General features: G+C 62.1%; 44 protein-coding genes and 3 pseudogenes. 26 read left to right on the forward strand and 21 right to left on the reverse strand.

Features of this window, described 5'->3' with window-relative positions:
• Positions 1–140: 140 nt before the first annotated feature.
• The 5 genes from NKH28_RS30675 (at position 141) to NKH28_RS30695 (ending at position 6,111) form a co-directional block, all read left to right on the forward strand.
• Positions 141–1,259: an ATP phosphoribosyltransferase regulatory subunit gene (locus NKH28_RS30675; protein ID WP_352981093.1), complete on the forward strand. Its 1,119-nt coding sequence runs from the start codon at positions 141–143 to the stop codon at positions 1,257–1,259.
• A complete protein-coding gene (gene hisG, locus NKH28_RS30680; RefSeq protein ID WP_352981094.1) occupies positions 1,256–1,957 on the forward strand; it encodes an ATP phosphoribosyltransferase in 702 nt (233 codons plus the stop codon). The genes NKH28_RS30675 and hisG overlap by 4 nt, the downstream gene beginning before the upstream one ends.
• Positions 1,958–2,367: 410 nt before the next feature.
• Positions 2,368–4,134, forward strand: coding sequence for an AMP-binding protein (locus NKH28_RS30685; protein WP_352981095.1), 1,767 nt, complete (start codon positions 2,368–2,370; stop codon positions 4,132–4,134).
• Between the two features lie 67 nt (positions 4,135–4,201).
• Positions 4,202–4,423 (forward strand): cysteine rich repeat-containing protein, encoded by a 222-nt coding sequence (locus NKH28_RS30690; RefSeq protein ID WP_352450969.1) that lies wholly within the window; start codon positions 4,202–4,204, stop codon positions 4,421–4,423.
• Between the two features lie 584 nt (positions 4,424–5,007).
• Positions 5,008–6,111, forward strand: a complete 1,104-nt coding sequence (locus tag NKH28_RS30695; RefSeq protein WP_352981096.1) for a calcium:cation antiporter — start codon at positions 5,008–5,010, stop codon at positions 6,109–6,111.
• Between the two features lie 353 nt (positions 6,112–6,464).
• Here NKH28_RS30695 and NKH28_RS30700 read toward each other — a convergent pair whose 3' ends face one another.
• The 6 genes from NKH28_RS30700 to NKH28_RS30725 all read right to left on the reverse strand — a co-directional run bounded on the left by NKH28_RS30700 (position 6,465) and on the right by NKH28_RS30725 (position 11,676).
• Positions 6,465–7,004 carry a hypothetical protein gene (locus NKH28_RS30700; RefSeq protein WP_352981097.1) on the reverse strand — a complete coding sequence of 180 codons (540 nt, stop codon included), beginning with the start codon at positions 7,002–7,004 and terminating at the stop codon, positions 6,465–6,467.
• Between the two features lie 108 nt (positions 7,005–7,112).
• Entirely contained in the window at positions 7,113–7,952 is an 840-nt protein-coding gene (locus tag NKH28_RS30705; protein ID WP_352981098.1) for a hypothetical protein, read from the reverse strand.
• 279 nt (positions 7,953–8,231) lie between these two features.
• A complete protein-coding gene (locus NKH28_RS30710) occupies positions 8,232–8,969 on the reverse strand; it encodes a hypothetical protein (RefSeq protein WP_352981099.1) in 738 nt (245 codons plus the stop codon).
• A 128-nt stretch (positions 8,970–9,097) separates the two neighbouring features.
• Positions 9,098–10,057, reverse strand: a complete 960-nt coding sequence (locus NKH28_RS30715) for a pPIWI-associating nuclease domain-containing protein (RefSeq protein WP_352981100.1) — start codon at positions 10,055–10,057, stop codon at positions 9,098–9,100.
• A 654-nt stretch (positions 10,058–10,711) separates the two neighbouring features.
• Positions 10,712–11,035: a hypothetical protein gene (locus NKH28_RS30720; protein WP_352981101.1), complete on the reverse strand. Its 324-nt coding sequence runs from the start codon at positions 11,033–11,035 to the stop codon at positions 10,712–10,714.
• A complete protein-coding gene (locus tag NKH28_RS30725) occupies positions 11,035–11,676 on the reverse strand; it encodes a peroxiredoxin-like family protein (protein ID WP_352681200.1) in 642 nt (213 codons plus the stop codon). Before NKH28_RS30725 ends, NKH28_RS30720 begins: the two co-directional genes overlap by 1 nt.
• A gap of 405 nt (positions 11,677–12,081) precedes the next feature.
• Between NKH28_RS30725 and NKH28_RS30730 the strand changes: the two genes are divergently transcribed.
• Positions 12,082–12,684: a cupin gene (locus NKH28_RS30730; RefSeq protein WP_352981102.1), complete on the forward strand. Its 603-nt coding sequence runs from the start codon at positions 12,082–12,084 to the stop codon at positions 12,682–12,684.
• Between the two features lie 55 nt (positions 12,685–12,739).
• Here the strand turns inward: NKH28_RS30730 and NKH28_RS30735 are convergent, their stop codons facing one another.
• On the reverse strand, positions 12,740–13,648 hold the full coding sequence (locus tag NKH28_RS30735; protein WP_352617813.1) for a hydrogen peroxide-inducible genes activator: 909 nt from the start codon (positions 13,646–13,648) through the stop codon (positions 12,740–12,742).
• A 147-nt stretch (positions 13,649–13,795) separates the two neighbouring features.
• On the opposite strand from NKH28_RS30735, the gene katG reads away from it, so the two are divergent.
• Positions 13,796–15,994: a catalase/peroxidase HPI gene (katG, locus tag NKH28_RS30740; RefSeq protein ID WP_352981103.1), complete on the forward strand. Its 2,199-nt coding sequence runs from the start codon at positions 13,796–13,798 to the stop codon at positions 15,992–15,994.
• A gap of 80 nt (positions 15,995–16,074) precedes the next feature.
• Here the strand turns inward: katG and NKH28_RS30745 are convergent, their stop codons facing one another.
• On the reverse strand, positions 16,075–16,752 hold the full coding sequence (locus tag NKH28_RS30745) for an MIP/aquaporin family protein (protein ID WP_023677138.1): 678 nt from the start codon (positions 16,750–16,752) through the stop codon (positions 16,075–16,077).
• A 345-nt stretch (positions 16,753–17,097) separates the two neighbouring features.
• On the opposite strand from NKH28_RS30745, the gene NKH28_RS30750 reads away from it, so the two are divergent.
• From NKH28_RS30750 to NKH28_RS30760, 3 genes are all read left to right on the forward strand, one after another.
• Positions 17,098–18,387 carry an RsmB/NOP family class I SAM-dependent RNA methyltransferase gene (locus NKH28_RS30750; protein WP_352981104.1) on the forward strand — a complete coding sequence of 430 codons (1,290 nt, stop codon included), beginning with the start codon at positions 17,098–17,100 and terminating at the stop codon, positions 18,385–18,387.
• Between the two features lie 125 nt (positions 18,388–18,512).
• A complete protein-coding gene (locus NKH28_RS30755; RefSeq protein WP_023677140.1) occupies positions 18,513–18,971 on the forward strand; it encodes a PaaI family thioesterase in 459 nt (152 codons plus the stop codon).
• Between the two features lie 26 nt (positions 18,972–18,997).
• A complete protein-coding gene (locus NKH28_RS30760) occupies positions 18,998–19,672 on the forward strand; it encodes a 5'-methylthioadenosine/S-adenosylhomocysteine nucleosidase (protein ID WP_352851359.1) in 675 nt (224 codons plus the stop codon).
• Here NKH28_RS30760 and NKH28_RS30765 read toward each other — a convergent pair.
• Complete coding sequence (locus NKH28_RS30765) at positions 19,644–19,970, reverse strand: hypothetical protein (RefSeq protein ID WP_352851357.1); 327 nt, start codon at positions 19,968–19,970, stop codon at positions 19,644–19,646. The two genes, NKH28_RS30760 and NKH28_RS30765, sit on opposite strands and share 29 nt — an antisense overlap.
• A 71-nt stretch (positions 19,971–20,041) precedes the next feature.
• Here NKH28_RS30765 and NKH28_RS30770 point away from each other — a divergent pair, with 71 nt between their 5' ends.
• The 6 genes and pseudogenes from NKH28_RS30770 (at position 20,042) to NKH28_RS30795 (ending at position 25,247) form a co-directional block, all read left to right on the forward strand.
• On the forward strand, positions 20,042–20,575 hold the full coding sequence (locus tag NKH28_RS30770; protein ID WP_352851355.1) for a MarR family winged helix-turn-helix transcriptional regulator: 534 nt from the start codon (positions 20,042–20,044) through the stop codon (positions 20,573–20,575).
• Between the two features lie 55 nt (positions 20,576–20,630).
• The gene (gene guaA / locus NKH28_RS30775) at positions 20,631–22,193 is read left to right on the forward strand and encodes a glutamine-hydrolyzing GMP synthase (RefSeq protein WP_352981105.1); all 1,563 of its coding nucleotides are present in this window, start codon (positions 20,631–20,633) and stop codon (positions 22,191–22,193) included.
• Between the two features lie 207 nt (positions 22,194–22,400).
• A pseudogene (locus NKH28_RS30780) lies at positions 22,401–22,699 on the forward strand (helix-turn-helix domain-containing protein); the annotation flags it as partial.
• Positions 22,700–22,827: 128 nt separating this feature from the next.
• Entirely contained in the window at positions 22,828–23,832 is a 1,005-nt protein-coding gene (locus NKH28_RS30785) for a zinc-dependent alcohol dehydrogenase family protein (protein ID WP_352836481.1), read from the forward strand.
• Positions 23,832–24,227 carry a tautomerase family protein gene (locus tag NKH28_RS30790; RefSeq protein WP_352981106.1) on the forward strand — a complete coding sequence of 132 codons (396 nt, stop codon included), beginning with the start codon at positions 23,832–23,834 and terminating at the stop codon, positions 24,225–24,227. The genes NKH28_RS30785 and NKH28_RS30790 overlap by 1 nt, the downstream gene beginning before the upstream one ends.
• Before the next feature lie 168 nt (positions 24,228–24,395).
• Positions 24,396–25,247 (forward strand): LysR family transcriptional regulator, encoded by an 852-nt coding sequence (locus NKH28_RS30795; protein ID WP_352541805.1) that lies wholly within the window; start codon positions 24,396–24,398, stop codon positions 25,245–25,247.
• A gap of 191 nt (positions 25,248–25,438) precedes the next feature.
• Here NKH28_RS30795 and NKH28_RS34570 read toward each other — a convergent pair.
• From NKH28_RS34570 to NKH28_RS30815, 4 genes and pseudogenes are all read right to left on the reverse strand, one after another.
• Positions 25,439–25,650: pseudogene (locus NKH28_RS34570) on the reverse strand (P-type conjugative transfer protein TrbJ); the annotation flags it as partial.
• 7 nt (positions 25,651–25,657) lie between these two features.
• A complete protein-coding gene (locus NKH28_RS30805; RefSeq protein WP_352502118.1) occupies positions 25,658–25,999 on the reverse strand; it encodes a nuclear transport factor 2 family protein in 342 nt (113 codons plus the stop codon).
• Positions 26,000–26,003: 4 nt separating this feature from the next.
• The gene (locus NKH28_RS30810) at positions 26,004–26,405 is read right to left on the reverse strand and encodes a VOC family protein (protein ID WP_352502119.1); all 402 of its coding nucleotides are present in this window, start codon (positions 26,403–26,405) and stop codon (positions 26,004–26,006) included.
• A gap of 10 nt (positions 26,406–26,415) precedes the next feature.
• Complete coding sequence (locus NKH28_RS30815) at positions 26,416–27,159, reverse strand: SDR family NAD(P)-dependent oxidoreductase (RefSeq protein WP_352502120.1); 744 nt, start codon at positions 27,157–27,159, stop codon at positions 26,416–26,418.
• A 132-nt stretch (positions 27,160–27,291) separates the two neighbouring features.
• Here NKH28_RS30815 and NKH28_RS30820 point away from each other — a divergent pair, with 132 nt between their 5' ends.
• From NKH28_RS30820 to NKH28_RS30845, 6 genes are all read left to right on the forward strand, one after another.
• Complete coding sequence (locus tag NKH28_RS30820) at positions 27,292–28,209, forward strand: AraC family transcriptional regulator (protein ID WP_352502121.1); 918 nt, start codon at positions 27,292–27,294, stop codon at positions 28,207–28,209.
• Positions 28,210–28,476: 267 nt separating this feature from the next.
• Complete coding sequence (locus NKH28_RS30825) at positions 28,477–28,728, forward strand: hypothetical protein (RefSeq protein WP_352502122.1); 252 nt, start codon at positions 28,477–28,479, stop codon at positions 28,726–28,728.
• Positions 28,729–29,040: 312 nt separating this feature from the next.
• The gene (locus tag NKH28_RS30830) at positions 29,041–29,973 is read left to right on the forward strand and encodes an alpha/beta hydrolase (protein WP_352541807.1); all 933 of its coding nucleotides are present in this window, start codon (positions 29,041–29,043) and stop codon (positions 29,971–29,973) included.
• Positions 29,974–29,992: 19 nt separating this feature from the next.
• Positions 29,993–30,940, forward strand: coding sequence for an RNA polymerase sigma factor (locus NKH28_RS30835; protein WP_352981107.1), 948 nt, complete (start codon positions 29,993–29,995; stop codon positions 30,938–30,940).
• 37 nt (positions 30,941–30,977) lie between these two features.
• Complete coding sequence (locus NKH28_RS30840; protein WP_352981108.1) at positions 30,978–31,313, forward strand: SGNH/GDSL hydrolase family protein; 336 nt, start codon at positions 30,978–30,980, stop codon at positions 31,311–31,313.
• Positions 31,286–31,714: an SGNH/GDSL hydrolase family protein gene (locus tag NKH28_RS30845; RefSeq protein ID WP_352981109.1), complete on the forward strand. Its 429-nt coding sequence runs from the start codon at positions 31,286–31,288 to the stop codon at positions 31,712–31,714. Before NKH28_RS30840 ends, NKH28_RS30845 begins: the two co-directional genes overlap by 28 nt.
• 72 nt (positions 31,715–31,786) lie before the next feature.
• On the opposite strand, the gene NKH28_RS34575 is transcribed toward NKH28_RS30845, so the two are convergent.
• From NKH28_RS34575 to NKH28_RS30855, 3 genes are read right to left on the reverse strand one after another with little or no spacing between them, the layout of a single operon-like run.
• A complete protein-coding gene (locus NKH28_RS34575) occupies positions 31,787–32,365 on the reverse strand; it encodes a GFA family protein (protein ID WP_502906685.1) in 579 nt (192 codons plus the stop codon).
• Complete coding sequence (locus tag NKH28_RS30850; protein WP_352981110.1) at positions 32,293–32,538, reverse strand: VOC family protein; 246 nt, start codon at positions 32,536–32,538, stop codon at positions 32,293–32,295. Before NKH28_RS30850 ends, NKH28_RS34575 begins: the two co-directional genes overlap by 73 nt.
• The gene (locus NKH28_RS30855; protein WP_352981111.1) at positions 32,490–32,657 is read right to left on the reverse strand and encodes a VOC family protein; all 168 of its coding nucleotides are present in this window, start codon (positions 32,655–32,657) and stop codon (positions 32,490–32,492) included. Before NKH28_RS30855 ends, NKH28_RS30850 begins: the two co-directional genes overlap by 49 nt.
• 88 nt (positions 32,658–32,745) lie before the next feature.
• Here NKH28_RS30855 and NKH28_RS30860 point away from each other — a divergent pair, with 88 nt between their 5' ends.
• The 3 genes from NKH28_RS30860 (at position 32,746) to NKH28_RS30870 (ending at position 35,643) form a co-directional block, all read left to right on the forward strand.
• Positions 32,746–33,402 carry a TetR/AcrR family transcriptional regulator gene (locus NKH28_RS30860; RefSeq protein ID WP_352541809.1) on the forward strand — a complete coding sequence of 219 codons (657 nt, stop codon included), beginning with the start codon at positions 32,746–32,748 and terminating at the stop codon, positions 33,400–33,402.
• 705 nt (positions 33,403–34,107) lie between these two features.
• Positions 34,108–34,677, forward strand: a complete 570-nt coding sequence (locus tag NKH28_RS30865) for a TetR/AcrR family transcriptional regulator (protein WP_352680894.1) — start codon at positions 34,108–34,110, stop codon at positions 34,675–34,677.
• A 48-nt stretch (positions 34,678–34,725) separates the two neighbouring features.
• The gene (locus NKH28_RS30870) at positions 34,726–35,643 is read left to right on the forward strand and encodes an oxidoreductase (protein WP_352920795.1); all 918 of its coding nucleotides are present in this window, start codon (positions 34,726–34,728) and stop codon (positions 35,641–35,643) included.
• A gap of 713 nt (positions 35,644–36,356) precedes the next feature.
• Here NKH28_RS30870 and NKH28_RS30875 read toward each other — a convergent pair.
• The 5 genes and pseudogenes from NKH28_RS30875 to NKH28_RS30895 all read right to left on the reverse strand — a co-directional run.
• Positions 36,357–36,469 (reverse strand): annotated as a pseudogene (locus tag NKH28_RS30875) (alpha/beta fold hydrolase); the annotation flags it as partial.
• Positions 36,470–36,472: 3 nt separating this feature from the next.
• Positions 36,473–37,285 (reverse strand): SDR family NAD(P)-dependent oxidoreductase, encoded by an 813-nt coding sequence (locus tag NKH28_RS30880; protein ID WP_352473461.1) that lies wholly within the window; start codon positions 37,283–37,285, stop codon positions 36,473–36,475.
• 34 nt (positions 37,286–37,319) lie between these two features.
• The gene (locus NKH28_RS30885) at positions 37,320–37,826 is read right to left on the reverse strand and encodes an SRPBCC domain-containing protein (RefSeq protein WP_352450990.1); all 507 of its coding nucleotides are present in this window, start codon (positions 37,824–37,826) and stop codon (positions 37,320–37,322) included.
• Between the two features lie 3 nt (positions 37,827–37,829).
• Positions 37,830–38,429: an NADPH-dependent F420 reductase gene (locus tag NKH28_RS30890; RefSeq protein WP_352541811.1), complete on the reverse strand. Its 600-nt coding sequence runs from the start codon at positions 38,427–38,429 to the stop codon at positions 37,830–37,832.
• A 62-nt stretch (positions 38,430–38,491) separates the two neighbouring features.
• The gene (locus NKH28_RS30895; RefSeq protein WP_352473458.1) at positions 38,492–39,226 is read right to left on the reverse strand and encodes an SDR family NAD(P)-dependent oxidoreductase; all 735 of its coding nucleotides are present in this window, start codon (positions 39,224–39,226) and stop codon (positions 38,492–38,494) included.
• A gap of 276 nt (positions 39,227–39,502) precedes the next feature.
• Here NKH28_RS30895 and NKH28_RS30900 point away from each other — a divergent pair, with 276 nt between their 5' ends.
• Positions 39,503–40,399, forward strand: coding sequence for a LysR family transcriptional regulator (locus NKH28_RS30900; RefSeq protein WP_352502130.1), 897 nt, complete (start codon positions 39,503–39,505; stop codon positions 40,397–40,399).
• The last annotated feature ends 173 nt before the right edge of the window (positions 40,400–40,572 follow it).

Genomic DNA, 40,572 nt, shown 5'->3' on the forward strand with positions numbered 1-40,572 from the left:
CCCGAACCTCCCGGCGCAAAGCGCGCCAAACTGTTCGCGATGTCCTCGCACACCTGTTCGCGATGTCTCCGGTCCAAACACCCCCTTGAGGGGGAGATGGCCGGTAGGCCAGAGGGGGGTGCCTCGCGCTCCACATTCCCATGACCTCGCGCCCCGCCATCGCATCCGACATCACCAGCCTCTTCGCCGCGCGAAATACGCACGCGGTCGAGGTCGCTGTGCTGCAGCCGGCCGATCCGTTCCTCGACATGGCCGGCGAGGATTTGCGGCGCCGCATCTTTCTCACCGAAAGCGAGACCGGACAGACGCTTTGCCTGCGGCCGGAATTCACCATTCCGGTCTGCCTCGACCACATTGCCAGCCAGGCCGGCACGCCGCGCCGCTATTCCTATCTCGGCGAGGTGTTTCGCCAGCGCCGCGAGGGCGGCAACGAGTTCTTCCAGGCCGGCATCGAGGATCTCGGCGACCGCGACACAGCCGCCGCCGACGCCCGCTCGCTGGCCGATGCGCATGCGCTGCTGTCGCTGGTGCTGCCCGGCCGGGAGCTGGCGGTGACGCTCGGCGACCAGACCATCTTCGAGGCGGTGCTGGCAGCGCTTGGCCTGCCGCGCGGCTGGCGCATGCGGCTGGCGCGGGCCTTCGGCTCGGCGCCGATGCTGGAGGCCGCCCTTGCCGATCTGGCCAATCCGCCGCGCAACAGCCAGCTCGCCGGCGTGGTCGCCGCCCTTGTCCTCGACGGCGATCTTGACGGTCTTTCGGCGCATGTCGCCGGCGGCATGGAAGAGGCTGGCCTGTCGGCAACGGCCGGGCGTTCGCCGTCCGAGATTGCGCGGCGCCTGATCGAGAAAGCCGAACTGCGCAGCGTGCGGCTGTCGAACGAGGCGTTTGCGGCGCTGAAGAGCTTTTTGGCCATCGACGTGCCGCTCGACAGCGCCGCCGGAGCGCTCCAACGTTTTGCAGCCGATGCCGGGCTTTCGCTGGGCGCAGCGCTGGAGAATTTCGCAGCCCGCGCCGCGGCCATAGAAAGCCTCGGCCTGCCGATGTCTGAAATCAGCTACGACGCCGCCTTCGGCCGGCCGCTCGATTACTACACCGGCATCGTCTTCGAGATCGCGGCGCAAGGCGGCGACCGGCCGCTCGCCGGTGGTGGCCGCTACGACCGGCTGCTGACGCTGCTCGGCGCCAAAACGCCGATCCCCGGCGTCGGTTTTTCCGTCTGGCTCGACCGCATCGAGGCGCTGCGGGAGACGGCGCCATGATCACGCTGGCGATCCCGTCGAAAGGCCGGCTCAAGGAGCAGGCGCTGGGGGTGCTGGCCAAGGCCGGGCTTGCCGTCAGCCTGCCCGGCGACGAGCGCAAATATCGCGCCCGCATCGACGGCCTTGACGGCGTCGAGATAGCGTTCCTGTCTGCCTCGGAGATATCAGGCGAAATCGGCCAGGGGTCGGTCGATCTCGGCATCACCGGCGAGGACCTTTTGCGCGAAAACCTCGCCGATTGCGAGGCGCGCACCGAAATCATCGCCCGCCTCGGTTTCGGCAATGCCGATGTCGTCGTCGCCGTGCCCGACATCTGGCTCGATGTCGACACCATGGCCGACCTCGACGACGTCGCCGCCGATTTCCGCCAGCGCCATGGCCGCCGGCTTAGGATCGCCACCAAATACTGGCGCCTGACCCAGCAGTTCTTTTCGCAAAAGCACGGCATCCAGGTCTATCGCATCGTCGAAAGCCTGGGCGCGACCGAGGGTGCGCCGGCGGCCGGATTGGCCGATATCGTCGTCGACATCACCACCTCAGGTGCGACGCTGCGCGCCAACCATCTCAAGGTGCTGGCCGACGGCCTCATCCTGCGCTCGCAGGCCTGCCTCGTGGCGTCGAGGAAGATGCGTTCGGCGACGGACGAGGCCGTGTTGCGCGATATTGCGGGCAGGATGGCATCGGTGAACGCAGGCTGACGACCAGCCGATCTCCCCCCTTGAGGGGGAGATGTCGCCGAAGGCGACAGAGGGGGGTCGGTAGGTCTTGACGCGACTCTCCTAACGGACAGAACAGGCAGGTGCTCCACGCGAGACGACCCCCTCTGGCCTGCCGGCCATCTCCCCCTCAAGGAGGGAGATTGGCAGCTTGGCCGCTGGCACCGACCTGACGCGATTTTCTTGACGTACAGCAATTTTGTTCTTGCTTTGTGCCGGCAGCTATGCTACTAATCTCGCTGTGGTGCCAATTGGCCCCGAAGACCCGCCCGCCGAGGCGGGTTTTTTATTTTCGGCCTTTACAGGCGAGTTCCCACCCAGCCCCACCATGGACGGGATTTCCACCACCCCGCCGGGCTGATAGGCTCGGCTGGTCTGCGGAGGACACGGCGATGCCGATCAATCTCGACGAGTTGAAGAATGCCACCAGCCTGCGCTCCAAGCGCGATGGCGGTTCGTTCATTGCGCCGGTCGACGGCACGGCGCATGTCTCGGGCGAGCGCAGCGTGCCGCTGCTCAACCTGACCATCCCGGCGCTGTTTGCCGATACGGTCGGCAAATACGGCACGCTCGATGCCGCCGTCTTCGTCGAGCAGGACAAGCGCTTTACCTGGGAAGAGCTATCCGAGACTGTCGATGCGCTCGCCGCCGGCTTCCTGGCGCTCGGCCTCGAGAAAGGCGATCGCGTCGGCATCTGGTCGCCGAACCGCTGGGAATGGCTGGTGACGCAATTCGCCACCGCCCGCATCGGCCTGATCCTGGTCAACATCAACCCGGCCTATCGGTTGGTCGAGCTGGAATATGCCTTGAACAAGGTCGGTTGCAAGGCGCTGGTCACCGCCGCCACATTCAAGAGCTCCGACTATCTCGGCATGATCGCGGCGCTGGCGCCGGAGATCGCCAACGCTGCGCCGGGCAAGCTCGACGCCAACAAGCTGCCGGCGCTGAAGACCGTCATCCGCATGGACGAGGAGAATTCTGCGGGCATGTTCAATTTCGCCGACGTGCTGGCGATGGCCGGCCGCGACGAGCATGACAAGCTCGACCGGATTTCAGCGGGGCTGAAACCGGACGACGCCATCAACATCCAGTTCACCAGCGGCACGACAGGCGCGCCCAAGGGCGCGACGCTGACCCACAACAACATCGTCAACAACGGCAATTTCGTCACCGCGGCGATCCGGCTCACCGTCGACGACCTGCTGTGCATCCCGGTGCCGCTCTACCATTGCTTCGGCATGTCGATGGGCACGATGGGCTGCGTCACCAAGGGCGCGACCATGGTTTTCCCCAGCGAGGGGTTCGATGCCGGCGCCACGCTGAGGGCGGTGGCAACGGAACGCTGCACCGCGCTCTACGGCGTGCCGACCATGTTCGTCGGCCTGCTCGACCATCCGGATTTCGCCTCCTTCGATCTCACCAGCCTGCGCACCGGCATCATGGCCGGCTCGCCATGCCCGATCGAGGTGATGAAGAAGGTGGTGTCGCTGATGCATATGGTTGAGGTGACCATCGCCTACGGCATGACCGAGACCAGCCCGGTGTCGTTCCAGAGCAGCGTCGACGATCCCCTGGAAAAGCGCGTCTCGACCGTTGGCCGCGTCCATCCGCATGTCGAGGTCAAGGCCATCGACGCCGAAGGTGCCACCGTCGCGGTCGGCGCGCCGGGCGAGCTCTGCACGCGCGGTTATTCCGTGATGAAGGGCTATTGGGACGATGAGCAGAAGACCCGCGAAGCCATCGACGCCGACGGCTGGATGCACACCGGCGACCTCGCCACTATCGATGCCGAGGGCTATTGCAACATCGTCGGCCGGGTCAAGGACATGGTCATCCGCGGCGGCGAGAACGTCTATCCACGCGAGGTCGAGGAGTTTCTCTATCGCCACCCCAAGGTCAAGGAGGTGCAGGTGTTCGGCATTCCCGACCCGAAATACGGCGAGGAGCTGTGCGCCTGGATCGTGCTGAAGCCCGGCCAGATCACCACGGAGCAGGAGATCAAGGCCTTCTGCGCCGGCCAGATCGCCCATTTCAAGATCCCGCGCTACATCCGCTTCCGCACCGAATTGCCGATGACGGTGACCGGCAAGCCGCAGAAATTCCTGATGCGCCAGGCGATGGTCGACGAGCTGGGATTGGTGACGCAGAAGACGGCGTGAAAAGGCTTCCGTTTGTGCCTACGCGTGACGGAGGCGTTGTTTGGGCAACATATTTGAGGGGTGTTCCATGCGGATTGGGTTAGGCGTGCTTTTCCTGGCAACTCAGCTGGCAGCCACCGCAGTGCTGGCGCAGACGGCGGCCGAGCGTGAGGCCTGCCAAGCAGATTACCAGAGATTGTGCAAGGGCGTGTTGCCGGGCGGTGGCCGCGTCGTAAAATGCCTGGCCGGTCACATGAGCGAGCTGACGCCCGAATGCAAGAAGGTCGTCAAGGCCAACACGCCCGGCTAGCGCGCGAGCTTCCTGCGGGTGACATGATGTTTCGAGGTGTGCGGGGGCAGGAGGCAGCGCAAATCGCTGCGGATTCTTGCGAAGAGGACCCCCACCCCTAACCCCTCCCCACAAGGGGGAGGGGGACTTTCGGTGGCGCCGACCTCGGCAAATTGCCTGCCGTTCGGCGCCAAAGGGAAAGCAAGGGCGCGCGGCAGCGTTCCCTCCCCCCTGTGGCAGGGCTATTGCAGATGGAAAGCCGAGGCTTTCGCTCTACGACGTACCCCCACCCCTAACCCCTCCCCACAAGGGGGAGGGGACTTTCGGTGGCGCCGACCTCGGCAAATTGCCTGCCTTTCGGCGCCAAAGGGAAAGCAAGGGCGCGCGGCAGCGTTCCCTCCCCCTTGTGGGGAGGGTTAGGGTGGGGGTCCTCTTCGCAAGAATGCGTACGCGATTGCGCTGCCCTTGTGGGGAGGGGCTAGGGCTGGGGTACGCTGCGATGGCGTCATGACCTGTCATATGCGATTTCTCTGGATGGTCGCGGTGCGCAACAGTGGTTGCAAATCGCCCTTCCACGGGATTTGTGGGAACGCAAGAAGGTGACAATGAGTGGTTTCGCAAGATCGGCGGTTTCCTACGGCATGCCGTTGGCCGCGCTGGCGATGGCTGTCGCGGTCAGGGCCAGCGGGGTGTCGGTCGACGAAGGGTCGCTGGGCACCAGGATATTTATCGGCGCGCTGTCGAGCGCGATCATGTTCACCACCATTTTCGTGGTGCTCGACCACGCCGAGGCGGTGGCCAGGCGGGTGGGCGAGCCGTACGGCACGTTGGTGCTGACCATCGCCGTGACGGCAATCGAAGTGTCGATCATCGTTTCCATCATGCTGCACGGCGCCAACAACCCGACGCTTGCACGCGAATCCGTGTTCTCGACGGTGATGATCACGTCCACCGGCGTCGTCGGCATGTGCCTGACGTTTGGCGGCTGGCGACATCGCAAGCAGGCAATCGTCCGCCAAGGGACCAGCGCCTATCTGGCGGTGCTGGTCGCGCTGAGCGTCATGACGCTCATTCTGCCGACCTACACGCGAACCACCGATCCCGGCACATTCTCGGCGGCGCAACTTGGCTTCGTCAGCGTCCTTTCGGTGCTGCTTTATGCCGGTTTTCTGTTCGCGCAGACTGTCCGCCACCGCGACGATTTCATCGATGGACAAGCGCATGGCGTTGCAGCGCGAGCCGACGCCCACGAAAGCGTCGCCGCCGGCGCTGTTCTCCTGCTGATCGGGCTGATCGGCATCGTCATGCTGGCCGAACAGGTCGCGGCAAGCGTCGAGGATGCGCTCGTCGCCTACCAGGTGCCGCAGGCCGACGCCATTGTCGGCGCAATGATCGCCGCGCTGGTCTTGATGCCGGAGGCGATCTCGGCGGTTCGTGCCGCGCTCAACAACGAACTGCAGCGCGGCCTGAACGTCGCCATGGGCTCGGCCTGCGCGACAATCGGCCTGACAATACCCGGCATAGCCGCCGCCAGCCTGCTGACCGGAAGAGGCCTGACCCTGGGCCTGCCGGCGACCGACACGGTGCTTTTGGTCCTGGCGCTTTTCATCTGCAATGTGAGCTTTAGCACGGAGAGAACGACGTTCCTGACCGGCTTGGTGCACCTGGTGGTGTTTTTTACCTGGGTGTTTTTGATATTTGTGCCGTGACGGTTGGGGGGCGAGGTAGCAAACCACTATCGACCGGCTCTCGAACGAGCAGTCATCCGTTTCCGCACCGAGTTGCGAAGGAGGCAAGCCGCAGACGTTCCGGATGAGGCGATGGTCAAGAGTGGTGACGGCAAAGACGGCTTGAGCGGTGGGCGCCAATTTGTCTCCTTTGCGCCGTGGGCGGACGCTTAGCACCAAGGCCTTGAACGTCTCGATCGGGGCCGATTGCGGACAGACGGCCTTTGGGATTTCTTCGCGATGAACCGACGTTCCGCAGCCGACCTCAAGTAAGTCTTTCAACGCTGGACGTGGCAGGCCCGAAGGCAGCCCTTCCTTGGCCTTAGCTAAAGCGGTTATTCGCCAGCATCAGAAATCGACTGACCACACCTCGATTCCGTACCGCTCGAATTGCGGCCGGCGCTCATTGAGGGAAAGAGCGGGGACATGAAGAAAATGTACCGGTACCGTTCGGAACGGCGCGCGAGTTTGGCAAGATCCGCTGCAAGTTTTCCGTTGTTGCGTGGACTCACGACGGCAAACGTCTCGGCACCGACATATCCCTCCACTTCGCTCATGATGTCGAGCTCAAGTGAGGCATGAGCTCCCGGAGCCAGACGGAGCCCGCCGGCATCGGGATGCAATACTAGCAACTGCCTGGCCGCTGTGATCGCGACAGCAAAGGTCCGTGTCTGATTAACCTGTTCGATGAGATTGAGCGGGCGACCCTCCAGAGGATGAAAGCCGACCTGGTCGAATTTCATACGGCGTAGGAGGGCCAGCGGATCATCAGATTGTGCGGACATCCATTCCTGGGCACGACGGGCGGATGTCCTGACGATCGCCATGAGGTCGTCTGCCTCACGGGCATTCCGCACAATCAATTCTTTCGGCATCGCTATTCCCGCATCATCTTCTCCCAAGTGTAGGCGCAATAGCCGCATAGCTGGGGGTGTTCGGGGTCGTATTCGTGAACGGTTATGTCCGCGCTGCAGCGGCTGCACTCACCGCCGACGGTTGCCTTGCAGGCAAAGCAGACGCTGATTTCCCCATTCTCGACATAGGCCTTGGCAGTGCATTCTGGGCAGTTTTGCTATGGGTGAAGATTCTCCGTCCTTCACAGCGTGGTAGGCGTCGATCTCGTAGCTGGTCTCTACAACTATTTCGGCAAGCTGCTGCTGGTCGAATTCCTCTCCGCACTGGAAGCATTTTCCAATCGCCGTCTCGGAGTCGGTGTTGTCGCGATCAGCCTGGCCAATCAGACACGATCCGCAGGTACGACAGGATATGCGATCAAGCCTGCTGATTTCACCAGGCCAGTTCAAACGCATGAGGCTGTCCATGCACGCCTTCTGGACCTTGTTAAATGTGTCGGTCTCCTCAAGGATGGTTTCCCATACCTCATTGAGCACCTTCAGGGTCTCGAAGAAATCGATCACCATCGGGAAGGAAGACGCAATCGCTTCCTTGAGGGCGCCAACGGGCTCTTGGAGATGGTAATGTTCGAGGCTATTGCGTAGCTTCTGCAGCTTGCGAATGTCCACATCCGGCCAGGACAGTTCGAATTTCTTAAATCGGCCTTTCAACTGCTCAAGATCGATCGTCGTGAAACCGACCACCTCATGATCGACACCGCCGACCCCATCGGGAACAGGTTCAAATTTCGCGCCTATCACCTCCATAGGATCGGCATCAGGAACAGCGCGGATTAGACATTCCTTGCCCAAAAGAAGCAGGCCAGCGTAGTAGTTGCGCGCCGCGCTCAGCATGCGCGCATCGGGCCCTTCCCGGAAATCTTCAATCCCGAGCACGATTGACGTTACCGCATTTTCGAATATGTCCACTCTGCCCCCCGCCGTCCTGCTGCCTTGGCAGAGATGAACACTAAACCCATTGCTGTGGTGCCGATACATGCCTTCTCTTGGAAAGGGGGCTGGCAGTTTGACGGTCCGCTTCTTGGCCACTCCGCAGAAAACGTCCTTAAATGGACTGGCCTGCCTTTCAAAACTGGTACCTGCTTGCCTGACCAGTTTACGAGCGCAGGCCCGGAGAGAACGCCGGAGCTGCGCCGGCTGATATGGGGAACACGTTACGGCCGACACACCGACATACCGGAGGGTTCCTCAACCGCCTTCCTGACCTGCGTGCGTACTAGGCTGGACAATGATGGGCGACGGGTCGGGGTTCAGTTCACCCCACACGGCGATCCCCGCCTGGATGATAGTGAGGGCGATGAGGGCCGCCGTCAGCCACCCGATGCGGCTCTGCTGACGCATGTTGTCGTCGTGGCGCTCTTTCTCGGTCTCCATGTTCTCCAAGGTGATCACGGCTTGGTTGGTCATGGAATAGATCGCACCGTTCCTCATCAGGTCCTTGGAGTGAACAAGAGAATCCAAGATCATCGAGTAGTGCGTTTCGGTCTGGTCGTAGCGGGGGTGGAGGACCGACCGCGCCGTGTAAATATCGGCAATGACCGTAACCACGCTCGGGTGGTAGTCGGGCTGCTGGATATTCTTCTGAACAAAGTGCCGGAGGACACGCATACGGTCGCCGCGCACTAGTTCCTGCTTGTTGAACTGCCGCTGGAGCACATTATCCCACCACAAGGACCGAGCAGGATAGAACGTGGCCAGCGCGCGAAAAAGCGAAAGCGGCGTGGTGTAGGTGAAGCGCGCATTCCGGTAGGTGTGTAGGAACGAGACTGCGAGCGACTTCAGCTCTTCGTTGGTGACGAGGCGATCTTGCGGCTGGCCGCGCGGGTCGTCAAACCAAAGGCCTCGCACGCCTTCCTGTGTCATCTCGCGCACGATGAACCGCTTCACGCCGTCCCTGTCGTGCAGGTAGATGTGGAAGTGGTTCATGTCCGGCGGGGCTTCAGCGAAAATGTTCTGATTTTGCGGAGGCTTCCTGCGAAGCGCCCAGCCAATGGCCCACCTTTTCAACCATGGTGCAGTAAGAATGCCCATTGACCCCAAAGCCGCTGGCCCTTCTATGAGGCGATGGTTGCCAAGAACATTATGCCGCCCTCAACGCGTTGACGGAGCGCTCTCAGACCAGCAAAGTTCAAGGTACCTGCAGCGCCGTGTGTGGCCTTGTTGAAGACAGGGAAGAGCTGAAGGATGTCCTCAATGTCTTTCTCCACGAAGTCGAGCATTTCTGGCGATTCTTTACCCTTCAATTTGAGAAGGTAGCGGATTTTCGCACGACGCGAGGGTGTACCATTGGGCGTCTTGTCATAATGGGGGTCGGCAGCGATCACGGCCTTGTCGTCGGCCCAACGGTCTAGGATTTCCGTGAAAATCTCACGGACGCTGGTGCAAAAGTGGCGTGCGGCATCTGTGTTGGCTGGATTTAAGGCGAACAGCGCCCCCCTCCAACGATCGCAGAGGTCCAGGGAAAGGTCTGACAGGTATTCGAGTATGCCGGTGTCTTGACCCTCCTCGACGCCCGCCTCTTCGTCGGTGTTCAACGCGTGCGCCACGGCGGCGCTGTTGTTTGCCTCGCGCTCAGCCATCGCGAGGATGTCGGGATCGGACCCGCTATCAGCCTCGATCGTGTCGTATCGCGCACTCAAATCGAAAGATGAAGCCCGAACATCGACATACCTGGTGCTCGTCAATGCGCGGAGTGCGGACAGGCGGCGCTGTCGTTCCCGTTGTACCTGCGCTTTGTGGGTGCGAACCGCTTGGTTGTATGTGTTTATCGCAGAGCGGCGCTTCTGATTGTATTGAGTGATCTCGCGATTGATCTCTTGGGTTACCCGCTTGTTGTGCTGATTCACCCGATCGACCTCGCGATTGTAATCGCGGACCGCCTTTTCGGCGGCTGCCTTGTTGGCTCGATTAACGCGATCGACCTCCTGATTGTATCGCCGAATGGCCTCGCGCTGCTTTTGCTCCTGCTGCCGAACCCATGCATTATACTGAGACGGCGTCATTCTCCGAACCATCGATCCCTCCAATAGCAACCGTCATTACATTCCAAAGGTCTGTGGAAGATTGAAGAGAGGCACTCATGTCCCCCGACGGCCAGGAAGTTGCTGACCCATCCCCCGGCAATGGTCCCCAAAAAATGAGTTCCTAATGTAGGAGATCTCTATGCTTAGTAAATGGGCATCAACGATCCTTTTGCGACGTCCCCCAACTTTCAATGCTGCGTTGCAGCAAGTGCTGATGCAGTAATGAAAGCGCTCGTGTTTACGTGTGCTGCCGGGCTTGCTGGAAGCGTTCCCAGCTTGAAAGCCCTCTGCGCTCCTTCTGGTAGGAACGCGGGCTTCAAGTTCAGCGTTGAGGCCCCCACCATGAGCGCTTTGGCTTCTTCCACGGTCGTTGACGGGATTTAGTCGTTGAACAGTACGCCGGGAGTAGTACCCCGCCTCACTGGTTGGGCCCTACGGTTCGGCGATGCCGTTTCGGTTGATTGCAGGAATTGAAAGACCACTCATTGCGCAGCAACGACCTGCCGAGTGGGCACCGACGATGTCTCCTTTTGGGATGCGGGTAAGCTGGTCCCTACGGCCGACATGGGCGCAAGCAGCCATTCAGGTATCTGGATGGATCGCAGCTCTCGCGCCCTCAGCGGAACCGACCCGCCATGCAGCCTGTTAATCCGCATGAAGCCACCACCAATCCAAGGCTGCATCATGAGCATTCTGCAAACCACGAAGAAAGCCGTTGAGCAGGTCACCGGCGTCGCCAGGCCGGGCTGGTGAGAGGTCGCCGACCTCCTGAGGCCGCGCAAATCGAATGAATTTCGAATCAGCGATGATGGCCTGGTGCCCAATCATCCGTTCTGGCCGCTGGTCGTCTATCGCGGCGCCGTTACGCTGCCCAAAGACTTCGATCCGGCGGCGATCATGGAGGCGCTTTTCGAGCGGGAAGGGCGCGGTCGTCGAGCGAGTTGTCAGCCGCCTATTTCCGCAGCCCATCAATGTGCAACTTGGGAGGCCGCTGACATCAATTCCTCCGGATTCGGCGCCTTGAAGGTATTGAGGCCATCCTCCAGAACTTCAGTGAAGTTCCAGCGTACGATGCCCGCCCGGTCGATTAGGAACTGACCGACAAGCTGCCCCTGGCCGGAAGCCATCGCCTGCTGATCGGCTCCCGTAATCTCATATCCTTCCTTCTTGTTGAGAAACTCGTACATTGCCATGACGTCCATAGGCTCGGGCAACTCGCCCGGGAGATCGATACGGATCGCCATGACCGTGTCCATCCCGACCTCGCGCAAGCCGAAAGCACGGTGCGAGGCCCGCTCCGGGTCGGACGCGGCGAGAAGATCGGGTGCCGGGTGGTAACGGAAATAGAGCCGCGCCCGCTCGACTGGCGTATTGACCACCGCCAGGCATTCGACGCCTTTCTCACGCAGGGCCGGCTTGAGTTGCGCCATCGCCGCGACGTGGCGCCGGCAGAACGGACAGTGCAGGCCTCGGAACAAACCGATCAACAACGGGCTACGGCCTCGAAAATCATCGAGCGCGATCTTGCCTTCGCGGGAGATCGCATCGAGAATAACATTCGGCGCCCGGTCGCCCGGCTGCAGCGGGCGTTCGACATTAGTCGTGGACATGGACAACCTCCTCGCCCCGGATAAGCACACCCAGCCATCCGGAGTTGAGTCCATGCTGGGCGATGCCAGGGCAAAAATTGCTTTCGACCTTTGCCATATTGCCGAGGTCGAGATTACGCGCGTTGCAAGTGCATCATAACACGAAAAAAGCCTCTGCGGGTCGCCCGTTTCGCGAGCTGTCGCGAGCGCTGTGGCAAAACAGTGTTTCGCATGGGACGAAACAGCGGCGGGACCGATTGGATCTTCACATGCTCGCGGTGTTCAAGTCTTGAAACTTGGGCGGCTTCGATGTGCCCGGACGTCAAATGCCGACCGCACAGATCGCAGATTTCTGCCCTCAGCGGAACCGACCCGCCATGCAGCCGGTTAATCAGCATGAAGCCACCACGAATCCAAGGCCGCATCATGAGCATTCTGCAAACCACGAAGAAAGCCGTCGAGCAGGTCACCGGTATCGCCAGGCCGGGGCGGCGAGAGGTCGCCGACCTCCTCAGGCCGCGCAAACCGAACGAGTTTCGCTTCAGCGATGATGGCCTGGTGCCCAACCATCCGTTCTGGCCGCTTGTCGTCTATCGTGGCGCTGTGAAGTTGCCCGAAGACTTCGATCCGGCGGCTGTCATCGAGGCGCTTTTCGAGGCAAATGGCTGGGGCGATAGCTGGCGCAACGGCATCTACGACTACGTCCACTACCATTCGCGTATACACGAGGTGCTGGGCGTTGCGCGCGGCACGGCCAAGGTCCGCTTTGGCGGCAGCAAGGGACGAACGCTGCCGCTGAAGGCCGGCGACGTCGCGGTTCTTCCGGCCGGCACCGGGCACCAGCGTCTTTCCGCATCCGACGATTTTCTGGTTGTCGGCGCCTATCCTCCATCCGGCACCTATGACCTGTGTACGACCGCCGCCGACCATGCCAAGGCAGTCGTCTCGATCCCTAGGGTCGGCCGTCCGCGCAAGGACCCTGTCTACGGAAGCAACGGCCCGTTGCTCGCAGCCTGGAAAAAGGATTGAAGTCGTTTTCTTGCAGGTTGGCTTCGGGGCTAAAACCGGATCCTTGACCCGCCGCTCAAGCCGCCAGCACCGCCGCATCCAGCCTGCGGATGATCTTCGCCAGTTCGACGCACTCGTCGTGCCGGACCTTGTTGCGCCGCCAGGCGAGGCAGATCGTGCGTTGCGGCATCGGTTCCTGGAACGGCACGATCTTCAAATCGGGGATAGTGCTGGCCGGTCCGGCCGCCATTTCCGGGATGAGCGTGACGCCGAGCCCGTGCGCCACCATCTGTAAGAGCGTCGTCAGGCTGGTCGCGCCATAGCTTGCCATCGCCACCGGCCGCACGCTGCCGCAGACGGCGAGCGCCTGTTCGCGCAGGCAATGGCCTTCCTCGAGCAGCATCAGCCGCTCCAGCGCCGGGCTCTCCGGTGGCACCGGCGGCGAGGCGAAGGCGGGATCGCCGGCCGGCACGGCCAGGAAGAACCGGTCGGAGAAAAGTTCCTCGGTAACCAGGCCTGGGTAATCGAGAGGCAGTGCCGCGACGAAGGCGTCGAGCTTTCCCGAACTGGTGTCCTCGACCAGCGAGGCGGTCACCGCTTCGCGCAGTTCCAGCTGCAAGGCCGGGAAATGCCGTTTCAGCTCCGGCAGCACATGCGGCAAAAGATAGGGCGCCACCGTCGGGATGATGCCGAGCCGGAAGCGGCCTTCCAGCGCCGGGCGGCCGCGCCGGGCCGTCGCCTCGACGTCGCGGACGTCGGCAAGGATGCGCTCGATGCGCGGCAGCAGGGCCACGGCCTCGTCGGTCATCCGCACCACCTTGCCGCCGCGCTCGAACAGACGGCAATTCAGCCGCAGCTCCATCTCGGCGATCTGCGAAGACAGCGCCGGCTGGCTGACGCCGGCGAGTTTTGCGGCACGGCCGAAATGCAGCGTCTGCGCCAGCGCCTCGAAATAATGCATCTGCCGGACGGTCAAACCGATCATAAGGAAAACCTATCAGAATAAACAGCAAAGGCAATTTGTCTTTATGGGCTGGGCGGGCTAGTCTGGAACCATTCCAGGATGGCGCGGCCGCCGGCCCTGCCCGGAAAATCAACAAAATCCCGAAAAATCAACAAATCGGAGGCAAAGATGGACGCGAAAACCGACGACAACAGCGCCGGCAAATGCCCGGTCCCACATGGATCGGCCAGGAGGAGCAACCGTGACTGGTGGCCGAACCAGCTTGACCTTGGCGTCCTCCATCAGCAGTCCAGCCTCTCGGACCCGATGGACGAGGACTTCGACTACGCCAAGGAATTCAAGAGCCTCGATCTCGATGCGGTGATCAGGGATCTGCACCAGGTGATGACCGATTCGCAGGATTGGTGGCCGGCCGATTTCGGCCATTACGGCCCGCTCTTCATCCGCATGGCCTGGCACAGCGCCGGTACCTATCGCATCGGCGACGGCCGTGGCGGCGCCGGCGCCGGCCAGCAGCGTTTCGCGCCGCTCAACAGCTGGCCGGACAACGCCAATCTCGACAAGGCGCGCCGGCTGCTGTGGCCGGTCAAGCAGAAATACGGCAGGAAGATCTCCTGGGCCGACCTTTTGATCCTCACCGGCAACGTCGCGCTGGAATCGATGGGCTTCAAGACCTTCGGCTTCGCCGGCGGCCGCGCCGATGTCTGGGAGCCGGAGCAGGACGTCGACTGGGGATCGGAAACCAAGTGGCTCGCCGACGAGCGCTATTCCGGCGACCGCGAACTTCAGGGCCATCTCGGCGCCGTGCAGATGGGGCTGATCTACGTCAACCCGGAAGGCCCGAACGGCACGCCCGATCCATTGGCCGCGGCGCGCGATATCCGCGAAACCTTCGCCCGCATGGCCATGAACGATGAGGAAACCGTGGCGCTCATCGCCGGCGGCCATACCTTCGGCAAGACCCATGGCGCCGGCGATGCATCGCTGGTCGGCCCGGAGCCGGAAGGCGCCGGCATCGAGGCGCAGGGCCTCGGCTGGTCGAGCAAGCATGCCACCGGCATTGCCGGCGACGCCATCACCTCGGGCCTCGAGGTGACCTGGACCACGACGCCGACCAAATGGAGCAACAACTTCTTCGACAATCTGTTCAACTACGAATGGGAGCTGACCAAGAGCCCGGCCGGCGCCCATCAGTGGACGCCGAAGGGCGGCGCCGGTGCAGGCACCGTGCCGGACGCGCACGATCCCTCGAAGCGCCGCGCGCCGGCGATGCTGACCACCGACCTCGCGCTACGCGTCGACCCGGCCTACGAGAAGATCTCGCGGCGCTTCCATCAGAATCCTGATCAGTTCGCCGATGCCTTCGCCCGCGCCTGGTTCAAGCTGACGCATCGCGACATGGGTCCGGCCGTCCGCTATCTCGGCCCGCTCGTGCCGAAGGAAGAGCTGATCTGGCAGGACCCGATACCGGCAATCGACCACGAGCTGGTCAGCGAGCAGGACATCGCCTCGCTGAAGGCGAAGATCCTGGCCTCCGGCCTGTCCGTCGCAGAACTGGTCTCGACCGCCTGGGCCTCGGCCTCGACTTTCCGCGGCTCCGACAAGCGCGGCGGCGCCAACGGCGCCCGCATCCGCCTGGCGCCGCAGAAGGATTGGGAGGTCAACCAGCCGGCGCAACTGGCCAAGGTGCTCGAGACACTCGAAGGCATCCAGAAGGGCTTCAATAACTCGCAGTCCGGCGGCAAGAAGGTCTCGCTTGCCGACCTGATCGTGCTTGGCGGCGTCGCCGCGATCGAGAAGGCGGCGAAAGACGGCGGCCATGACGTGGGGGTGCCGTTCACGCCAGGCCGCATGGACGCCTCGCAGGAACAGACGGATGTCCAGTCCTTCGCCGCGCTCGAGCCGAAAGTCGATGGCTTCCGCAATTATGTCAGGGGCAAGCCGCCGATGTCGGTCGAAGCGATGCTGGTCGACCGGGCGCAGCTGCTGACCTTGACGGCGCCGGAGATGACGGTGCTCGTCGGCGGGTTGCGGGTGCTCGGCGCCAACACCGGTCAGTCGAAGCACGGGGTGTTCACCGACAGGCCGGGCACGTTGACCAACGATTTCTTCGTCAACCTGCTCTCCATGAACACGATCTGGGATCCGGCCGCCGGTTCCGATGAAGTCTACGAAGCGCGCGACCGCAAGACCAGGGCAGTCAAGTGGACCGGCACCCGCGCCGACCTGATCTTCGGCTCGCACGCGCAATTGCGTGCGCTGGCCGAGGTCTACGGGTCGGCGGACGCCGGGCGGAAGTTCGTCAGGGATTTCGTCGCCGCCTGGACCAAGGTGATGAACGCCGACCGTTTTGACCTCGCGGCCTGATCCGGGCATACGAATTTCTCGACGCAACAAAAAAGGGCGCGGGCCTCGACCCGCGCCTTTTTCATGAAGCCTTCGAAAAGTCAGTCTTTCTCGAAGATACCGGCCTTGGCGACCACGCCGGCGATGGCGCCGCCGATCAGCGGCGCGACGATGAACAGCCAGAGCTGGCCGATCGCCGCAGTTCCCGAAAACAGCGCCGGTCCGATCGAACGGGCCGGGTTGAGCGATGTGCCGGTCACCGGAATGATGGCGAAGTGCAGTCCGGCCAGCGTCAGGCCGATGACCAGGCCGGCGAAGGCCGTCGTGTGCTTGGCGTTGGTGACGCCGAGGATCACCGTGACGAAGGTGAAGGTGCCGATCAGCTCCCACAGGAAGGCCGAGCTGACGCCCCATTTCGTCACATCCCAGCCATTGGCGCCGAAGCCGCCGGTGTGGCCGCCGACCTGTCCGGAGACGATGATCCACAGCGCCAGCGACGCGATGATGGCGCCGATGACCTGCGCGATCCAATAGGGAATGACGTCCCTGGCCGGCATCCGCCCGGCGAGGAACACACCGAGCGTCACCGCCGGATTGAGGTGCGCGCCCGAAATCGGGCCGATCGCGTAAGCGGCCGCTATCAGGCCGATGCCGAACGCCAGACCGATACCTTCCTGGCCGAGCGGCAGCGCGCCGCCGAAGCCGCCCGTCACCACCGAAGCCGTGCCGATGAACACCAATAGAAACGTGCCTAGAACTTCCGCCAGATAAGTTTTCATTGCCCTCTCCTCGTATCGACCCGCGGCTCCGCTTTTTCTGCGACGCGAATCACCGCGCAAAGAGTATTCGCAACCGGAAAACTTGCAAAGCAGAGCAGTTTCGCAAGCCGCTATGCTTGTGAGCGCCGGACACGCACATTAGAAGCATGTAATATACTGATCGAATTGTTTCGTTCCGCATGCCGGCGCCCGCCTGGTGGCCGCGGCTCGCGATGCACCAATCCACATTCGTCACCCGTCGGCATGGATCGTCTCGCCGTCGGCGAAACAGAACTGTTTCAATCAGGGCACGAAAAGCTCTAAGAGCAGGGCCGGAATTAATTTACTGAGTAATGGAAGACGACAATGAGACTGGGCGGGCGGCTGGCGGCAGCCATTGAAGTGCTTGACGACATTGGCCGGCGCCACCGGCCGGTGGCCGATGCGCTGAAAGACTGGGGCCTGTCGCACCGCTTCGCCGGCGGCGGCGACCGCGCCGCGATCGGCAACATCGTCTACGACGCGCTGCGCCGCAAGCGCTCGGCCGGCTGGCTGTTGGGCGAAGACACACCGCGCGCCATCGGCTTCGGCGCGCTGCTGCTCGAATGGGGCCAGACGGCGCAGTCGCTGAACGAGGCGCTCGAGGGCGACAAGTTCGCGCCGCCGCTGCTTACCGCCGACGAATTGAAAACGCTCGGCGGTCGCCGGCTTGCCGATGCGCCGCCGGCCGTCAGGGCAGATATCCCCGACTGGTGCATGCCGCTGTTCGAACGGGCGTTCGGCACGGCCTGGGTGGAAGAGGGTGCCGCGCTGGCGACGCGCCCGCCGCTCGACCTCAGGGTCAATACGCTGAAGGCCGATCGCGGCAAGGTGCTGGCGGAACTGGCGGAGACCGGCGCCAAGCCTGCGCGGATCGCGCCGCACGGCATCCGCATCCCGCCGATCGAAGGCGACGGCAGGCACCCGAACGTGCAGGCCGAGCCGGCCTTCCAGAAAGGCTGGTTCGAGGTTCAGGACGAGGGTTCGCAGATTGCGGCCGAACTGGCCGGCGCCGAACCTGGAATGCAGGTGCTCGATTTTTGCGCCGGCGCCGGCGGCAAGACGCTGGCGCTGTCCGCGGCGATGGACAATCGCGGCCAGATATTCGCCCACGATGCCGAGAAGGCCAGGCTGGCGCCGATCTTCGACCGCATCCGCCGCTCGGAAAACCGCAATGTGCAGATCGTCACCAAGCCGGCCGAACTGGCGCCGCTCGGCAAGCACATGGATATCGTCCTGATCGATGCGCCCTGCACCGGCAGCGGCACCTGGCGGCGCCGGCCGGACGCCAAATGGCGGTTGACGCAAAGACAGCTCGACGCCCGCAAGGGCGAGCAGGAGACGATCCTCGATGCCGCCAGGGACTTCGTCAAACCCGGCGGCCTGCTGGTCTACATCACCTGTTCGGTGTTCGACGAGGAGAATGGCGACCAGGTTTCGGCCTTCCGGGGCCGCCATCCCGGTTTTGTCCCGCTCGATCACCGCCAGCTTTGGGACAGCCGTTTTGCGGGCCACGAAGCGGCAATGCGCATTGGCGCTGCGGGCGGCATTTCGCTGTCGCCATTGCTGAGCGGCACCGACGGCTTTTACTTCTGCGCGCTGCGGCGGGCCGGCTGAATCGTTGCCATCGATACAGGGCTAAGCCGAATGCTGCAGTGCAGCATTTGCGATTGCCTGCCGCCCACCCCTCTGCGATAAATGCCTTTGCAATAAGATTTGCCGAGAAACGAAGGGCGACGGCCATGGCAGCAAAGATCGTTCCTGCTCCCGATTATGAGGACCGCGTCAGGACGTCCTTCGCGCGCCAGAACGCGATGATGACGATTGGCGCCGAGCTAACGCTGGTGACGCCCGGCATCATCGAGATCGAAATGCCCTATTCTGCGGCGCTGACGCAGCAGCACGGCTTTCTCCATGCCGGCGTCATTTCGACGGCTCTCGACTCGGCCTGCGGCTATGCGGCATTCTCGCTGATGCCGGAAAATTCCGGCGTGCTGACCATCGAGTTCAAGGTCAATCTGCTGGCGCCCGGCAGGGGCGAGCGCTTCCTGTTCCGCGGCTCGGTGACCAAGCCCGGCCGCACCATCATCGTCGCCGACGGACAAGCCTATGCGTTCGCCGTCGACGGCGAGGCCAAGCTGATCGCCACGATGACCGGAACGATGATGACGGTGCTCGGCCGCGACGGTATCGAGGGCTGAGGAGCGGGTAGGGAGGATGGACGATCATGGCCGGCAAGACACCTGGTGAGCTCACCCTGATCTCCGGCAAGTCCGTTCTCTTCGTCATGGCGGCCGAGGCCGAATACGGTCCACACCTGCAGCGGCTGTTCACGCCGCTGCTGACCGGCGTCGGGCCGGTCGAGGCCGGTATCGGGCTCAGCGCCGAACTATCCCGGCTGCATGCCGGGATGGCGCTGCCCGATCTCGTCGTGTCGCTCGGGTCGGCGGGCAGCCGGACGCTGGAGCAGACGGAAATCTACCAGGCCGTTTCGGTTGGCTACCGCGACATGGACGCCTCGCCCCTGGGGTTCGAGAAGGGCGCCACGCCGTTCCTCGATCTGCCTGTCAGCGTGCCGCTGCCGTTCAGGATACCAGGCGTCAGACAGGCGACGCTGTCGACCGGGGCGGCAATCGTCTCCGGCGCCGCCTACGACGCGATCGCCGCCGACATGGTCGATATGGAGACCTTCGCCTGCCTGCGCGCCTGCCAGCTGTTCGACGTTCCGCTTATCGGCCTGCGCGGCATTTCCGACGGCGCGGCCGATCTGAGACACGTTGGCGACTGGACCGAATATCTGCACGTCATCGACGAGAAGCTGGCCGCGGCGGTGCAACTGCTGCAACAGGCGATCGCCTCAGGCGCGATCGACTTCAAGCTTGTTGGGGCGGCAGGTTCTTAGCGTTGCCGAACAGCACGCCGATCATCCTGAAGCGAACGGCGTTGTCGCGATTGATGTAAGTGACTGACCCGGGCTCGTGATCGAGGGTCCACCGCCCGGTCGCGCCGGTGTCCCATTCGGCGACATAACCGTCATCGAGCATCCGCCAGCGCCCGCGTCGCGCCTCGCCATCGTCGAGCAGCATGTGCGCGGCACCCTCGCTTTCAAAATAGACGTAAGCCTCCTTGCCGTTTCGTTCCAACACATGGGTCATGCCCGGAATGAGCATTGCAAGGGTTTCCTTCTGAAGTGCTGCCATGATTTCCTCCTGAATTGAAGTCGCCGATTGCCTTGACCGGCATCGCCACTTAGAGTGAACTAGTAGTCAAGATGCTTGACTATGTATCGGGCGAGAAGAATTTGGTCAAGGGCCTTGACGAAAAACCTGAAGCGCTGCCGGATCACATAGGTTGGCGGCTGTGGCAGGCGAGCCGCGCCTGGCAGACCGAGTTCGCCGCTGCGATGCGCGCTGCCGGCCATCACTGGTTCACCGAAGCGCGTGCCGGCCTGCTTGGACATATCCCGCGCGGCGGCATGCGCCAGTCGGCGCTGATCGAGCGCTCGGCGATCTCAAAGCAGGCGATTCAGCAATTGCTCGATGGCCTGGAGACGGAAGGTGTGTTGCAGCGTCTGCCCGATCCGCAAGACGGCCGCGGCAAGCTTGTGCGCTACACCCGCAAGGGCCTGGACGCCCTGCGCGATGGCGACCGCATCAAGCTGCAGATCGAACGGAGCTATGTTGCCCGCCTTGGTCACGAGCGTTTCGCGGCGCTGATGGGCGCCTTGCGGTCACTCGATACAACGCAAACTGATGCATTGGACAAAGCCTCTGGCGTTCAGGACGACACACCGGAATCGAAGTGAAAGCGCGACCTCACAACCCATTGCGCCGACTCGTTTCTTTCTCTAAACGCTCGCCATGAAAACAGCCAATCATCCCGACACCGTCCTGATTGTCGATTTCGGCAGCCAGTTCACCCAGCTGATCGCCCGCCGCATCCGCGAGGCCGGCGTGTTTTCCGAGATCGTACCCTTCCAGTCGGCCGAGGCGGCGTTCAAGCGCATCGATCCGAAGGCGGTGATCCTGTCCGGCGGCCCGGCCTCGACCGGCGACATCGGCAGCCCGCGCGCGCCGCAGATCGTCTTCGATGCCGGCGTGCCGGTGCTCGGCATCTGCTACGGCCAGATGGCGATGTGCGTGCAGATGGGCGGCGTCGCCGAAAGCTCCGACCACCGCGAATTCGGCCGCGCCTTCGTCGAGATCGCCGAGGACAGCCCGTTGTTCGAGGGCCTGTGGGCGCCCGGCCAGCGCCATCAGGTGTGGATGAGCCACGGCGATCGCGTCATCTCCCTGCCCAAGGGGTTCGAGGTGCTCGGAAAATCGGAGGGCTCGCCCTTCGCCATCTTCGGCAATGTCGAGCGCAGAATGTACGGCCTCATGTTCCACCCCGAAGTGGTGCATACGCCGGACGGCGCCAGGTTGCTCCGCAACTTCGTCCACAACATCGCCGGCATCGAAGGCGACTGGACGATGCGCGCCTACCGCGAGCACGCGGTCGAGACGATCCGCAAGCAGGTCGGCAAGGGCAAGGTGATCTGCGCGCTGTCGGGCGGCGTCGATTCCTCGGTCGCGGCCTTGCTGATCCACGAGGCGGTCGGCGACCAGCTCACCTGCATCCTTGTCGACCACGGGCTGATGCGCAAGGACGAGGCATCAGGCGTGGTGGAGATGTTTCGCCAGCATTACAATCTGCCGCTGATCCTGGTCGACGCTTCGGACCGTTTCATCGGCGCGCTCGAGGGCGAGTCGGATCCCGAGAAGAAGCGCAAGACCATCGGGCGGCTGTTCATCGAAGTGTTCGAGGAGGAGGCCGAGAAGCTCGGCGGCGCCGATTTCCTGGCACAAGGCACCCTCTATCCCGACGTCATCGAAAGCGTCTCTTTCAGCGGCGGCCCGTCGGTGACGATCAAGTCGCATCACAATGTCGGCGGCTTGCCCGAACGCATGAACATGCAGCTGGTCGAGCCGCTGCGCGAATTGTTCAAGGACGAGGTGAGGGCGCTCGGCAAGGAGCTCGGCCTGCCCGACAGCTTCATTGGCCGGCATCCGTTCCCCGGTCCCGGTCTCGCCATCCGCTGTCCGGGCGGCATCACCCGCGAAAAGCTGGAGATCCTGCGCGAGGCCGACGCCATCTATCTCGACGAGATCCGCAAGGCCGGACTCTACGACGCCATCTGGCAGGCCTTCGCCGTGCTGCTGCCCGTGCAGACCGTCGGCGTGATGGGCGACGGCCGCACCTACGAGTTCGTCTGCGCGCTGCGCGCCGTCACCTCGGTCGACGGCATGACGGCAGACTTCTACCATTACGACATGGCATTCCTGGGAGCAGCCGCCACCCGCATCATCAACGAGGTACGCGGCATCAACCGCGTCGTCTACGACGTGACGAGCAAACCGCCAGGCACCATCGAGTGGGAGTGAGGGGTACAAACGGCGGCAATATCGTAGTTTGGGCGGCTAGTTTCATCGCCGCGCAATTACCATTCTAGTCGAGTTTTTCACTCCGCTAAGCTGGCTTTCTCCATCTTTGCCCGGCAACTCCGATCTGCGGCCACTTCTAGTGGATTGATTGGGACGAAAGAGTCCTGTTGGGATTTCTGTTGTCGCCGCAGCGTGCGACGTTAGGGGATGCGTACTGGCATCAGCATTTCTGTAACGGCCTCGGACAGGGCTCGGCTTGAAGCGATCGTGGCGGGGCGGAGTTCGCCGCAGAAGCATGTCTGGCGCGGATCATTCTGCTGACCGATCAGGGGCTTGGAACGCTCGCGATTATGGCGGCGACCGGCAAGTCGAAAACCTGCGTGTGGCGATGGAAGGAACGCTTCATGGCCGAGGGTGTCGAAGGACTGCTGCGCGTCAAGACCCGGCCTCCGGGCATCGCGCCGCTTGAGGCCAGGCTGGTCGACCAGGTCGTGGCGCTGACGCTGGTGCGCAAGGCCGGTTGCTCCAACGCTCGGGCCAAACATTTATGTTTGGATGTCATGCAGTATCGTTAATCTCCAAGCGGCTTTAAATGGGGCAACGTAAGTCCGTCAACAAACAACGGAGTACGTCAATGTCCCAATCCACTCACACCATGCATGCGCTGATCTTGGGTCAGTTCAAACAGCCCTTCAGGCTCTCGGAAGTCTCGCGGCCCGTTCCTGGCGACGGCGAGGTTCTCGTCAGGGTCAGAGCGAGCGGCGTCAATCCTCTCGACACTAAGATCCGCGCAGGCGCTGCGGCACATGCGAAACATCCGCTTCCGGCGATTCTCGGCATCGACCTTGCCGGCGTCGTCGAGCAGGTTGGTCCGAGTGTCACCGCGTTCAAACGCGGGGACGAGGTCTTTGGCATGACCGGAGGCGTGGGCGGGAACCAAGGTTCGCTGGCCCAGTTCGCAGCAGTCGATGCGCGGCTGCTTGCACCGAAGCCCACGAACCTGTCCATGCGCGAGGCGGCAGCGCTGCCGCTGGTCTTCATCACCGCATGGGAGGGCCTTGTCGATCGTGCCAAGGTTTCGGCAGGTCAGAAGGTCCTGGTCCAGGGCGGTGCGGGCGGCGTCGGTCATGTTGCGATCCAGATCGCGAAGGCGTTCGGCGCCGAGGTGTACGCCACTGACGCAGCCGCGAAGAAGCCGTTGATCGAGCGCCTGGGAGCGGTCGCGATCGATTATCGCGAGAAGACGGTGGAGCAATATGTCGCCGAATACACGGACGGTCGCGGCTTCGATGTCGTCTACGACACCGGCGGCGGGACGGTGCTGGACGCGTCATTCGCCTCCGTCAAGCGGTTTGGCCATGTCGTCAGTTCCCTCGGTTGGGGTAGTCACGCACTGGCGCCACTGTCGTTCAAGGCGGCGACCTATTCGGGCGTGTTCACGCTTCTTCCGCTGCTGACAGGCATTGGCCGTGAACACCACGGCGAGATCATGCGGGAGGCCGCGCGGCTGGCCGAGGCTGGCAAGCTTGTCCCGATCGTCGATCCGCGTCTCTTCACACTCGAAACAGCGAGCGACGCCTACGCTGCCATCGAAGATGGCAATGCCCAGGGCAAGCTGGTCGTCGACATAGACGTCTGATGCGGAACGTCGAAGCGGGCTGTTCCGGGACCGTGACAGCCTCCCAGACGACGTCTCCGTTCACGGATCCCAAGAACCTAAAAGGAAAACATCATGCTTATATTCGCGTTACGTTGGTCGACAACGTCTTCTCCGCCGAGGAGAAGCATGAAATGGCCAAGGCCCTCACAGACGTCATGGTTCGCTTCGAAGGTTCCGAGGCGTTTCGCGAAGTAGTGTGGGTCTTGATCGAGGAACTCCACACCGATGGCTGGCACATTGGCGGACGCCCGTTCGAAGGTCCGAAGTCTCTGATGGGCATGCTCGAACGAAGCAAGACGGTTTACGAGTCGATTGACGGAAATCCCGCGACGCGGGAGGAATTTGCTCGGTTGGCCCCACCCATATCTGCGTGACGGGCGGCGTGGATGCTCAAGAATCCCACGATTCGAGCCGGCGCTTGCATTCCCGGCTCGAATATATCGCGCCTCCCATGGCGCCCCGCCTCGATCTGCTGCATATGAAATCGCATGAAGATGGGCGATCTTCGTGAGAATCCATGCGAGCACGTTTGAGTATCAAGGATGGAATGGAGCGATCTAAAGATATTTCTGGCTATTTCCCGCGAGGGCACTTTGGGCGCAGCAGCGCGCCGACTTGGGCAGACGCAGCCGACAATGGGTCGGCGATTGCGCGCGCTGGAAGAGGCTGTCGGCCATACGCTTTTCCAACGCAACTCCGACGGTTTTGTTCTGACCGACGAAGGTCAAGCGGTGCTCGGCCATGCCGAAAAGATCGAGGAAGAGGCGCTCGCCTTCGAGCGGCGGCTTGCCGGCGCCGAGGCGCATCTCGAGGGCAACTTGCGCGTTTCGTCGTCGGATTGGTTTGGTCACATCATGCTGGCTCCCGTTCTAGCCGAGTTTGGCCGCCGGCATCCGAAGCTATGCGTGGAGTTGCTCACCGACGCGCGCCTCTACAGCCTTCCCCGGCGAGAGGCCGATCTGGTGTTTCGGATTACCCCATTCAGCGATGTGGAAGTGATCTCGCGTCGACTGATGCACATTCCCTATGCGCTCTACGCACCAGCAGGCATGGCCTCCCCGTTGCTGGGAGACGGTGCGGGCGCGCGTTTGATCACCATGGATATGGCATACGCAGAAATGCCCGACGCAGTGTGGCTTAAACAGAAGCTGCCTAACGCTGAAGTCTGCCTGCGCAGCAACAATCGCGAGGTCCAGGCGCAGCTTTGTGCGCAGGGCGCCGGGCTTGCGGTTTTGCCGAGGCCACTGGGCGACCGCACGCCTGGGCTCGCAGCGATAGACATCGGCGAAACGCCACCCGGCCGGGATACCCATGTGGGCTACCACCGGGACTTACGGCGGCTCGCACGGTTACGAGCCTTGCTCGACCTAGTCATAGAGCGGCTCGCAAATTGATCTCTCGTCGATTCCATTCAGTGCACGTCGATGTCGTCGCGTCGAAGCGACGTTCTTGCGCGGCCTGTTCGAACCGGCGCAGGCGCTTCACGTCGCGCAGAGGGGGAGCGCCAAACAGACGCCGGAACTCACGATTGAATTGCGTCGCGCTTTCGCAGCCCAATTGAAATGCCGAGACGTTCCCCTCGATGCCCGCCGACGTTGTTCTGCCAGGGTTCGCGTGCGTCGGCGACGAGCTGCTGGTCCGGGTGGACATCGAGGCATTGCCGTAGGGTGATGTGCTACGCCTGGTCGATGTTCTGGACGTTGTACGCGACGCGTTGCGCTTCGCCCAAAAGCTGCTGCGTGCGCTGGACAGACTGCTGGAACTGTAGAGAGACGAGAACGGCAGGTTCGTAAAGCTAGTCTAGTTATTCGAGATCGGCGTCAATGCGAACGATCAGCCCGGCGGCATTAACCGAGATGTCAAGAAGGCCGGTCTCGTGACCAAAGTCTCCGGTGAAATTGACCCGCACGCGCGCTTGGCCGGCGCCGATGCCGTCGATCGAGAGGAAGCGGGTGACCGTGTGATAGCCTACGAAATACCGCTCGATGTAATCGCGGACGCCGGCATGACCGTCGAATCGGTGGCCGGTCGACGGGTCGTCGATCACCGCATCTGGCGTGAACAAGGTCACCGCCGCGTCGGCGTCGAACGCGTTGGTTGCCGCGATCAGCGCATCTGCCGCTTTGCGCAAGGTGTTGGCGGTCATCGCCTTAGCTCCCGTGCTGCCAGCTCTTGAAGACGAATTCGAGGCTGCAACCGTCCAGGTCTCTGACCTGCGCCGCATAGTAGCGGGGATCGTAGTGCAGCTGCGGTCCCTGTGCGTTGATCTTGGTCGCACCGGCCGCCAAAGCTTCGGCATGGGAGGCATTCACCATCGCTTCAGAATCGGCGGCGAAACCGACATGCACCGCGCCGGGTGCTGCCGAGCCCTCCCTCAGCCAGAAGAACATCCGGCCCTTGGCGCCGAAGCCCTTGAGGTCGGGATGCCCCGCCGGTCCGTCCTTACCGTCGTAGTCGAGGCGGTCGGTGACCCCGAGCATAGGAAGTGGCCTTTCGCAAAAGGCGATCGACCGCGCCGTATCATTTACTGTCAGGAGCACATGATCGAGCATGTGAGCTTCCTCAAATCATGTAGCCGCCGCCAATTTCGATGTTCTGGGCGTTGATCCAGCGGTTCTCGTCTGACAGCAGGCTGGCGACCATGCAGCCGACATCGTCCGGTTCGCCGACGCGACCGAGCGCAGTCTGCCCGGCGAGTAGCGCCTCGAATTCTTCGCTTAGCCCACCGCCAAGCTCGGTGCGGATGGGCCCCGGCGCGATCGAGTTGGCACGGATGCGGCGCTCGCCGAATTCCTTGGCCATGTAGCGCGTCAGCACCTCGAGGCCGCCCTTGAAGGAGGCGTAGGGCGCAACGCCGGCGGTCGCGACGCGGCTGGTTGCGCTGGTGACGTTCACGATCTGACCGCCATCGGCGATCAGGGGAAGCAGGGCCTGCGTGAGAAAGAATGGCCCCTTGAGATGCACGCGGAACAGTCCATCGAACTGCTCTTCGGTCACCGAGGCGATGGGGTTATAGAGCCCGTACCCCGCATTGTTGACGAGGAAATCGAAGGTCTTTCTGTTCCAGGTCCTTGCCAGCGCTTCGCCGACTGCGTCGCGAAACGCAAGGAACGCCGAACTGTCGCTGACGTCCAGCTTTATGGCGACTGCCTTGCCGCCATCCGCTACGATCGCCTTGCCGACCTTCGCTGCCGCATCCGGATTGCTGTTGTAAGTCAGGATGACACCCATGCTGCGCCTGGCGCACTGGATCGCGACGCTGGCGCCGAGGCCGCGGCTGCCGCCTGTGATGATGACGATGCTCATTTGGTGCTCCTTGGATTTGCTGACCAGGTGATAGGCGCGGGGGATCGCGGCCGCTCGCACGATCCTACTCGGATCTTGCCTATTTCTGCTTCCCTGTTGATCGGCGTGCACCGCTGTGAAACAACGATGCCCATGGGCACGCAGCTTCAGGAACTCAGGCAGCTGGCTTCTCGCGCGGAAAACCGCCGCACGGAGACGGGCATTCCGCGTGTCGCCATGGTTCAGGGCGACATACCGGAACATCAGCTTGCCGCCGTCTACGATCCCATGGTCAATCTGATCCTGAGAGGGTCGAAGACGATGACGGTCGGCGATCGGACGTTTCGCTACGATCCCGCGACCTATTTCGTGATGTCGGTCGATCTGCCGGCGGTTGGCTCCGTGCACCCATCTGAAAACGGAGAACCCTATCTGGCGATCAGCCTGACTCTGGAGCCGGCGATCGTCGCCAATCTGCTGGCCGACCTGCCCAAACCTGCTGGAGGTGAGCTCTACAGACCCGGCTTCTCCGTCGCGCCGGTCACACCGGACCTGCTCGACTGCTGGCTTCGCATGCTGCGCTTGATGGAGCGTCCGAACGAGATCGCAGCCCTGGCGCCTGCCTACGAGCGCGAGATCCTCTTCCGCGTGATGCAGGGGCCGCTCGGCTGGATGCTGCGTGATGTCGCCACGCCTGACACTGCTCTCTCGCGGATCGGGATCGCCATCCAGTGGATCAGGGAGAACTTCGCCAAGCCGTTGCGCGTCGAGGCTTTAGCGGAGATGGCGGCTCTCAGTGTTTCCGCGTTCCACCGCCATTTCAAGGCCGTGACGGCGCTCAGCCCGCTGCAGTACCAAAAGCACGTGCGCTTGCTACACGCCCGATCCCTGCTCATTGCCGGAGAAGGCAACGCCACGTCCGTCGCGTTCGGTGTGGGTTACGAAAGCCCAAACCAGTTCAGCCGCGAATATGCTCGTCAGTTCGGGTTGCCGCCGTCGAGAGATGTGGCGCGATTGCGCCAGAGAGGCCCACGCAACGCCGAACATTTGCTGGCGATCAGCAATGGATGAATGTCGCGGGGCGAACTCGCGGACGACGAAGGACTACACCGTAGGCAGGGCTTCAATTCAATCCTGCTCCGACGTGGAGATGATATCCTTGTCGAGTCACATTCTTTTTTCTGACACGCAAAGGGTGAGCGATAGGGGAGGGCACAGCAGGCCTCACAACGCGACCTTCACTTCGCGCGCCTGGCCAAGCGGTTGTTTGAAGGTGAAGGACGTTCACGCGCCGGGGATGGCGGACCGAGCCGTGACGGTATAATTCCGGGAGGAATCGTGGGCGGCGTAGTCTGGCGTAGAGGCGGCGGTGCGGGCCAAGGAGTGATGTCGCCGCCGCGCCTGCCGATAGATGGCGGAACCATAATTTCCGCGATATGCCAGAAAAAACCAATGATTTCAAAAGCCGGTACTTTTGGCGGTCTATATGACGGTATGCAGAAACCGAAAAAACATTTTGTGAAGCGAATTCAAGTTCTTAAGTTAACGATTGATAATCGAGTGGGAGTGACGAGGAGTACTGCGGAGTAGAAGAGGATAGAGCAGCACGTTTAAGGCGATGTTGGCTCGGCGATAATAGTCAATAGTCCCAGCCCCGGCCACCCGGCGACGGCATAGACGAAGCATCTGGCCGATCGGCGAATGTCTGGAACGAACGTCCCACAGAGAAGGGTGGAGCAGCCTAGCCTTGCTGGGTTTGACACCCGGGGTCCGCGGCAACTGCCACCGGCGAGGCGTTGCATCTGCCGGCCACGTATCCTTTCGCTGGGTTCATCCGTCTTAGCTGTTCATGGGCACGGTCATCCTTGACATCGCCCTCCTGGACGAATTGGAGCGTGACAAATGAACAGCAAGCAGAGCCTAGCGAACAAGATACACTACGAAACGCTCGCGGAGGCTTTTCGCAGCGGTCGAGAATCGCCACAGGAAGCATCCGAGTGGTCCGTTTTGACGGCAGAACCGGGCGGCGTCGATTACGTCGAGACGAAGGTCGGCGACAAGACCGCGCTGTGGGTTCAGCCAAAAACGGGGGCCAAAGACCGGGTCATGCTTTACCTGCACGGCGGTGGCTATGTCGGCGGATCGATCTGGACCCATCGCAAGATGGTCGGACACCTTGCTAAGGCGATCGGCTGTTACGCTCTGCTCGCTACGTACGACTACGTTTTCCAGAGCAAGTTTCCGCGCCAAATCGAGCAGGCCGTGACCGCGTTCGAATGGCTCGCCGAGCAGGGTGTCGCGCCGAAGCACACCATAGCTGCAGGCGATTCCGCTGGTGCTGGCCTGATCGTTGCGGCGGCGATGAAACTCCGCGATGCGGGACGGCCGCTGCCGGCCGCGATCCTCAGCATCTCTGGCTGGTATGATCTGTCGGCGAGCGGGCACTCCTACGAAAGCAACCGCGAGAAGGACGCCTTCTTCCAGAAGGCGGTCGTGGATATGCTGGTATCGCAAGTCCTTGCAGGGACCGATCCCCGGCATCCACTCGCCAGCCCGATCTTTGCCGATCTGAAGGGCCTGCCGCCGATCTATCTGCAAGTGGGTGGAGACGAAACCCTGCTCGACGACAGCCGAGCGCTCGCCGACCGCGCGAAAGCCGCCGGCGTCGAGATGCGCTTAGACGTATTTCCGGGGATGCTGCACTCGTTCCAGATGATGGCCGGCCGCGCTCCCGAAGCCGACGACGCGATCGCGCGGTTGGCACAATGGGTTCGCCCCAAACTTGGTCTGGCCGCAACCGCGGCAACACGCGCTGAAGGTCAGGAGGTCGCATGACTGGCAAATTGAAACCAAAATGTGGCAGCTGAAGGACATGCCCGAGCGACCGACCGGCCTGTTCGATGCGCGATATCGCGCCTTCCTCGAGACGGTGTCAGGCGCCCGCGCCCAACTGCATCGCTACTGCGCCCGCATGACGGGCTCACGCCTCGACGGTGAGGATCTCGTGCAGGAGACGCTGTTCGAGGCCTACACGAAGATCGAGACCCTCGATGATCCCCGCAGGCTAAAACCCTGGTTGTTTCGCATCGCTCACAATCGCTGCATCGACTTTCTGAGGCGACGCGATGTGCGCGAGCGCGCGGAGCACGGCTATTCGGACGACATCGGCGTTGTCTCTGCAGAGCCGGCAGCGACCGATGCACGCCGCGCCATCGAACGGCTGGTTGGCCGCTTGCCGCCCAAGGAGCGCGCCTGCATCCTCTTGAAGGACGTGTTCGACTATTCGCTGGAAGAGACCGCAGAACTCGTGGACTCGACGGTTGGGGGCGTCAAAGCCGCGCTCTCCCGCGGACGGGCGAAGCTCGCCGACTTGCCCGCTGAACCTGCCGGTGAACCGAACCGTCCGCTTGATCCCGACACCGCGCGGCTCTTGCAGCGCTATGTTGACCTCTTCAACCGCCATGACTGGGATGGCGTGCGGAGCCTGACCAGCGCCGATGCTCGGTTGCGGGTCGCCGACTGCTTCGACGGCCTAGTCAGAAGTTCTCCCTATTTCGTCGAATACGAGCGAAACCCGGAGACGTGGACCATGGAGTTGGGGGCGATCGACGGAGAGCCTGTCCTGATCGTGCTCTTCCAGCGAGGCGACCGGTGGCAGGTCGCGTGGCCGGTTCGTGTCCATGTCGCCGGTCGCGTCATCGATCGCATCGAAGATTATTATGCCTGTCCATGGATGTTGGAAAACGCCGCGGAATCCGACCTGAAACTCATGACTGGGCCGGCCGTTTTGGGAAGAGCATAAGGCGACGATTTCTCACTTCTGGCCTGGCGGAGTTACGATGGTGCGTCCTCAACGAAAAATCGTGGCGTGCCTCGGGTCGAGCAGCACGGCGGGCAAGCGCCAGGCATTCGATTGGATGGCGGAGCTCCGCCGGCGGCCGGGCAACGGGCAATTTGAGTTCCGGAATTTTGGCGTCGGCGGCGACTTGGCCTACAATGCGCTGCAGCGGTTGCCGGATGTGCTCGCCTGCCGTCCCGACAAGGTCATCGTCTGGGTCGGCGGGAATGATGTTCTCACGCTCGTGTCACGCAAAGTGCGGCGGTTCTTTACGTTTTGGAAGCGTCTGCCCCGCACGCCTTCGCCCGATTGGTTCCACGAGAATCTGGCCAGATAGCACGCAGGCTGAAGCGCGAGACGGCGGCGGACATCGGCCTTTGCTCGCTCCCTCCGATAGGAGAAGCGCCGGATTCGGACGACCCGTTCCAGAGCGAGCTCAACCGGCGGATCAAGGAATATTCTGCGATCGTGGTGGCCATCGCGCACGAGGAACGCTGCGGCTATGTCCCGCTCCATGAGGCGCTCACCGAGGAAGTTCGCGCCTCGCCTGGCCGGGCCTACACGGCGTTCAACTTTCTTCCATTCTATCGCGATGCTTTTCGCGTACTGGTGCTGCGGCAGCGTCCGGATGATGTCGCCCGCGTAAATGGCTGGCTATTTCACACCGACGGCGTGCACTTGAACAGCCGGGCAGGGCTGATCGTGGCGGACCGCCTACAGAAATTCGTTCAGGCCTGAGCCCTGAGCGGCAAGGCTGTATCCGATTTGCGCACCTATCTGAATGTCTTATCGCGCAGGCTGGCGGCCGATTTATCGACCTAGCAACATCGCCACGCGCGATGCCAAAAGTTTAACGACGAACCCTAGAGGATAACCCCGGTGGCTCGGCACGTCGTCAGGAATGACATCGCTGTCCGACTTGAACTTAGTGCAAATCCGCAGCTGCAGTGGCGGGAGTTCTCCGTGAAACCGCGCTCTGTATGCCGAGACCCAATGCGGACCTCTATCGAAGTTCATTAACATCGCTGAATTGCAGCACATGGCGATGACCCTATTCGTGGCTGAAGTTTCCTTAAGCTTGTAACCCCTCAGCAATTCGGCCCCCTTGGAGCACTCGATGCGGTCCTTTCGATAGAGGATGTATGCGGTGCCGCCATCGGGATCGCGTATGGCGCCAGCACCTGGCAAAGCTTCGATCTGATCAGCTCCCTTCCGGCAGTCGTCGCAGTAGCAGGCACTGCTCACGATCGGCCTGCCGAAGGCTTTGAGTTCCACGCCACCGCAAGAGCAAGTTGCGGTCATGATAGGTGAGTGCGTCATCTGCTCGTGATCATCATGCAATTGCCCTCGCTGTCCCGAAATTCCGCGATCGTGCGCCCCGGTTGCCATGGCGCGGGGCGCGGTTCTGCTATGATCTCGGCGCCTCGCGATTTGAGTCTCTGAACGGTGACTTCGATTTCGTTGTCAACCAGCACGAGGACGGGCCCCTCAGATGGTGTTTCGTCCTTGCGCCTTAGGAGTGGAGGGTGGTTTCGGCACCTGGAAATCCGAGTTCGATCCATCGCCACAGATCATTGCTCATGGGCTGATCCGCGACGATGCGGCAGTTCAGGTGATCGATGTAGAACGCCTTGGCGCGTTCCTGGTCGAACACCGGAAGCTCCGCGAACTGGATGTGCATTGTCGATCTCTCCCCGTTGCATCTCGGTCCAAATCAAACTAGACGGTCTAGTACCCATGAGTCAATCGGCAGCGGACACGCCAGGAGCATGACCACGACGCGTTCAGCAGGTGTTTCAGAAGAACTCGAACCGCACGGACGGTCGGCGAAAAAGCGGCGGGCCATCCTCGATGCGGCTACAGAGGTGTTTCTGCAAAAGGGCTATCTGGCCACCAACATGGACGAGATCGCGGCGCTTGCGGCCGTGTCGAAACAGACCGTCTACAAGAATTTTCCGAGCAAGGAGACGCTGTTCGTAGAGATCGTGAGCAGCGTGACCAATCGAGCCAGCGATAGGGTCCACAGTAAAATGCCCGAACTCGCCGAGGGCGAAGATATTGCCGATTATCTTCAGCGCTATGCTTACCGACAGCTTGCCACCGTGCTCACGCCGCGCGTCATGCAGCTGCGCCGTCTGGTGATCGGCGAGGTCGGCCGCTTCCCGGAACTGGCAAAGGCACTCTTCGATGGCGGACCCGGGCGCGCAATTGCGGCGATGGCAGTGTTGTTCGAGCGTTTGGCTGATCACGGCCTGCTTGCGATCGATGATCCGGCCGTCGCCGCTTCCCAGTTCAATTGGTTGATTATGGGCGAGCCATTGAACAGGGCCATGCTGTTGGGTGACGAGTCGATTCCGAAACCGGCGAAGCTTCGACGGCACGCCGCGGCCGGCGTACGGGTGTTCCTTGCGTCATACGGCAAGTGAGGCACGCCACGGCGACGAGCGAATGCCGGGCGCTACCGTGCGGACCGTTCGGCCGTGTTTGACGGTCCTTTTTTGGTCCCCAGTGGGTCGCGGCTTGTTGCGGCGCGGCTTCGAAAATCGACCGATTGTTGTCGATAGTCGCCGAAACCGAGCCGATCCCGAATCGCCGAAATTCCCTTTTGAAATCAAGAGCGCAGATTTCTGACGGATCGCAGAGTCGGTTCTTTGGGGCGTGCAGAAAAGTTTGTGCTGCCGCGTCAACGCGTTACGATGGCTCAAAACGATCGAGTGGGAGTGACGGGAGCGTAGTTTCGGATACTGCGGGAAACTGTGTCGTAGTGTAGGCGGCTCACACATCTCGATAGATACCGAGTAATGTCCGCTTGTGGTGCCGTTCACGCTTTTGGATTGGTCAGGGCTGGGCGTGCCATCACCTGCTCTTATCGAAGTAGGCATGATGATGCCCCGGGGACTGCAATCAAGGCCCTGAATCCAATGCATTTCCCTTTCGACAGACATCTCGATCCCCACTGCGTCCCTTATTGAAAAGGCAGCCGCAGCCTCATGGCGTGTGCCCACACAATCTTCATTCGAGCTTGGTCGGTATGGACCGCGAAAGATGCGGGGCTGCATCCCTTGACCAATCTCATGCCATTCCCTATACATAATCGAGTATGTACTCACTCAATGCCATTGGACGGAAATATGGCGCGTCCCCTCAGTGAAGAAAAGCGACAGGCACTGCTCGATGCAGCGGCCAAGTTCGTCGCCAGCCTGGGCACAGGCGCGTCCACGGCCAAGATCGCAAAGGCTGCTGGCGTGTCTGAGGGAACGCTTTTCACTTACTTTCCAACCAAGGACGATCTGCTCAACCAGCTCTTTCTCGAGATCGAGGCCGACTTGGTAGAGATGATGCTGGCGCCATATCCGGCGGACGCTTCCCCCAAAGACCGACTATTCGCGGTCTGGAACCGTCTGATTGACTGGGGACTGGCTCACGCCACGGCGCGCAAGGCCCTTCGTCAGTTGAAGGTGTCGGATCGCGTGACAGCGGAAAGCCGGAACCGGTGTCACGCCATGCAGCGGGATGCGCGGACGATGGTGGAGGAGTGTCTCGCCGGCCATGCCGCGCCTGACAGGATCGCCTTCTACATCGATACCATTCTCTTCGACTTGGCCGACATCAGCATCAACGCGGTCACAGCCAAACCTCAGGAAAGTGACGCCATCCGGCAGGCCGGGTTCGACCTTTTCTGGAAGGGGTCTGCCGCCTGAGTTTACCCCATAAATGAGTATGTAGTCACTCATAGATAAGGATCGAAAATGTCGAATTGCAAGGGTTTCACCGAAGCTAACGTTCCCAAGCAGACGGGAAAAAGCTTCATCGTCACGGGCGCCAACGCCGGCGTCGGGTTCGAAATCGCGCGGGTGCTTGCCGCCAGGGGCGCGCGCGTCCTGCTTGGCTGCCGCGAGCAGACCAGGGCGCAGGACGCCATCGCGCGGATCAAGCGGATCACGCCGAATGCCGATCTCGTCTGGTTGCCGCTCGACCTCGGTGACCTGGACAGCGTTCGCACCGCAGCCGAGATCGCGGCGAAGGAGCCACGGATCGATGCACTCATCAACAATGCCGCGATCATGAATCCGCCGCTGACGCGCACGAAGCAGGGGTTCGAATCGCAGTTCGGCGTCAATCATCTCGGCGTGTTCGCGCTCACCTCGCTGCTCCTGCCCAAACTGGCGGAGACGCCGGGATCGCGGGTGGTCGTGACCTCGAGCATCGCGCATCTGAAGGCCAAGATCGACTGGGACGACCTCAACGCCGACAAGAGCTACATCAAGACCGATCGCTACGGCGGCAGCAAATTGGCGAACGCGCTGTTCTTCTTCGAACTGGATCGTCGCCTGCGCGCGGCGAAGTCGCCCGTCACAGCCATCGGCGTTCACCCTGGCTTCGCCAATACAAGTCTTGGCCGCCACATGGGGATTGTCCAGATCGCAGGCCCAATCGTCGGCCTGCTGCTCAATAGCTCCGACAAGGGCGCGTGGCCGGCACTTTTGGCTGCGACCGGCAAGGTGAAGCCCGGAGGCTATTACGGTCCCACCGGCCTTGGCGGAATCCGCGGTGTAGCCGGCGAAGCAAAGCGCGCGCCGCATGCCGAAGATCCCGCGCTTGCGAAGCGGCTCTGGGACGTCTCCATCGCCATGACCGGCATCGATCCAGGCTTGCCGGCCACCTGACTTCACGGCGACACGGTGCGTCAGGCCCTCGTGTAGGCTTGCTCTGGGGCGCGGATTGGACGAGCCTCGCCCGGGCGACGAAACCTTGCTATAAGAGACATGACGGTACTTTTCCGCTGTTAGCGGAGCGGCTCCCAGCCGCTAAAAATCGGCTCTCAGAGGCAATCGACCTCGATAGATGCCGAAACCATGCGAAAAATATTCAGTGAAAAATCTGTTTAAAATCAACAGCGTAGATTTTTGACAGCCCCCATGTCGGCTTATTGTCATCTAAACTGAGAAATTTCGAGGGAAATCAGATGCTTATGGTCCGTCCGAACAATCGAGTGGGAGTGAGGGGGCGTGCGGTAGAGTAGGTTGGAGTACTGTGGGATATATTCGGAAATTGTTGGTCAACGATAGGAGGCGATAGTTCGCGGGCGAGTCTGCAAGAACAAGCAGCTGTTTTGCAGGTCGGCGATAGACCTTCGATTATGTGTAGAGATGCTCAAAGGGATCGATCCACCGCGCCGTTCACAGCACATGCTTTGGATTGGGATCGGAGCGCCGATCAATTCCTCGGACAATAGACATTATGTTCCGTGGATTTGTATCATGGTCTAAGCCCCGGGGCGGGACCAACGAGACGAGCACACAGCCGCCGAGCACAGCGGGGACGGCGCCGTAGCTGAATACGTTCTCGTGCCTCGCATAGTTTCAGAGTGCTCCCGCAATGCGTGGACCGTCCGCATGCCGTGCGCCAGATCCCTGTAGGCTTAAGCGTGCCATGCTTCAGCAGCTTGGCCGACAGCGGACCCGAGTTGGCGAACGGCACAATTTGGTCGTCCTGCTACGCGACGAAGCGGACCACGCCACCATCCACCCGCAAAGCCGCGCCGGTGGTCGCCGAAGCCTGCTCCGAGCATGTGTAGATGATCATGTTGGCCACCTCATCGGTGGTCGCGAAGCGGTGGATGAGGCTCGTCGGACGCATCGCCTGCAGGAAGCCCTGCTCGGCTTCGTGCTGCGTGATTCCATTTGCGTCAGCCTGTTTCGCCATGAAGTTGCCCAGGATCTCAGAGCGGGTAGGTCCCGGCAGGACGGCGTTGACGGTGACGCCCGTGCCCGCGACCGCCTCGGCAAGCCCGCGTGAGACCGCGAGTTGAGCGGTCTTGGTCATGCCATAGTCGAGCATTTCCTTAGGGATGTTGACTGCGGATTCGCTACTTATGAACACGATGCGGCCCCAGCCTTTCGCCACCATCCGCGGCAGGTAATGACGGCTCGCGCGCACGCCACTCATTACGTTCAACTGGAAGAGGTCAAGCCAGTCCTCATCGGGGATATTTGCGATATCCTCGACGCCGTTGTAGCTCCGGATGTGTGCTGTACCGACGTTGTTCACAAGGATATCGGCGTCAGGCGCATGCGCGATCAAGGCCTTTGCCCCCTCCGCTGTCGCAAGATCAGCGGCGATACCCGAGATGTCGCTGCCGGGGAAGGCCTGCCGCATCTGCCGCACCGCCTCATCGACCCGAGCGTTTCCACGGCCGTTGACGACGACCGATGCACCGGCACGTGCCAACCCCTCCGCCGTCGCGCGGCCGATACCGGCGGTGGATCCGGTAACAATGGCCTTGCGGCCTTTGAGTTCGATATTCATCTCATTCATCTCCAAAATTAAACAGGAAGCGCAATCAATCCACTGTCGTCTTCGCTGTTTCCGCCTCCGCTGCGTGGGCGAGGCTTTCGACCCAGTCTTGGTGATACCGATAGAGTGCGCCGGGATGTTTGCGCCCGAGTTCATCGAGGAAGAAGGGGCCCTGCTGCGTTTCCTCGGTCAGCACATGGCAGCCATGGTCCGTAGGCGTGATGACCCAGCCATGGTATGCGCTTGAGCCGGTCTCGTCGCCATCAACTGTCGTCGCCCATGCGAGCCTGCGAAGGGGCTCGCATTCCGTCACGACCAGACTCATCGGAAATCCAACCGTCACACGGCTGTATCGCGTTCCGAGCGCCAGTTCCGGCTCCCCCGTCAGAATCTTGACCTGATCCTCGGCGGGAAAGTAGCTCGACCAATTCTCGGCTTCGACGAGCAGCTTCCAGACCGCTTCAGGCGGCGCCTTCACGTCAATGTCGTTGAGTGCGTAGATGGCCGACGTTTTCGGATCATATCGCTCGGGCCAAGTCACATGGTCGTACATCGATTACTGCTCCTTCTTGAACAAATCCTGGAAGATGAGCTGGCCCCAAGTGCGGCCGCGCGCGTGCACCAGCGCGCCACCCTCGTTGAGCTTTCCCAGCTTGACGGGTGCGAACCCGAGTTGTTTGGCCAAGGCCGCCACGGGAGCGGTCGCGTCCTCGTCGTCGCTCGACAGAAAGACGACACGGTGCCCGCCCTCGACGATCGGATCGGCAGCCAGGGTGGCCGCAACCAGGTGATTGAACCCTTTGACGAGCTTGGCGCCGGTGAACGCCTTCGCGACGAAGGCGGAGGACGGGAGACCGTCCAGCTCTTCAGGGACTGGAAACGCGTTCATCGCGTCGATGACCGTCTTGCCTTTCCAACTCGGCAGGGCTTTCGCAACCTCGCGATGCTCCCCGAACGGGACCGCCAAGATGATTGTGTCGGCCTCGAGTGCATCCCGCAGCGACTTGGCGACGACCGTGGGTCCAATCGCCCGAGCCTGCGGCGCCAACGCCTCGGGCGGCCGGCGGCTCGCGACGGCCACGTCGATGTTTTTACGGGCGAAGGCGTGGGCGAGGGCCTGGCCTATCTTACCGAATCCTACAATTGCGTAGCTCATAATGCTTCTCCGATCCGTGTTGGTATTGATTCCCCGGCCTTCAACGGCGCTGGGTTAGCGCGTCAGAGTTGCGCAAGACCGCCGTCAACGGCGACCTCGCTGGCAGTCATGAAGCTGCTGTCCGACGACGCGAGAAAGGCCGCCGCCGCCCCGATCTCCGCCGGATCGGCCATGCGCTGGAGCGGAGTCATCGAGGCGAAGACCTTCTGGCCCTCCTCGCCTAGCGCTTCCTTCGCTAGCTCGGTCGCAGTGGCCCCGGGCGACAGCACGTTTACCCGGATGCCGGTGCCCTTTAGGTCCTCCGCCCAGGTCCGCGCGAGGTTGCGCACTGCCGCCTTGCTCGCGCTGTAGGCGCTCATCCCCGGGGCGCCCGTGGTGCCAGCGCTCGATCCGGTCAGGATTATCGAACCGCCCTCGCTCATCAGCGGCAGCGCCTTCTGGATCGTGAAGATCGTACCCTTCACATTGGTGTCGAAGGTTTCGTCAATGTGCTCGGCGGTGATCTCGCCGAGCCGAAGCTGGCTTCCCGCCCCGGCATTGGCAAAGACGATGTCGAGGGTTCCACGCTCGGCCTTCACCGCAGCGTAAAGTCGGTCGAGGTCGGTCAGATCGGAGACCGAGCCCTTCACCGCGCGGGCATTGGGCCCGAGGTCGGCCACAGCGGCGTCGAGCGCTTCCTGCCGACGGCCGAAGATGAAAACGAAGGCGCCCTCCTCGATGAAGCGCTTTGCTGCGGCGCGGCCGATGCCGGTAGCGCCGCCGGTGATGACTGCAACCTTCCCTTCAAGCTTTCCCATGACTTATCCTTCCAGGCCTTCGCCTTTGGTTGTGCGGGGACACCCCCGAGAACCTCGAAATGGGTCCGCCGGCGTCAGTTGTTGAGTGCGGAAGCGCGCACATCGGTGGTGCGAAATCGATCCGGCTGGACGACTGACGCCAGCCGCGACGATCGGCGTCCGCCGTTCGGAATTGAGCCGCGCGCGTCGACATAGGCTATGATGACCGCCCGTACTGCTGTTCGATGTGTTAGATACGGGCTTTGGAAGGCGCACCGCGCGGTGCCGGATTGCACCATGATCGACTGGGATGACGTTCGCTACTTTCTTGCCGTCGCGCGCGGAGGCTCGGTGCGGGCCGCCGCCGAGCGCCTCGGTGTGAACCACTCGACCGTGCTGCGACGTGTCGCCCAGCTCGAGGAACGCCTCGGGGTGCACATGTTCGAAAAGCTGCCTTCGGGCTACCGCCTGACGACTGCGGGCGAGGAGGTCCTCGAGTTCGCGGACCAGATGGAAGTGTCGTCGCACCTGCTGGAGACGCGCGTCTTCGGGCGCGACCAGAGCGTGCGCGGGCTTCTGCGGGTGACGCTGGCACCGCCCCTCGCGACACACCTGCTCATGCCGGACTTCGCCGACTTCGCGCGTCTGCATCCGGACATCGAGATGGAAATCTTGTCGTCCGGCGAGCTGGCAAATCTGACCAACCGAGAGGCCGACGTCGCGATCCGCGTCGTCTACGACCGCAAAACCCTGCCGCTCAATCTTCACGGCCTGAAGGGACCGGAGCTGTTCGGCGGCGTCTATATGTCCTGCGATCGACTAGCCGCGTGGCGTGCGGGCGCACCTGATCCCATCCGGTGGATCGTCATAAGCATTCATGGAATTCCGGAATGGGCCAGCGAGGGTGAGGTTCGCACCACGGCGGTTCCCTTCAGGACCACGGACGCCGAGGCGCAGATCGTTGCTGTACGGCAAGGGCTCGGGATCACGACACTGCCCTGCTTCGTCGGCGATGCCGACCCCCTGCTGGCGAGGGTGCCGGGCACCGACCTGCACATGTACGGAACGCTCTGGCTTCTCACACAGGGGGAGACACGCAAGACGAAGCGCGTACGGCTCTTCACGGAGTTCGTATCCCGCAGGCTCGCCGCGTACGCGCCGCTTCTCGCGGGGCTGTCCATATCGCGCGACTGACGCCTGGCAGGTCGCCGATGGCGCTGTCTCGAGCGGTCGGCGGCCGTCAGAAAGAAATCGACCGATTGATACCGATAGTGTTGAAAAAGTCCGGGTTGCAGCAGTCCTGAAGCACTTCTCTATTCGGCATGTTGAGGTCAAGCGCTTTCGAGCTTGCGGCTTCTCCGGCGTTT

Origin of the sequence: Mesorhizobium sp. M1227 (assembly GCF_040318315.1) — a bacterium.
In the GTDB taxonomy this organism is placed as follows: domain Bacteria; phylum Pseudomonadota; class Alphaproteobacteria; order Rhizobiales; family Rhizobiaceae; genus Mesorhizobium.

What these genes read in the sequence shown, in the direction of transcription:
- NKH28_RS30805 (WP_352502118.1), bottom strand. Translation starts at nt 25,999, where the DNA reads ATGACCGCCAACACCTTGCGCAAAGCGGCAGATGCGCTGATCGCGGCA.
- NKH28_RS30830 (WP_352541807.1), top strand. Translation starts at nt 29,041, where the DNA reads ATGAACAGCAAGCAGAGCCTAGCGAACAAGATACACTACGAAACGCTC.
- NKH28_RS30695 (WP_352981096.1), top strand. Translation starts at nt 5,008, where the DNA reads ATGAGTGGTTTCGCAAGATCGGCGGTTTCCTACGGCATGCCGTTGGCC.
- NKH28_RS30860 (WP_352541809.1), top strand. Translation starts at nt 32,746, where the DNA reads ATGACCACGACGCGTTCAGCAGGTGTTTCAGAAGAACTCGAACCGCAC.
- NKH28_RS30810 (WP_352502119.1), bottom strand. Translation starts at nt 26,405, where the DNA reads ATGCTCGATCATGTGCTCCTGACAGTAAATGATACGGCGCGGTCGATC.
- NKH28_RS30710 (WP_352981099.1), bottom strand. Translation starts at nt 8,969, where the DNA reads ATGAACCACTTCCACATCTACCTGCACGACAGGGACGGCGTGAAGCGG.
- NKH28_RS30765 (WP_352851357.1), bottom strand. Translation starts at nt 19,970, where the DNA reads ATGGCAGCACTTCAGAAGGAAACCCTTGCAATGCTCATTCCGGGCATG.
- NKH28_RS30795 (WP_352541805.1), top strand. Translation starts at nt 24,396, where the DNA reads ATGGAATGGAGCGATCTAAAGATATTTCTGGCTATTTCCCGCGAGGGC.
- NKH28_RS30785 (WP_352836481.1), top strand. Translation starts at nt 22,828, where the DNA reads ATGTCCCAATCCACTCACACCATGCATGCGCTGATCTTGGGTCAGTTC.
- guaA (WP_352981105.1), top strand. Translation starts at nt 20,631, where the DNA reads ATGAAAACAGCCAATCATCCCGACACCGTCCTGATTGTCGATTTCGGC.
- NKH28_RS30760 (WP_352851359.1), top strand. Translation starts at nt 18,998, where the DNA reads ATGGCCGGCAAGACACCTGGTGAGCTCACCCTGATCTCCGGCAAGTCC.
- NKH28_RS30745 (WP_023677138.1), bottom strand. Translation starts at nt 16,752, where the DNA reads ATGAAAACTTATCTGGCGGAAGTTCTAGGCACGTTTCTATTGGTGTTC.
- NKH28_RS34575 (WP_502906685.1), bottom strand. Translation starts at nt 32,365, where the DNA reads ATGGCAACCGGGGCGCACGATCGCGGAATTTCGGGACAGCGAGGGCAA.
- NKH28_RS30900 (WP_352502130.1), top strand. Translation starts at nt 39,503, where the DNA reads ATGATCGACTGGGATGACGTTCGCTACTTTCTTGCCGTCGCGCGCGGA.
- NKH28_RS30850 (WP_352981110.1), bottom strand. Translation starts at nt 32,538, where the DNA reads ATGGATCGAACTCGGATTTCCAGGTGCCGAAACCACCCTCCACTCCTA.
- NKH28_RS30855 (WP_352981111.1), bottom strand. Translation starts at nt 32,657, where the DNA reads ATGCACATCCAGTTCGCGGAGCTTCCGGTGTTCGACCAGGAACGCGCC.
- NKH28_RS30840 (WP_352981108.1), top strand. Translation starts at nt 30,978, where the DNA reads ATGGTGCGTCCTCAACGAAAAATCGTGGCGTGCCTCGGGTCGAGCAGC.
- NKH28_RS30720 (WP_352981101.1), bottom strand. Translation starts at nt 11,035, where the DNA reads ATGGGCTGCGGAAATAGGCGGCTGACAACTCGCTCGACGACCGCGCCC.
- hisG (WP_352981094.1), top strand. Translation starts at nt 1,256, where the DNA reads ATGATCACGCTGGCGATCCCGTCGAAAGGCCGGCTCAAGGAGCAGGCG.
- NKH28_RS30865 (WP_352680894.1), top strand. Translation starts at nt 34,108, where the DNA reads ATGGCGCGTCCCCTCAGTGAAGAAAAGCGACAGGCACTGCTCGATGCA.
- NKH28_RS30885 (WP_352450990.1), bottom strand. Translation starts at nt 37,826, where the DNA reads ATGTACGACCATGTGACTTGGCCCGAGCGATATGATCCGAAAACGTCG.
- NKH28_RS30750 (WP_352981104.1), top strand. Translation starts at nt 17,098, where the DNA reads ATGAGACTGGGCGGGCGGCTGGCGGCAGCCATTGAAGTGCTTGACGAC.
- NKH28_RS30675 (WP_352981093.1), top strand. Translation starts at nt 141, where the DNA reads ATGACCTCGCGCCCCGCCATCGCATCCGACATCACCAGCCTCTTCGCC.
- NKH28_RS30815 (WP_352502120.1), bottom strand. Translation starts at nt 27,159, where the DNA reads ATGAGCATCGTCATCATCACAGGCGGCAGCCGCGGCCTCGGCGCCAGC.
- NKH28_RS30700 (WP_352981097.1), bottom strand. Translation starts at nt 7,004, where the DNA reads ATGCCGAAAGAATTGATTGTGCGGAATGCCCGTGAGGCAGACGACCTC.
- NKH28_RS30895 (WP_352473458.1), bottom strand. Translation starts at nt 39,226, where the DNA reads ATGGGAAAGCTTGAAGGGAAGGTTGCAGTCATCACCGGCGGCGCTACC.
- NKH28_RS30790 (WP_352981106.1), top strand. Translation starts at nt 23,832, where the DNA reads ATGCGGAACGTCGAAGCGGGCTGTTCCGGGACCGTGACAGCCTCCCAG.
- NKH28_RS30715 (WP_352981100.1), bottom strand. Translation starts at nt 10,057, where the DNA reads ATGGTTCGGAGAATGACGCCGTCTCAGTATAATGCATGGGTTCGGCAG.
- NKH28_RS30755 (WP_023677140.1), top strand. Translation starts at nt 18,513, where the DNA reads ATGGCAGCAAAGATCGTTCCTGCTCCCGATTATGAGGACCGCGTCAGG.
- NKH28_RS30685 (WP_352981095.1), top strand. Translation starts at nt 2,368, where the DNA reads ATGCCGATCAATCTCGACGAGTTGAAGAATGCCACCAGCCTGCGCTCC.
- NKH28_RS30735 (WP_352617813.1), bottom strand. Translation starts at nt 13,648, where the DNA reads ATGATCGGTTTGACCGTCCGGCAGATGCATTATTTCGAGGCGCTGGCG.
- NKH28_RS30890 (WP_352541811.1), bottom strand. Translation starts at nt 38,429, where the DNA reads ATGAGCTACGCAATTGTAGGATTCGGTAAGATAGGCCAGGCCCTCGCC.
- NKH28_RS30880 (WP_352473461.1), bottom strand. Translation starts at nt 37,285, where the DNA reads ATGAATATCGAACTCAAAGGCCGCAAGGCCATTGTTACCGGATCCACC.
- NKH28_RS30870 (WP_352920795.1), top strand. Translation starts at nt 34,726, where the DNA reads ATGTCGAATTGCAAGGGTTTCACCGAAGCTAACGTTCCCAAGCAGACG.
- NKH28_RS30690 (WP_352450969.1), top strand. Translation starts at nt 4,202, where the DNA reads ATGCGGATTGGGTTAGGCGTGCTTTTCCTGGCAACTCAGCTGGCAGCC.
- katG (WP_352981103.1), top strand. Translation starts at nt 13,796, where the DNA reads ATGGACGCGAAAACCGACGACAACAGCGCCGGCAAATGCCCGGTCCCA.
- NKH28_RS30730 (WP_352981102.1), top strand. Translation starts at nt 12,082, where the DNA reads ATGAGCATTCTGCAAACCACGAAGAAAGCCGTCGAGCAGGTCACCGGT.
- NKH28_RS30835 (WP_352981107.1), top strand. Translation starts at nt 29,993, where the DNA reads ATGTGGCAGCTGAAGGACATGCCCGAGCGACCGACCGGCCTGTTCGAT.
- NKH28_RS30725 (WP_352681200.1), bottom strand. Translation starts at nt 11,676, where the DNA reads ATGTCCACGACTAATGTCGAACGCCCGCTGCAGCCGGGCGACCGGGCG.
- NKH28_RS30770 (WP_352851355.1), top strand. Translation starts at nt 20,042, where the DNA reads ATGCTTGACTATGTATCGGGCGAGAAGAATTTGGTCAAGGGCCTTGAC.
- NKH28_RS30820 (WP_352502121.1), top strand. Translation starts at nt 27,292, where the DNA reads ATGGGCACGCAGCTTCAGGAACTCAGGCAGCTGGCTTCTCGCGCGGAA.